At 58.7% G+C, this 57,671-nt stretch carries 41 protein-coding genes (1 of these 41 running past the window's edge); 32 read left to right on the top strand and 9 right to left on the bottom strand.

All coding sequences use genetic code 11. From position 1 onward, the window contains the following. Nucleotides 1-3,646, top strand: the 3' portion of a protein-coding gene (locus HNQ64_RS14840; RefSeq protein ID WP_184209959.1) for a S8 family serine peptidase. Its footprint begins 1,748 nt before the window's first position; only the last 3,646 of its 5,394 coding nucleotides appear in the window; its start codon lies off the left edge, out of view; the stop codon is at nt 3,644-3,646. Nucleotides 3,647-3,854: 208 nt separating this feature from the next. On the opposite strand, the gene HNQ64_RS14835 is transcribed toward HNQ64_RS14840, so the two are convergent. After that, nucleotides 3,855-5,081, bottom strand: a complete 1,227-nt coding sequence (locus HNQ64_RS14835) for an aspartate kinase (protein WP_184209957.1) — start codon at nt 5,079-5,081, stop codon at nt 3,855-3,857. Between the two features lie 153 nt (nt 5,082-5,234). On the opposite strand from HNQ64_RS14835, the gene HNQ64_RS14830 reads away from it, so the two are divergent. The 7 genes from HNQ64_RS14830 to HNQ64_RS14805 all read left to right on the top strand — a co-directional run bounded on the left by HNQ64_RS14830 (nt 5,235) and on the right by HNQ64_RS14805 (nt 19,721). Further along, a complete protein-coding gene (locus HNQ64_RS14830) occupies nt 5,235-7,202 on the top strand; it encodes an acetylxylan esterase (protein ID WP_184209955.1) in 1,968 nt (655 codons plus the stop codon). A 96-nt stretch (nt 7,203-7,298) separates the two neighbouring features. Beyond that, nucleotides 7,299-13,331 (top strand): choice-of-anchor D domain-containing protein, encoded by a 6,033-nt coding sequence (locus HNQ64_RS14825; protein WP_184209953.1) that lies wholly within the window; start codon nt 7,299-7,301, stop codon nt 13,329-13,331. A gap of 69 nt (nt 13,332-13,400) precedes the next feature. Then, nucleotides 13,401-13,715 (top strand): hypothetical protein, encoded by a 315-nt coding sequence (locus tag HNQ64_RS14820; RefSeq protein ID WP_184209951.1) that lies wholly within the window; start codon nt 13,401-13,403, stop codon nt 13,713-13,715. A 221-nt stretch (nt 13,716-13,936) separates the two neighbouring features. Further along, nucleotides 13,937-17,215, top strand: coding sequence for an AAA family ATPase (locus HNQ64_RS14815; protein WP_184209949.1), 3,279 nt, complete (start codon nt 13,937-13,939; stop codon nt 17,213-17,215). Between the two features lie 99 nt (nt 17,216-17,314). Beyond that, a complete protein-coding gene (locus tag HNQ64_RS23820) occupies nt 17,315-17,494 on the top strand; it encodes a hypothetical protein (protein WP_221305464.1) in 180 nt (59 codons plus the stop codon). Nucleotides 17,495-17,700: 206 nt separating this feature from the next. Next, nucleotides 17,701-18,171 (top strand): lipocalin family protein, encoded by a 471-nt coding sequence (locus HNQ64_RS14810; RefSeq protein WP_184209947.1) that lies wholly within the window; start codon nt 17,701-17,703, stop codon nt 18,169-18,171. 77 nt (nt 18,172-18,248) lie between these two features. Continuing rightward, entirely contained in the window at nt 18,249-19,721 is a 1,473-nt protein-coding gene (locus HNQ64_RS14805) for a protein adenylyltransferase SelO (protein WP_184209945.1), read from the top strand. On the opposite strand, the gene HNQ64_RS14800 is transcribed toward HNQ64_RS14805, so the two are convergent. Further along, a complete protein-coding gene (locus tag HNQ64_RS14800; protein WP_184209942.1) occupies nt 19,722-20,657 on the bottom strand; it encodes a YHYH protein in 936 nt (311 codons plus the stop codon). A 136-nt stretch (nt 20,658-20,793) separates the two neighbouring features. Between HNQ64_RS14800 and HNQ64_RS14795 the strand changes: the two genes are divergently transcribed. Together HNQ64_RS14795 and HNQ64_RS14790 are read left to right on the top strand one after the other, a co-directional pair. Further along, on the top strand, nt 20,794-22,908 hold the full coding sequence (locus HNQ64_RS14795; RefSeq protein ID WP_184209940.1) for a M3 family metallopeptidase: 2,115 nt from the start codon (nt 20,794-20,796) through the stop codon (nt 22,906-22,908). A 45-nt stretch (nt 22,909-22,953) separates the two neighbouring features. Continuing rightward, complete coding sequence (locus HNQ64_RS14790) at nt 22,954-23,256, top strand: hypothetical protein (protein ID WP_184209938.1); 303 nt, start codon at nt 22,954-22,956, stop codon at nt 23,254-23,256. A gap of 62 nt (nt 23,257-23,318) precedes the next feature. On the opposite strand, the gene bioA is transcribed toward HNQ64_RS14790, so the two are convergent. Continuing rightward, nucleotides 23,319-24,587, bottom strand: a complete 1,269-nt coding sequence (gene bioA / locus HNQ64_RS14785) for an adenosylmethionine--8-amino-7-oxononanoate transaminase (RefSeq protein WP_184209936.1) — start codon at nt 24,585-24,587, stop codon at nt 23,319-23,321. Nucleotides 24,588-24,682: 95 nt separating this feature from the next. On the opposite strand from bioA, the gene HNQ64_RS14780 reads away from it, so the two are divergent. After that, nucleotides 24,683-24,952, top strand: a complete 270-nt coding sequence (locus HNQ64_RS14780) for an AbrB/MazE/SpoVT family DNA-binding domain-containing protein (protein WP_184209934.1) — start codon at nt 24,683-24,685, stop codon at nt 24,950-24,952. A 10-nt stretch (nt 24,953-24,962) separates the two neighbouring features. Here HNQ64_RS14780 and HNQ64_RS14775 read toward each other — a convergent pair whose 3' ends face one another. Further along, a complete protein-coding gene (locus HNQ64_RS14775) occupies nt 24,963-25,904 on the bottom strand; it encodes a histone deacetylase family protein (RefSeq protein WP_184209932.1) in 942 nt (313 codons plus the stop codon). Between the two features lie 91 nt (nt 25,905-25,995). Here HNQ64_RS14775 and HNQ64_RS14770 point away from each other — a divergent pair, with 91 nt between their 5' ends. Then, nucleotides 25,996-28,659: a DEAD/DEAH box helicase gene (locus HNQ64_RS14770; RefSeq protein WP_184209930.1), complete on the top strand. Its 2,664-nt coding sequence runs from the start codon at nt 25,996-25,998 to the stop codon at nt 28,657-28,659. A gap of 4 nt (nt 28,660-28,663) precedes the next feature. Here HNQ64_RS14770 and HNQ64_RS14765 read toward each other — a convergent pair whose 3' ends face one another. Further along, nucleotides 28,664-29,239: a class I SAM-dependent methyltransferase gene (locus tag HNQ64_RS14765; RefSeq protein ID WP_184209928.1), complete on the bottom strand. Its 576-nt coding sequence runs from the start codon at nt 29,237-29,239 to the stop codon at nt 28,664-28,666. Between the two features lie 67 nt (nt 29,240-29,306). Here HNQ64_RS14765 and HNQ64_RS14760 point away from each other — a divergent pair, with 67 nt between their 5' ends. Next, entirely contained in the window at nt 29,307-29,537 is a 231-nt protein-coding gene (locus HNQ64_RS14760; protein WP_184209925.1) for a YgdI/YgdR family lipoprotein, read from the top strand. Continuing rightward, complete coding sequence (locus HNQ64_RS14755; protein ID WP_184209922.1) at nt 29,534-30,118, top strand: Maf family protein; 585 nt, start codon at nt 29,534-29,536, stop codon at nt 30,116-30,118. Before HNQ64_RS14760 ends, HNQ64_RS14755 begins: the two co-directional genes overlap by 4 nt. Before the next feature lie 25 nt (nt 30,119-30,143). Here HNQ64_RS14755 and HNQ64_RS14750 read toward each other — a convergent pair whose 3' ends face one another. Further along, nucleotides 30,144-31,004 (bottom strand): helix-turn-helix transcriptional regulator, encoded by an 861-nt coding sequence (locus HNQ64_RS14750; protein ID WP_184209921.1) that lies wholly within the window; start codon nt 31,002-31,004, stop codon nt 30,144-30,146. A 209-nt stretch (nt 31,005-31,213) separates the two neighbouring features. On the opposite strand from HNQ64_RS14750, the gene HNQ64_RS14745 reads away from it, so the two are divergent. From HNQ64_RS14745 to HNQ64_RS14690, 12 genes are all read left to right on the top strand, one after another. Further along, complete coding sequence (locus HNQ64_RS14745; protein WP_184209919.1) at nt 31,214-34,723, top strand: DEAD/DEAH box helicase; 3,510 nt, start codon at nt 31,214-31,216, stop codon at nt 34,721-34,723. A gap of 118 nt (nt 34,724-34,841) precedes the next feature. Further along, entirely contained in the window at nt 34,842-38,837 is a 3,996-nt protein-coding gene (locus HNQ64_RS14740) for a beta strand repeat-containing protein (protein WP_184209917.1), read from the top strand. 243 nt (nt 38,838-39,080) lie between these two features. Next, the gene (locus tag HNQ64_RS14735; protein WP_184209915.1) at nt 39,081-39,437 is read left to right on the top strand and encodes a hypothetical protein; all 357 of its coding nucleotides are present in this window, start codon (nt 39,081-39,083) and stop codon (nt 39,435-39,437) included. A gap of 155 nt (nt 39,438-39,592) precedes the next feature. After that, nucleotides 39,593-39,973 (top strand): hypothetical protein, encoded by a 381-nt coding sequence (locus tag HNQ64_RS14730; protein WP_184209913.1) that lies wholly within the window; start codon nt 39,593-39,595, stop codon nt 39,971-39,973. Nucleotides 39,974-40,077: 104 nt separating this feature from the next. Continuing rightward, nucleotides 40,078-42,213 carry a multicopper oxidase domain-containing protein gene (locus HNQ64_RS14725; protein WP_184209911.1) on the top strand — a complete coding sequence of 712 codons (2,136 nt, stop codon included), beginning with the start codon at nt 40,078-40,080 and terminating at the stop codon, nt 42,211-42,213. A 43-nt stretch (nt 42,214-42,256) separates the two neighbouring features. Beyond that, entirely contained in the window at nt 42,257-42,505 is a 249-nt protein-coding gene (locus HNQ64_RS14720) for a hypothetical protein (RefSeq protein WP_184209909.1), read from the top strand. A 33-nt stretch (nt 42,506-42,538) separates the two neighbouring features. Next, nucleotides 42,539-42,817: a TRASH domain-containing protein gene (locus HNQ64_RS14715; protein WP_184209907.1), complete on the top strand. Its 279-nt coding sequence runs from the start codon at nt 42,539-42,541 to the stop codon at nt 42,815-42,817. Between the two features lie 95 nt (nt 42,818-42,912). Beyond that, nucleotides 42,913-43,647: a heavy-metal-associated domain-containing protein gene (locus tag HNQ64_RS14710; RefSeq protein WP_184209905.1), complete on the top strand. Its 735-nt coding sequence runs from the start codon at nt 42,913-42,915 to the stop codon at nt 43,645-43,647. Between the two features lie 86 nt (nt 43,648-43,733). Then, nucleotides 43,734-45,050, top strand: a complete 1,317-nt coding sequence (locus HNQ64_RS14705) for an ATP-binding protein (protein WP_184209903.1) — start codon at nt 43,734-43,736, stop codon at nt 45,048-45,050. Continuing rightward, nucleotides 45,047-45,577: a response regulator transcription factor gene (locus tag HNQ64_RS14700; protein ID WP_184209901.1), complete on the top strand. Its 531-nt coding sequence runs from the start codon at nt 45,047-45,049 to the stop codon at nt 45,575-45,577. Before HNQ64_RS14705 ends, HNQ64_RS14700 begins: the two co-directional genes overlap by 4 nt. Nucleotides 45,578-45,629: 52 nt before the next feature. Beyond that, entirely contained in the window at nt 45,630-47,075 is a 1,446-nt protein-coding gene (locus HNQ64_RS14695) for a cytochrome c (protein WP_184209899.1), read from the top strand. Between the two features lie 5 nt (nt 47,076-47,080). Then, nucleotides 47,081-48,406: a c-type cytochrome gene (locus HNQ64_RS14690; protein WP_184209897.1), complete on the top strand. Its 1,326-nt coding sequence runs from the start codon at nt 47,081-47,083 to the stop codon at nt 48,404-48,406. Nucleotide 48,407: 1 nt separating this feature from the next. On the opposite strand, the gene HNQ64_RS14685 is transcribed toward HNQ64_RS14690, so the two are convergent. Then, the gene (locus tag HNQ64_RS14685) at nt 48,408-49,337 is read right to left on the bottom strand and encodes a sugar phosphate nucleotidyltransferase (protein WP_184209895.1); all 930 of its coding nucleotides are present in this window, start codon (nt 49,335-49,337) and stop codon (nt 48,408-48,410) included. A gap of 165 nt (nt 49,338-49,502) precedes the next feature. Here HNQ64_RS14685 and HNQ64_RS14680 point away from each other — a divergent pair, with 165 nt between their 5' ends. The 3 genes from HNQ64_RS14680 to HNQ64_RS14670 are packed head-to-tail and all read left to right on the top strand — an operon-like array spanning nt 49,503 to nt 52,829. Continuing rightward, the gene (locus tag HNQ64_RS14680) at nt 49,503-50,216 is read left to right on the top strand and encodes a Fic family protein (protein ID WP_184209893.1); all 714 of its coding nucleotides are present in this window, start codon (nt 49,503-49,505) and stop codon (nt 50,214-50,216) included. 30 nt (nt 50,217-50,246) lie between these two features. Then, nucleotides 50,247-51,437: a PDDEXK nuclease domain-containing protein gene (locus HNQ64_RS14675; protein WP_184209891.1), complete on the top strand. Its 1,191-nt coding sequence runs from the start codon at nt 50,247-50,249 to the stop codon at nt 51,435-51,437. A 30-nt stretch (nt 51,438-51,467) separates the two neighbouring features. Then, entirely contained in the window at nt 51,468-52,829 is a 1,362-nt protein-coding gene (locus tag HNQ64_RS14670) for a hypothetical protein (protein WP_184209889.1), read from the top strand. A gap of 443 nt (nt 52,830-53,272) precedes the next feature. On the opposite strand, the gene HNQ64_RS14665 is transcribed toward HNQ64_RS14670, so the two are convergent. Beyond that, complete coding sequence (locus tag HNQ64_RS14665) at nt 53,273-54,889, bottom strand: formate--tetrahydrofolate ligase (RefSeq protein WP_184209887.1); 1,617 nt, start codon at nt 54,887-54,889, stop codon at nt 53,273-53,275. 77 nt (nt 54,890-54,966) lie between these two features. Here HNQ64_RS14665 and HNQ64_RS14660 point away from each other — a divergent pair, with 77 nt between their 5' ends. Further along, nucleotides 54,967-55,941 carry a metallophosphoesterase family protein gene (locus HNQ64_RS14660; RefSeq protein ID WP_184209885.1) on the top strand — a complete coding sequence of 325 codons (975 nt, stop codon included), beginning with the start codon at nt 54,967-54,969 and terminating at the stop codon, nt 55,939-55,941. Nucleotides 55,942-56,082: 141 nt separating this feature from the next. Here the strand turns inward: HNQ64_RS14660 and HNQ64_RS14655 are convergent, their stop codons facing one another. Continuing rightward, entirely contained in the window at nt 56,083-56,313 is a 231-nt protein-coding gene (locus HNQ64_RS14655) for a hypothetical protein (protein WP_184209883.1), read from the bottom strand. A gap of 215 nt (nt 56,314-56,528) precedes the next feature. Here HNQ64_RS14655 and HNQ64_RS14650 point away from each other — a divergent pair, with 215 nt between their 5' ends. Then, on the top strand, nt 56,529-57,128 hold the full coding sequence (locus HNQ64_RS14650; RefSeq protein WP_184209881.1) for a nitroreductase family protein: 600 nt from the start codon (nt 56,529-56,531) through the stop codon (nt 57,126-57,128). Beyond that, nucleotides 57,121-57,669: a DUF456 domain-containing protein gene (locus HNQ64_RS14645; protein ID WP_184209879.1), complete on the top strand. Its 549-nt coding sequence runs from the start codon at nt 57,121-57,123 to the stop codon at nt 57,667-57,669. The genes HNQ64_RS14650 and HNQ64_RS14645 overlap by 8 nt, the downstream gene beginning before the upstream one ends. Nucleotides 57,670-57,671 lie beyond the last annotated feature (2 nt).

Genomic DNA, 57,671 nt, shown 5'->3' with positions numbered 1-57,671 from the left:
CCCACCCAGCGGCCAACTTTCTGCGGGTGAAAGCATGACCTTCACCGCCAGCATCAATGCCCAGGCGAATGAGCTTCCCGCAGGCACCCACGTCGCGACCCTCACGGTGCTAAACTCCAGCACGGGCCGCACGCAGCTCCGCAGCCTAGCGGTGCAGGTGAATTCCGTGCCCGTGTATCAGTTTGATCTGGAAACGGATCCCGGCTGGCCGCGCACCGGCGAGTGGGCCTACGGCGTGCCACAAGGAGGTGGGGGCCTGGCCTATGGGCGCCCGGATCCCAAAAGCGGTGCCACCGGCAGCAAGGTCTTGGGCATCAACTTAACAGGTGATTACTCCACCGACATCGCGCCCCCGCAATACCTCACCGCCGGGCCCTTCAATCTCACGGATCACCTCAGCACCCGCCTGCGATTCCAGCGCTGGTTAAATTCGGACTATCAGACCTGGGTGTATGCCACGGTGCAGGTCTCCTCCGATGGCAGCACCTGGAACACGCTGTGGGAAAACGGTAGCACGCCCTACAGCGACTCCGCCTGGACGGAGATGGAGTATGACCTCTCCGCCTATGCCGATGGCAAGCCGCAGGTGTACATCCGCTGGGGGCACCAGGTGGCTAACTTTGGCACTTACCCCTACTCCGGCTGGAATCTGGATGACATCCAGATCCTAGGTGCGCCGAAGCACCAGATGACGCTCACGCTCCCTGCTTCCCTGATCGAAGGCAGCTCCGCAGGTCCCGCCAGGATCCGCGTGAACCCGGCCCCACCCGCGCCTCTGATTGTCAATCTGGCCTCCAGCCGCCCTGGGGCAGAACTCCATCTGCCGTTTTACGTCACTGTCCCCGCTGGGGCCCTGGAGGTGAATTTTGAAGTCTCGGCCATTCAGGACATCTTCGTGGACGGTAGCCAGCCCGTCACCGTCACCGCCACTGCCCTGGATTACCCCACCAGCGTCGCGACCATGCTGGTGCACGATGATGAACAAGGCGTTTTGACCCTCAACACGCCAGCCAGTTTTGTGGAAGGCAGCGGCGAAGTCCTCCACAGCGCGAGCCTGCAACTGGCCCAGCCTGCTGAGGCCAACATCGTCATTTCTCTGCAATCCAGCGATACCACGGAGATGCAAGTTCCCGCCACTGTCACCCTCCCCCAAGGCCAGCAGAGCGTCTCCATCCCGCTCACTTTTCCGGAAGATGTCGTCATTGATGGCAGTCAAACCGTCACGCTCACTGCTGCCGTCACCAACTGGCCTAACGCCCAACGTAACCTGACCGTCACGGACAATGAGTCCCGCCAGATCACCCTCACTCTGCCAGCCAAACGCCGGGAAAGTGCGGGCACACTCAATGAAGGCGGCAGCGTCAATGTGGCAGGCCTGCTAGCCACCGCACTCACGGTGAACCTAACCAGCAGTGATACCACCGAGCTAACCGTCCCAGCGACCGTGACCATCCCCGCAGGCAGTGCCTCGGCCCGGTTTGCCCTGCAACTGCAAGACGATGTGCTGACTGATGGGGACCAAGTCGTGACCGTCACCGCCAGCAGCGCCAGCTTCCTCACCGCGACAACCAGCATGAGCGTGACGGATGATGAAGTGCCTGCTCTACCCGTGCTGCCCACCCCCACCAATGGGCAAGACCCCACGCATCCTAAAACCAGCCTCACCTGGCAGTATGATGCGGACAGTGGAGCCTCCCCAGAAAGCTATCAAATCTACTTTGGCACCCGGCCAGACCCCACGGAACTTCTAGGCAGCACCAGCGCCACCACCTGGCAGTTCCCTTTGCCTGGGCTCCGCTCCGCCACGCAGTATTACTGGCGCATCGTGGCACGCCGCGGCAGTGCCACACGCTCTGGAGCCATTTGGTCCTTTAAAACGCCACCCGTGGGCCCTCTACACCACTTTGTGTGGGACCCCACCCCCGCCGCGGTGGCTCTAGGTGTGTCCTTCCCCGTGCGAGTGACGGCGGTGGACCAGTATGACATTCCTCTAGCCCGTTATGAGAGCCAGACCCCGTTCACTGCGCAGCTCAAACAACCCGAATCCACCACCGGAACGGGTACCTACCCGTGGACCTTTCCTCTGGCGACCAACTACCACGATGCCCGCAGCCAGATTATCTACACCCCGGCTGAGGCTGGGCCCGCAGGGCGACTCACCGCACTAGCGATCGAAGTCAACACGCCCCCAGGGCAGCCTTTGACCCAGTTTACCCTGCGGCTCAAACACACCACGAAGACCGACTACCTTAGCGCGGGTTTGACCTGGGAAAATGAAGAGTGGACCACCGTCTATGCAACGGAACAAACCTTCAGCACTCCAGGCTGGACCTGGTTCGTTTTCACCACCCCTTTTGACTACGATGGTACACGAAACCTCATGGTGGACATCAGTTTTAACAATGCGGGTTTTACCACGGACGGCACCACCCGCACCACCATCACCAGTGACTACCGCACCCTCGCCTTTCGGACTGATAGTGGTTATGGAGACCCCCTGACCTGGGCAGGGAACTATCCCACCCCTCTCGCCTACAATGGCCTGCCAAATTTACGGCTCCGCCGCGCCGACCAAGAAGTCCCCCTCAGCCCTGAAACCAGTGGCCCCTTCAACGGAGCCACGTGGAGTGGGCAGATCACCCTGCTGGACAGTGGCAGTGGCCTCCGCCTGAAGGCACGAGACGCTGCAAATGCCGCTCTTTTTGGCCTCTCCGATCCGCTGGATGTCGTGGTGGTGGAGGACTTTGTCCTCGCTTCAGAGCCGCTTTTTACGGGGGGGCTTTCCAATACCCTCAGCGGTGAATCTTTGGGTGATGGCTACGAATATGAATTTCAGCGGGCCACGCAGGCGGACTTCAGCGATGCCGCGTCCAGCGGCTACGTGACCTCTCCGCAGCACCTTTTCAGCCCATTGACGGATGGGAAGCTCTATCACTTCCGGGGTCGTGCGCGGACTGGCGGGGCCTTGGGCAAGTGGTCACCGGTGGAGCGCTCCACCCAAGATGCCACCCCTCCCACCCTCGCCTTCACCCAGCCATCCGGGGGCCTCACAGCCCTTGATCGGGTGAATCTAGGCGGTGCGGGGACAGACTCCGTCAGTGGCATCAGCAACGTGATGGTGAATGACATCGTGGGCATCTCCCAGGATGCCTTCGCAAACTGGAGCGCGCCGGCTCTATCGCTGGCCGAAGGACTCAATACTTTCACCCTCACCGCCACCGACAAGGCCGTGCCGCCCAATGTCCGCAACGTCACGTGGACCATCACCCGCATCACGGATCCCGAAGCGGACGCCAATGGCGATGGCATCACTTCCCTGATGGATTATGCCTTCCACACAGCAAGCCATTCTCCGTCCAAAGCCCTGCCCATCATCTCAGCGGCCAAACATCCAGATACGGGCCAGACCCACCTCATCCTCAGCTACCGCCGCCTCATCAGCAATCCCTCCCAGGTTCTTTACCAGGTGGAAACCAGCGATGGCCTCCAGGCCTGGCAACCTCTGTCAGCCCCCATTGAATACCTCTCCATCACCCCTACCGGAGATGGCGTGACTGAATTGGTCCAAGTACGACTGCATCCCAGTATCGAAATCCAGAAGCGCCGCTTCGCCCGCGTCCGCGTGGAGACCTCTGCCAGCGAATGATGTGAGAGGTCTTGGGATTTGGCCAACGTGATCAAACCCATTCCGACGGACTGCCGATGCGCCCCGCAGCGGACACCACCTAACCAACTTCGCTCAAACGGAGACGACCTTTTTATGGCGCTCCAGGGAGCTGGTGGCACGTCAAAAAAAAGAGACCTTTGGCAAACGCTGCCAAAGGCCTCCGAAGGGGTAACTCGCGCTTTTATAGTTAGGCGGCGTCCAAGCCAAAGGCGGTGTGCACGGCACGGGAGGCGGTTTCGATATCAGCCTCCTGCACGATGACAGCGGTCTTGATCTCGCTGGTGGAGATCATGAGGATGTTCACGCTGACGTCGGCCAGGGCTTTGAACATCTTGGCCGCGACGCCGCTGTGGCTGCGCATGCCGATGCCCACCACGCTGAGCTTGGCCACGCCAGACTCAGTGCGCAGGGTCACTTTGTCACCGAGGGTGGAGAGGATGTCACGCAAGGCTTTTTCAGCCTTCGGCAGGTCTGCGGCACTAAGGGTGAAGGAGATGTCTGTTTCGCCATCGAACGAGACGTTCTGCACGATCATGTCAATCATGATGTTGGCACCGGCGATGGCACCAAAGATGACGGACGAGATGCCCGGGCGATCTGGCACGTCATCAATGGTGATCTTGGCCTGATTGCGCTCAAGGCTGACGCCGCGCACGACGACGGATTCCATACCGGGGGTTTCTTCTTTCACGAGGGTTCCTGGGTTGTTGTTGAGGCTGCTGCGCACTTCAAAACGCACGCCAAATTTTTTCGCAAACTCGACGCTCCGGCTCTGCATCACCTTGCTGCCGCTGCTGGCCATTTCCAGCATCTCGTCATAGCTGATTTCTTCGATCTTCGTCGCGCACTTCACCACGCGAGGGTCGCAAGTGTACACGCCATCCACATCGGTGTAAATCTGGCAGAGGTCAGCCTTGATAGCGGCGGCCATGGCGATGGCGGTGAGGTCACTGCCGCCCCGGCCGAGCGTGGTGATCTCGCCACTGGCGGTTTCACCCTGAAAGCCTGCCAGCATGACGATGTTGCCTTCATCCAGCATCTTATGCACGGCATCTGGCGTGATGTTGACGATGCGTGCCTTGGTATGCATGCGGTCCGTGGAGATGCCAGCCTGCGCTCCGGTGAGGGAGACGGCTTTGCCCCCCAGGGCATTGATGGCCATGGCGGTGAGGGCGATGGTGGTCTGCTCTCCGGTGGAAAGGAGGACGTCCATTTCACGCTCGCTGGGGTCCTGCTCAGGGGACACTTCTTTGGCCAGGCGGATGAGGTTATCCGTCACGCCCGACATGGCGGAGACGACGGCGACGACCTGGTGGCCAGCGCGCTGAGTTTCCAGAATGCGGCGTGCGCAGTTCCGGATGCGTTCTGGATTGCCGACGGAGGTACCGCCGTATTTCTGGACAATGAGGGCCATGGCTGAGAAAGGGCGGCGAAAGTGGCACGACCTGCGGGGGGTGCAAACGAGAAATCACGTTTGCGGGGGCCCTTGTGGGCCGGGAACCAGCGGAATGGCTGCAATTTTCCTTCCCAAAGCACGATCTTCTCTCTCATCCTGCTCCTCTCCACCATGAAAGCTCGGCTCCTTCTCCCCTGCCTCCTACTCCTCACGGCCTCTGCTTCCGGTATGGACAATGCGCGACCGATGCGGGATCTTAATGGCTACTTTCCCTTTACCCCAGTGGCGGATGCAGCGGCGTGGCAGGAGCGGCGGGCGGAGATCGAAAAACGCGTGCTCCTAGCCAATGGCCTGTGGCCAATGCCGGAAAAGACTCCGCTGAAGGCCACCATCCATGGTCGGGTGGAGCGGGATGACTACACGATTGACCGGGTGTTTTTTGAAAGCCTGCCGGGCCACTATGTGACAGGCAGCCTGTATCTGCCAAAAAAACACAGTGGCAAGATCCCCGCCATCTTATGTCCCCACGGTCACTGGCCGAATGGCCGTTTCATGGATGAAGGTGCAGGCAGTGCAGTAGTAAAAAAGCAGATCGAAACTGGAGCCGAAGAGCGCGAATCTGCCGCCCGCTCCCCGCTGCAGGCGCGCTGCGTGCATCTGGCCCGCATGGGCTGCGCAGCCTTTCATTACGATACGCTGGGCAATGCCGACTCCATCCAATTTCCCCTCCACCGCCACGGGGCGGGGCAGGCCGGCTTCCTTAGCCCCCAGGCAGATCTGCGTCTGCAGACCTACCTGGGCCTGCACACCTGGAACAGCGTGCGCGCGCTGGATTTCCTGCTGAGTCTGGAGGGTATCGACCCGGACCGCATCGGCTGCACGGGGGCCAGCGGGGGCGGCACCCAGACGATGATGATCACGGGCATCGACCCGCGGATCAAAGCGGCATTTCCCTGCGTGATGGTCTCCACCGCCATGCAGGGCGGCTGCACCTGTGAAAACGGCCACTACCTGCGCATCGGCCAGGGGAACGTGGACATCGCCGCGCTCACCGCCCCACGCCCGCTGGGCATCACCGCTGCGGATGATTGGACAAAAGAACTAGCCACCAAGGGCCTGCCAGATCTGAAGGATCTTTATGCCAAACTGGGCGTGCCAGACAAGGTCACCGCCCACATCGCCACCCAGTTTCCGCATAACTACAATCTGCCCTCCCGGCTGGCGATGTATGAGTTCTTTAACCAGCACTTCCAGTTAGGCCAAAAAAGCCCCATTCAGGAGCGCGACTTCACTTTTTCTACCAAGGCCGACATGACCGTCTGGACCGCCGAACACCCTGCCCCTACGGGCAATGCGGTGGGAGAGGCCCATGAAAAAGCCGTCTGCGACTGGATGACGGCGCAGGATGAAAAGAACATCACCGCCCTCATCCAGAAGGACGATACCACCGCATTGCGCAACATCGTGGGCGAAGCCTGGAAGACCATAGTGGGCCGCCCCCAACCCACTCCGCAGGAAGTCGCCTATGAAATGGTGAAAAAGGAAGAGAAGGCCGATCACTTCATCGTCCAAGGTCGCATCCAAAACACCCGCGACGAGGAAACCCTGCACGCTGTCTTCCTCTACCCGAAAAACTGGCAGGGCGAGGCCACCCTGTGGCTGAGCCTCAAGGGCAGCGACTCCGTCCTCACCGCCGCAGGCCCCACACCCGCCGCTCAAAAGCTGCTGGATCAAGGCATCGCCATCGCCTGTCCCGATCTTTACCTGCGCGGCATGACCGAGCAGCCTAAGGCGGGAGACAACCTGAAGGCCAAAGCCAACGACTTTCGCGAATTCAGCGGTTACACCTTTGGTTATAATCCCACCCTCCTGGCTCGCCGTGTGCACGATGCCATGACGATGTTGACCATGATGCAGAGCCAGGAAAAGTATCCCGTGAAGCAGCTCAAAATCCACGGCCTGGAAGGTGCTGGCCCCATCGCCCTGGTCACCGGCACCGTCCTCGCGCTGGATGGCGTCACTGCGGATCTGGAAGGCTTCCGCTTCGCCGATTTAAAGTCCTCCTGGGATGTGAATTTCGTCCCAGGTGCCGTCAAATACGGCGATGTGGACGCCCTGCTGAAGCTGACGAAGGAGTGAAAGAGGCGGTCGCATACCCCGACCTTTATGGGGGCTAAAGGATAGATCGTTACATTGACTTTACCGATGCACCTAGGCATTATCCGCCTAGCGTTCATGGCAAAAAATATCCTACCCCCCTGCCTACTCAGCCTCTGCTGGCTGGTCCTCACCACCCTGGCCCCCGCCGCGCCTGGGGATGTGGATGTGACTTTTAAAGGCAGGGCTTACGGCCCTATCCGCTCTGGCCAATCAGTGAGAGCCACCGCTGTGCAGCCCGATGGGAAGATCGTGATTGGCGGGTATTTTTTTGACGTGAATGAAGACATCCGACCATTTATCACCAGGCTCAATCCTGACGGCAGTCGTGATACTCCTTTCGAAACACGGATACCCATCGAACCTCAGGCCATTGCGGTTTTGAATGATGGCAAACTTTTGGTCGCAGGTGCATTTGCGAGCACAGATACAACGATTTCTAAAAACACCCTTTACCGCCTGCTTCCTGACAGTACGATTGACACCAGCTTTACCCCAGAAATCTTGGGGGGCTCTATCAATAGCATCCTGGTTTATCCGAATGGCCGCATCATGATCGGTGGCACATTTTTAACCGTCGCAGGTGTGGCCCGCCCCTACCTTGCACGTCTTGAGGCAGATGGAACTTTAGATGAAAGCTTCAATCCGTCCATCAACGCACGAGTTTATGGCATGGCCTTGCAGCCGGATGAAAAAATCCTGATCGGAGGCTCTTTTTCTTGGACCCGCGCAGACACCCAAGTTCAAAGAGGCATTGGCCGTCTGAATGCAGATGGGAGTGTGGATTCTAGCTTCATTGCCACGAGCTCGATCGTAAATAACACTGTCGATCCTGTCACCGCCTTCGCATTCCAGCCCAACGGTAAAGTTGTCATTGGCGGATTCTTCGGCCGAATCAATGGAATCACTCGGTCTCGACTGGCGGTTTTAAATACCGATGGCAGCTTGGATAGTTCCGCAGTTTATCTCAATGACACAGTTTTGTCCATCGGTGCGCAGGCGGATGGTCGATTCATTATTGGAGGGGACTTTTATAATTTTGCTTCTCAAGTCCCTTACAACGGTATCGCCAGGATTGAGTCCACAGCCACCCTCGACTCCACCTTTGCAAGAAATCCTTTGAGGACGGTCAGCGGTGTCACTCTGCAAAACGACGGTCGAGTTTTTCTAGGTCTGAACAGACGCGGGCTACAAAGTAGCACAGCCCCGAACCTGATCACTCGCCTTGAAAACAGCCCGGCATCTGAAACCCTGACGACCACGGGCGGAACTACGATCAACTGGCTGCGCGGAGGATCTAGCCCCGCTGTCGCCTACACCACTTTTGAATTGAGCACCGATGCTGGCGTCACTTGGACTCACCTCGGCAGCGGCATACGCGTCACGGGTGGCTGGGAAATGAATGGTTTGTCATTACCGGCTAGTGGCTTGGTCCGTGCACGCGGGAGGACGTACAGTGGGCATTACAACGGATCCTCGGGTCTTGTCGAACAAGTGTGTTCTTTGGATCTAACCACGCCTCAAATGGTGATCGAAGATCCGGCTGGCGCAGTCTTGCCTTCGACCAACGCGAGCTTTGACTTCCTCAATGAACGCTTTGTGGCCAAGACCTTTAAAGTCCGCAATACAGGACTTGCCCCCTTGTCTTTGAAAAGCCTTCGCTGCCCGTCCTCACTAATCATTCTGGAAACTAGTGGTCTTCCAGGCCTGCTCTGGCCAGGCCAGGAAGCCAGCTTCACAGCGACCTTCCGACCTTCCCGACCCGAGGCGTTGAGCAGCAGCTTTGAGATTCATAGCAACGACCCAAATACACCAATTTTCAGTGTGCACCTTTCTGGGCAAGGAGCTTTGGGAAGGAATACCAATATCAAGAATGTTTACGCCCAACTTTCCAACCCATATTCAAGCCCGAACTACACAGATTCTACCGTCAGTCCCGTCCGCAAACTTTATACAATCTCATTGCCTTATAAGGCTTACTCCCTCGCTTTAAGGCTCGAAACGGAGGACCATGTAGACCAAATCAATTCTAATGGCACACCGCTTTCGAAAAAAAGTTACGAAACTGAATATTATGAATTACCCATCATATTCACGGGTAATATTCAAACTGTTGATTTAGAAGTGGTCGCACTGGATGGCGTGACCAAACAAACGTATCGCATCCTCCTAGCAAGAAGACCCCCTATAGCTGGCGACCTTGATTTCGCATATGCCAGCGATGCTGCTCAGCATAAGACTCATTCATCCCTCTCCATCACTCCCGATGGGAGCCTCGTCAGCCCATCCACCACGGAGCCCTACCTGAAAAAAATAAACGCTACGGGTGCTCTGGAGTCCGCCTTTAATCCGGACTTCCTCTCAAGCGATCAAGTCAACGGCATTCAACAGTTGGACAACGGTGATTACTTGATTTTCGGAAATCTTTCTTTGTTTAACGGATCTTATCGTACACCCGTCGCCTTATTGAATCGTGAAGGACAGTTACTTCCAGATTTTAGGCCTATGGGAGTTGCTTCGTCCGAAGTTTTTTGTGCTTTGAGACAGCCTGATGGAAAAATTCTGGTGGGGGGCGAAAATCTCGCCATCCCTGGAAAATCTTTGGGACGCCTTATCCGCTTCCTCCCAGATGGGTCTTTGGACAGTGATTTTCGCCCGAATTTCAATGGCCTAGTTGAAGCCCTCGCCCTAGACGACTCAGGCCATATTGTGGTGGGAGGTAGCTTCACCGAAGTTAATGGTGCCTCTGCGAGTTACTTAGTGCGTTTGAACATCGATGGTTCTAAACACATCGAAGAACCCATTAATTTCGTCTATGGGAGTAGCGGCGTTTCTATCATCGAACGTGCCGCCTCAGGCAAATGGATGATCGCAGGAAACTTTGCAATTATAGCAGGAACATTTCGCTCTGGACTTGCGAGACTGAATGCCGACTGGACTTTAGATCCTGAATTCTCTTCAGCCGAAGGTTACCCGAAATCCATTGCCCTCCAGGCGGATGGCAGTTTATGGATGACGCAAAATAACTACAACCTGCCGCTGGTGCAATTGAACTCTACGGGCACTCGATTAGCTAGTCCGAAGATCACCGGTTATGTACCATACAACTTAGCTTTGACCCAGAACGGTCAGGTCATGCTCAATGGTCATTTTTCGGAGATCAATGACATTCCTCGTGAAGGTCTCTCCAGGCTGCACAATGTCCCGGCCACTCAGGAACTGACGGTACCGAATGCGAGCCGCATTCAATGGTTACGCGGAGGTTCGTCGCCTGAAGCGCGGCGGGTTTTCTTTGAGCTCAGCACGGATCAAGGCGGCACTTGGACGAAGCTCTCGGAGGGCACGCGCATCACGGGGGGCTGGGAGGCCACGGGGCTGCATCTACCGCAGGCGGGCCGTATCCGGGCAAGGGCGGTGGTGGGCAGTGGTTACAATAACAAGTCCTCGGGTTTAGTGGAAACCATCTCGCCAGACTTTCAATTCGCGGCGCCTGCCATGGTGGTCCAGGTGGATGACGAAACGCTGCCTTCAGGTGCGGAGGTGGCCTTTGACGAAGTAGGTCTCAAGACTGGCGTTGAAACGCGGACCCTCCAACTCACCAACACGGGTGGCAGCAGCTTGTTGAACATCCGCGCACAACTCACGGGTGCTGCGGCTAACCAATTCCTCATTCGTAGCCAGCCCTCGACTGAATTGTTCCCAGAGGACGGCTCGACTGTGATCGTTGAGTTCCGACCGACCAAGGCAGGCGACAAATCGGCCACGCTAGAAATCGTGAGCAATGACCCAACCACGCCCGTCTTCAGCCTGAACCTCACTGGTAGTGGCACGAAGGCTATTTTATCAAAAGTGACCACCCTGGCGGTGGCGGATCTCACTGGGGCAAGTGTCACCCTCAAAGGGGTGGTAGATCCACAAGGCGCGGCCCAGACGGTGATCTTTGAATACGGTCTCACGGCCCAACTGGGCCAGCAAGTGGTGGCGCAGCCAGGGACGATTGCCGAGGGTGAAGGGGCCACGGAGGTCCAGGCCGCACTCACCACCCTGTCCCCTCACACACGTTACTTTTATCGTATCCGTTCCAGTGGCACTTTGGGCAGCGCCGCCGGTAAAATCCTGACCTTCACCACACTGAATGCGGTGCCGGTGGGTGCGCCAGATCAATTCATTGTGGTGTATGGAAGCAATGGGAGGCTCCCTGTTCTGAGCAATGACCAAGATCCTGATGGCGATGCCTTCAGCTTAAACACGGTCAGTGCCCTAATACCATCCGAGGTAGGCAGTGTGCGCAAAGTGGGCGAAGAAATCGTCTTCACGGCAAATAACCCATTCCATGCCGTTCCCGCTTCGTTCACTTACACCCTTAAGGATGCTTGGGGTGGCGTTTCCGCCCCTGTTGAAGTAAACATCTTCCAGAACGAGGCCATCTTGAGCGGGCCATCCAACGTATCGGCAGTTGCGCAGACCCTTTACATTAATGTGCGGACCGAAGGTATCTGGAGTGTGACTCAGGCACCGGCCTGGCTTCGCCCGCTTCAGTCTGCGGGGGCAGGCAATGGCTCGGCAATTTTCGACCTCCAGGCCAATGTGGGTAAAACTTCACGCACAGGTGTCATCAAAATCGGTCACTCATTTTTTACCCTAATTCAGTCTGCGGCCGCCGTCCCCGAAGGCCCGCCGATTATTTTTGCTCCAGATGAGCTTTACCCCGTCGCCCGTGTAGCCAGGTATTTCGAACTTTTCTTCCCCACTCAAAATCTGCCGGCCATCTTTACGGTGAAAAATCTGCCGCCTGGACTGACGATCGATCATGAAGGATGGATCCGTGGAATTCCGACGAAAGCTGGCCGTTACGATCTCCAGATTCAGGCCCGAAATGCAGCCGGTTCATCTGTCGCAACTAACAGTTTCACGCTCGAAGTGGAGCCGTTGTCTGAGGCGTTGATCGGTGCCTATGAGGGGTATTTTGTTCCTTCCAATCCTGAGGATCTGGGGCTGAGTGGCCGTTATCAGTTCCAGGTGACGCCTTCCGGCAGCTACACCGGGAAGATCTTTTTTGGCAGCAAGTCTGTGCCAATGAAGGGCCTGATTGAAAGCGCCTCCAACGAAACGGGTAGCTTCACCATCCGTCAAAGATTTCAAAGCGCCGCGACGGTGGCAGATCGGGTTCAGTTGAATGTGACGCCGACAGGTGTGGTCATGACGTTGGATTCGGAGTATTCCGCTCCCCCGCCCATCACCAACCAGGGCTGGAAGATCCCCTGGAATGGCAAGGACGTGCAGGCCGCAGCCTACGTGGGGCTGCATACCTTTAAAATCTCCTCGGGGGCGTTCATCGCTTATTTACCTCGCGGGGATGGGTTTGGCTCGGTGAGCATTACGGCGAAGACCGGGGCCGCCCGCCTCGTGGGCAGATTGCCCGATGGCACAGCCTTTACCACCGCTACCTTTGCGGGTGCTGCCTCAGGGAGTAACCAGCAGAGCCAAGTCCTGCTTTACCAGTCTCTTTACAAAGACCGTGGTTTCTTCGGCGGAGTCTTGACCCTGGTGCCAGGAACCACGCCTGCGGAAAACACTGTCTATGGGAACGCTGTCTGGGTGAAACAGCCGGTGGATCCCAAGACCAAGGATGTGGTGTACCCGCAGGGGATCCGCCACCCATACCTCATCCTGTCTGGCAGTGCTCTTCCCCGAGTCGCCGCCGGAGGAGTGGTGATGGGGGTCCCCAATGGGACACCGCAGAATGCCGAACTGCGCTTTCAATACGGTGGCCTCGCAGCGGAGGAAACTCTGGCAGTGACGCTGAGCAATCCGAGCGCCAAAGGAGTCACCCAAAAGGCAGTGGTGCTGGCGGGTGAAAATGCCACGGCGACGCTGCCGAAGGTGGATGCCACCACGGGCCTCTTCAACGGGGAGCTCTCCCTGCCCGGCCCTGTGAAAGCGCTGGACCGGAAAGTCGCCTTCATGGGCCAGCTTGTCCGCATCGGCACGGAAACTCGCGGTTACGGGTTTTTCCTACTGCCGCAACTGCCCGCCGAAGGGGAGACCTTGAAGACCGCTCCTCAGCTCTCTGGTCAGGTGATCTTGAGCCCGGCGGAAGGGGAAGAGTAGGTGGCGGAGCTTGGATGTCATGGAGACGATTGAACAATCACGCCTTCCGTGACTCCAAGCTAAGCTCGAATGGAGCCCCAGACTTCTAACTTCCCATCGCCCGTTCAGGAGGCCCCCTGGAACTACCTGCATCTTTCGCTCGCCTTGATCGTCGGGTTTTTCCTTCAGATGCTGGTCCTCCCCTGCCTGTGCGCGATTGGCAATTGGAGAGGTGAAGTGGCGATGTATTTCAACGCCATGATCCTCCTTCGAATGGGGGTGGCTTATGTCCGAAAAGAAACCGGCAATGCCTGGATCATTTATGCCACGCTTTGCTACACTTCCGCTTTTTGGCTCCACGCGCTGACAGACGTGATCCTTTTCGTGAATGGCCAGAGCCATTGAAGAACGCCGACGCGAATACTCCGCTTGGGTAGTGCCAAACTACAAAAAACGCCACTTTGGCACAGTTGACCCGCTTTTATGAGTCAAAAGGGAACTCCCGAGCTGATTCGTCGGCAGGGGCAATGGACGCCTTTCCCTTGCCAAATAAAGGCTAGCGCGACATTGCGCCGCTGTGGCACAGTCTGAGCATAGGATCAGGGAAACAACCAACCTTCAAAACCATGTCTCCTGAAAAATTTACCGTTAAGCTCCAAGAGGCCTTCAATGCCTCGCAGTCTGTGGCCACGCGCCATGGGCATCAAGAAGTCAAACCTGCCCATCTCCTGTCCGCCCTGCTGGACCAGGAAGGGGGCCTCACCAAGCCGTTGCTGGAAAAGGCAGCGGTCAATCCTGAAAAGGCCGCCCAGTTGCCCGAGCAACTGAGTCAACTGCTGAACCGCCAACCCAAGGTCACGGGAGCGACCGGCAGTCTTTACTTGTCCAGCGAGTTCCGCGACCTCATGACCAAGGCGGAAGATGAGCAGAAGAAACTCAAGGACGATTTCCTGAGTGTGGAGCACATCCTCCTGGCTCTGTTCAAGACCAAGTCTGAGGTGTCTGACCTGCTGAAGCAGGCAGGCCTCACTTACGAAACCGTTTCCAAAGCCCTCGCCGCCGTGCGTGGCAGCCAGCGCGTGGTGGACCAAGACCCGGAAGGCAAGTACCAGACCCTGGAAAAATACGGCACGGACCTCACCGCCCGTGCGAAACAGGGCAAGATTGATCCGGTCATCGGTCGCGATGAAGAGATTCGCCGCGTGATGCAGGTGCTGAGCCGCCGCACCAAAAACAATCCCGTCCTCATCGGTGAACCGGGTGTGGGTAAGACGGCCATCGCCGAAGGCCTGGCCCGCCGCATCGTCGCCGGGGACGTGCCAGATTCTCTCAAAGGCAAACGCCTCATCAGCATGGACCTGGGCGGCATGATGGCCGGGGCCAAGTTCCGTGGCGAGTTCGAGGAACGTTTGAAAGCCTTCCTCAAAGAAGTGACCAGCAGTGAGGGGGAAATCATCCTTTTCATTGATGAGCTGCACACCATCGTGGGTGCAGGCAAGGCGGAAGGGGCCATGGATGCGGGCAACCTGCTGAAGCCGCAATTGGCCCGTGGGGAGCTGCGCTGCATCGGCGCGACCACGCTGGATGAATACCGCAAATACATCGAAAAGGACCCAGCCCTGGAGCGTCGCTTTCAACCGGTGCTGGTGGGTGAGCCGAGCGTGGAAGACACCATCGCCATCCTGCGTGGTTTAAAGGAACGTTATGAGGTGCACCACGGCGTGCGTATTCAGGACGGGGCCATCATCGCTGCCGCCACGCTGAGCAACCGCTACATCACGGATCGCTTCCTGCCAGACAAGGCCATTGACCTGGTGGATGAAGCGGCGAGCCGCATCAAGATCGAGCTGGACTCCATGCCCACGGAGATTGACGTCATCGAGCGCCAAGTCATGCAAGGGGAGATGGAGCGTCAGGTTTTGAAAAAGGAAAAAGATCCTGCCAGCAAGACCCGCCTGGAAAAGCTGGAGAAGGAAATCGCCGATCTCAAAGAGCAATCCTCCGCCCTGAAAGCCCAGTGGCTGAAGGAGAAGGAAACCGTGGATGCGGGCCGGAAGGTGAAGGAGGAGATTGATCGCCTGCGCACGGAACTGGAACAAGCCCAACGTCGAGGCGACTTCGGTCGTGCCGGAGAGATCCAGTATGGTCTCATTCCAGACCTGGAGAAGAAGCTGGCGAGCAGCAGTAGAAGCGACGCCCTCGTCGCTTACCCCGGTGCCAGCGGCGCCCCCGCCGCTCAAAGCCCCTCCTCATCCCCCTACACCTACTTCGACCCCGAAGCCAAAATAGACAGCGTGCGCAGTGGCAACCTGCCGCATTGGCGGCAGGACGGAAGCGTGTATTTCGTCACGTGGCGGACGGCGGATTCCATGCCGGAAGAACGCGTCAGCCAGTGGCTGAGCGAACGCCGGGAGTGGCTAAACCAGCACCCCGAACCACACAACGAAGCGGAGAAGGCTGAATACACCGATCTCTTTTCCCGACGGTGGGAAAAATGGCTGGATGAAAGCCATGGAGCCTGCGTTTTGGCCCGCCCAGAGATCCGCCAAATCGTGGAGGAAGTGATCCGCAACCGCGATGGCATTGACTACACCCTGGAGGCTCTGGTGGTGATGCCTAACCATGTGCATGTTCTCGTTTGGCCACAGCCTGGACACTCGTTGAGCGATATTGTGCAAGCGTGGAAAAGTATCACCTCACGACGCATCAATGAAGAACTCGGCCAGAGCGGCACTTTCTGGCAAAAGGAGAGTTATGACCACATTGTCCGGGGCCTCGGTTCCCTCCAGCGGCTTCGCGATTACATTGCGGAAAATCCGCGTCAGCTCACGGGTGCAAAGCCACCCGTATGGCTGCGTGGCGAGGGCGCCACGGGCACCGGAAGCAGCGGCGGGGGCGCCGCTTCTACCCCCTTACTTCGCGAAGAAGTCACCGAAGATGACATCGCGCGCGTAGTGGCGAACTGGACGGGTATTCCCGTCTCCCGCCTGCAAGAGGGCGAGCGGTCCAAGCTGGCGAAAATGGAGGAACGCTTGGCTGACCGTGTGATCGGCCAGCGGGATGCCATCGTGGCCGTCTCCAATGCCGTGCGACGTGCGCGTGCGGGCATCCAGGATGAGAACCGCCCCATCGGCAGTTTCCTTTTCTTAGGCCCCACAGGCGTGGGCAAGACCGAGCTGTGCAAGGCCCTGGCCGAGTTTCTCTTTGACGATGAAAACGCCATGACCCGCATTGACATGAGCGAGTACATGGAGAAGCACAGCGTCAGCCGTTTGATCGGGGCACCTCCCGGTTACGTCGGTTATGATGAAGGCGGCCAGCTCACCGAGGCCGTGCGACGCCGACCTTACAGCGTGGTGTTGTTTGACGAAGTGGAAAAGGCCCACCCGGATGTCTTCAACAGCCTACTGCAAGTGCTGGACGATGGCCGCATCACTGATGGTCAGGGCCGCACCGTGGACTTCAAAAACACGGTAATCATCATGACCAGCAACATCGGCAGCAACGCCATTCAGGACGTGACCAATGCCGAGCAACGAGACGCCCTGGTGCGAGAATCGCTGAAGCAATTCTTCCGGCCAGAGTTTCTCAACCGCATTGATGAAATCGTTATCTTTGATCGGCTCGATGCAGCCCAGCTCGACAAGATCGTGAAGATCCAGCTCCAACGCGTGATCACTCGTTTGGCCAAGCAAAACATCCACCTCACCGTCACGGATGACACCACCCGCTATCTGGCGGATGCTGGGTTTGATCCCGTGTTTGGAGCTCGTCCACTGAAGCGCGCCATCCAGAAACACCTGCTGGATCCGCTCAGCCTGGCCGTGCTGGAGGGCGGCTTTAAAGATGGCGATGTCATCACCGCCACGATGAAGGACGGGAAGCCTGTGTTTGAGAAAGCCTAAACTTTAGCCCACTCTCCTTGGATTCGGAATTCCTGGATCCAAGGAGCCACATCATACGCGTTCGCCTTGTATTTTACAGGGCATTCACTATGTTAACCCATGCCTGATGATTTACAGGAGACCTTACGCCGAACCGTGGGTGACAGCCCTTCCAGTCTGCCACCGCTGAAGCGTCTGGAGATGCTGTGGAAAAATGCACTACGGCTGCGCGGCGGTGTTTGGCGAACTCCTGGATCCGATGGAACCCTCATTCGAAAAACTGTTGGTGCGCCTCGCTGATCACGGCGTTCAATTCATCGTCGTCGGTGGAGTGGCAGTAGCCCTTCAAGGCTACATGCGAATGACGGAGGGTGATCATCCCTTATATAGATGGTGGATTTCCTTGCCCCTTTGGGTCACTGCGAGGCGTTTACTACGATGTGAAAACTTTTTTCTACCTGCTCGCTGCTGCGTGCCTGTTTTCTTTCACCTCATGCTCCACCCCTGTGAAACACCCCCCACTCAAAACCGTCGCCCACGTGGATCTGCCGCGTTACATGGGGGATTGGTATGTCTTTGCCCACATTCCCTACTCGCTTGAAAAAGGCAAGGTGGGCACGCTTGACCGTTACGCACCGAGGCCGGATGGGAAGATGGACAACATCTTTCTCTTTCGCAAAGGCACCCTCGATGCCCCGCTCCAGCAGTGGAAAGGCAAGGCCTGGGTGCATAACAAAGAAACGAATGCTGAATGGCGCGTGCAGCTCCTGTGGCCCTTTCGTATCCCCTACTTGATCATTGATTTGGACCCCGATTATCAATGGAGCGTCATTGGTTATCCCAATCGCAAACTGGCCTGGGTGCTGAGTCGAAAACCCAGCCTGGATGAAGCCACCTACCAGGGTATTCTCAAACGTCTCGAAGCCCAGGGTTATGACCGCACGAAGCTGGTGAAGGTGCCACAAAATCTCCACTGAGCCTAAGATCACCGCCTCTGCAATATCTGTGCTTGCTGTGGCAGAGGCAGGGTGCATGAAGGGGGGAATCCTATTTCATGAACGAGTCTCCCCCTCCTTTTGCCGACGCTGGCTGGCGTCTGGAGCACAGCTATGCACAGCTACCCACGCTGTTCCATTCCCTGGCTAAGCCGACCTCCGTCGCCTCGCCACGCCTAACCATCTTTAATCAGGACTTAGCACAAGAGCTGGGATTGAATGCCGAGGTGCTGGACCGGCCTGAAGCTGCCGCCCTTTTCACTGGAAATGAATTACCTCCAGGTGCCTACCCCATCGCCCAAGCGTATGCTGGCCATCAGTTTGGCAAGTTCACCACGCTGGGAGATGGACGGGCCATTTTGTTAGGCGAGCAAATCACGCCGAGCGGGGCGCGGTTCGACATCCAGCTTAAAGGCCCGGGCCCCACTCGCTATTCCCGCCGGGGAGATGGCCGCGCGGCCCTGGGGCCTATGCTGCGTGAATACATCATCAGCGAGGCCATGTACGCGCTGCGTATCCCCACCACCCGCAGTCTGGCCGTGGCGACGACGGGTGAGGCGGTGTATCGCCCCCAGCCTTTACCGGGGGCCGTTCTCACGCGTGTCGCAGCCAGTCACATCCGGGTAGGCACCTTTGAGTGGGCAGCGGCGCATCAGAACAAAGCTGCGTTAAAAGCCCTGGCTGACTATACACTGGCGCGGCATGATCCTGCGCTGGTGGGGGAGGAGTCACCTTACCTCGCATGGCTGCATTCCATCATCGGGCGGCAGGCCTCGCTCATCGCCCAGTGGCTGCATGTGGGCTTCATCCATGGGGTGATGAATACGGACAACATGGCCCTCTCAGGCGAGACGATTGACTATGGTCCCTGTGCCTTCATGGATGCGTATGATCCTGGCACGGTCTTCAGTTCCATTGATCATCATGGCCGGTATGCCTATGGCAATCAGGCCCCCATCGCCCAATGGAATCTGGCCCGGCTAGCAGAGGCACTTTTACCCCTGCTGCACCCTGAGGAAAAGCAGGCCATCGAACAGGCCAATGCCGCACTAGAGAGCTTCCGCAGTCGTTTTGATACAGCCTGGCTCGCCGGCATGAGAAAGAAACTAGGCATCTTCAATGAAGAAGCCGAAGACAAGGCCCTGGCGGATGCCCTGCTGAGCTGGATGCAGGAACAGGAAGCGGATTACACCCAGACCTTCTGCGCTCTTTCCTCCAGGGATGGGGTGAAAAGCCATCTAACTAATGATGCATCCTTTTCAGACTGGCTGGCCCAATGGAAAGCGCGGTTAACTCGCCAGCCACAATCTGCCGCTGATGTAACGCCCCTGATGCAAGCGCATAACCCCGCCTTCATCCCGCGCAATCACAAGGTGGAAGAGGCCCTCACAGCCGCCATGCAAAACGAGGACCTCAGCGTGATGCAGCGACTGCTCCAGGTGCTGGCGAAGCCCTATGATCACAGCGTGGACCTGCCAGAGTACAGCCAGCCGCAGCCAGCGGAGGATTACCAAACCTTTTGCGGCACCTAATCAAGGACGAGGAGGTGGGCCCTCCCCTCTTGGGCCTCCTGGAGGCCCCATTCCAGGAGGTGGCCCAAATCCTGGGCCTCCACGACGCCCCCTACGTGGCGGGCCGCCTCCGGGAGGGCCTCCCCCCTGTTTTTGGAAGCTCTTGTCCGGACTGCCCTTCCACTGGCGGCCCATGTAGGGGAATTCATCGGTGATGCAGTAGTGATAGATGCCAGCGGGATATTCTGGTGTGACGCCGTAGCGCCCATGGCATTCATCCAGGTCTCCCAGACCTGCCACGTACTCATAGTCCTGGGTGTAGTAACCATCGTACGCACCACCGGGGCCGTCGTTTCCACCAGGGCGTTCACCGGCTTTCAGTCGGTAGCTGCTGCGCATCTTCACGAGTGGGCTGGTGGCATCTTTGGCGTCTTGATGCGCACGGCTGGCATAGATGGGGAAGCCATCCGCCGCCCAGCCTAACAATTGCATTTTATCTACAGCGTCTCCGCCCAGATTCTGGATCAGGCCGGTGGGCAGGCCGTGGTAATGGTAGGCTCCGTTAGGCTGCACGTGGGCATCGTTTTGGTCCAGCCCCAGATCCACCTGGCCACTTTTGGCCTCAGCCACCCAGCCGGATCGGGGATCGCGCTGCCAAAACTCCGCCGTGCCTGGTTCAAAAGGCACGCCATTCACCGCCACGCCGAAAAACGCCCGCTCTGCCCGCGTAGGCTGGGCGGCGACCTGGGGCTTCAGCGTAACGCGAAACTCGTATTTCTGCGGTGCGATAGCGTTCGGATTGTGCGGATTGGGAAAGGCCCCCATGACGTGATTGGCGATGCCATTGGAGGTCACTATGCGCCACCCGGCCTGCTCACGCACCGTGGCCTCCGCTGGAGGCGTTTGAGAAAAGACAGGCCCGGCACACAGCCAGAGGAAGATCGTCGTTCGGTTCATACCATCCCTTCAACGCTTGGCTTGGCCCAAAGACTTGGATCTTTACCTCCGCTTAACAAAATTCATTCCCGTGCGTTCATCCTTGCCACCTGAGCCTCCTCGCCGATAATCGCCGCTCTTACGCCGACCACCCCCTATGGCTCAACCGTTCCTCACACAGGACTTTCACATCCGCTGGTCCACCCTGGATTCCTCCTGCATTCAGGCGGATATCAAAACCGCACTGGAGCAGGCCGACGCGAACATCAACCGCCTCATCGAACAAGATCGCGGCAAGATGAACTTCGACACCGTCGTGCTGGCGCTGGATGAATCCACTCGCGCGCTTAACGAAGCCTGGGGCCTGGTGCAGCACCTGGATGCCCTGTGCAACTCTCCTGCCATGCGGGAAGCTCACAATGCGATGCTGGCGGAGGTGAGCTCCTTTTTTGCCAAGATCCCCCTCAATGAACACCTGTGGGATCTGCTGGAAACCTACAGTAAAACGGAAGAGGCCCGCGACCTATCCCCCGTGCGCAAACGGGCGCTGAAGGAGACGATGGAGAGCTTTATCCAGGCGGGATCGAACCTGCCGCCAGAGAAAAAGAAGCGCCTGGAAGAACTGGAGTCTGAGCTGTGTCAGGCCACGCAAAAGTACTCTGAGAACGTGCTCGATTCCACCAACAAGTGGGAGCTGATCCTCACGGATGCGGATCGCCTCAAAGGCATGCCGCAGTCTGCGATTGACGCCGCACGTGCCGAGGCTGCGGCCAAGGGCCTAGGTACCCCTGAGGCTCCGCATTATCGCCTCACACTCAAGGCCCCTTCCATGATCCCGGTGATGGAGTATGCGGAAGATGAAAGCCTGCGCAAAGCTGTGTGGGAAGGCTCCACCGGCATTGGCCGTGGCGGTGACCATGACAACACCGAGCTGATTTGGAAGATCCTGCGCCTGCGCCATGAAAAGGCCCAACTCATGGGCAAGTCGAACTTTGCCGACCACGTGCTGCAGCAGCGCATGGCGAAGAATGGACAAACGGCACTCCAGTTCATCGAGAACCTGCACGCCAAGGTAAAGGGCGCTTTTGATCGCGAAACGATCCAGCTCCAAGAATACCGCGCCGATGCCGTGGGCCAAGCGGCTGATCTCCTACAACCGTGGGAAGTGGGCTACTGGGCGGAAAAACAGCGCAAGGCTGAGTACGACTTTGATGAGGAAGAACTGCGCCCTTACTTCCCGCTCGATAAGGTGCTAGGCGGCATGTTCCGGCTGGCGGAAATGGTCTTTGACCTCCGCATCGTGGGCCGGGATGTGGTGCACTACCCCGCAGGAGAATCTGGCCCTGCCAGCACCCAACCTGGGGAACTGGGCCCGGTGGAAGTGTGGCACCCAGATGTGAAATTCTATGAAGTGCGTAACGAAAAGGGTGTCCACATCGGCTCCTTCTACGCAGATTGGCACCCGCGCGACTCCAAGCGCGGCGGTGCCTGGATGAACTATCTCAAAGGCGGCGTGCCCCCGAGTGGAGAGCGCGACCGCCGCCTGCACCTGGGCCTCATCTGCGGCAACATGACTCCCCCTGTGGATGGCAAGCCAGCGCTGCTGACACATGACGAAGTGTGTACCGTTTTCCATGAATTCGGCCACCTGTTGCATCAGTTGTTAGGCAACGTGGAGATCCCGTCTTTAAACGGCGTGAATGTCTATTGGGACTTTGTGGAACTGCCCTCCCAAATTCTGGAAAACTTCTGCTGGGAGCGTGAGAGTCTGGACCTCTTTGCCCGCCACCATGAAACGGGCGAGACCATCCCAGCCCGCCTGCTGAAAAAGGTGCTGGCGGCCAAGAACTACCGCAGCGCCAGCGACATCGTACGCCAGCTTTCTTTTGGCAAGCTGGACCTGGAACTGCACATGCACCACGCCACGGATGAAGGCGCAGATCTGGATCAACTCTCACGCCAGTTGTTGAAGCCCTACCTCATGCCCCTGAAGACGGAGACGCCCTCCATGGCGCGGCGTTTTGGTCACCTCTTCAGCAGCCCGGTCGGTTATGCCGCCGGCTATTACAGCTACAAATGGGCGGAGGTGCTGGATGCCGATGCCTTCACCCGTTTCCAAAACGAAGGAGTGCTAAATCCCAAGGTGGGCCGTGACTTTCGTGACAAGGTGCTGAGCAAGGGCAACTCCGAAGACCCAGCGAAGCTCTTCCGCGACTTCATGGGCCGTGATCCAGACCCGATGGCGTTGCTGATTCGTGCGGCCTTGGCGTGATTTTGTGTAGCCGCGCCCGCCAGGGCGTGGGGCTTGAGAAGCTCGATGCTCAAGACCACCCCCACCCGCTGGCGCGGGCAGCTACCCCTCGTAGCCGCGCCCGCCAGGGCGTGGGGCTTGAGAAGCTCGATGACACCAGACCATCCCCACCCGCTGGCGCGGGCAGCTACACCCCGTAGCTGCGCCCGCCTGGGCGTGGGGGTTTGGAAGCTCGATACTCAAGACCATCCCCACCCGCTGGCGCGGGCAGCTACCCCTCGTAACTGCGCCCGCCAGGGCGTGGGCTTGAGAAGCTCGATGACACCAGACCACCCGCCACCCGCTGGTGCGGGCAGCTACACCCCGTAGCCTCGCCCTGGTTTGATCGTCACCCTTTTGGTTATACCGATTCTTTTACTGTAGCGTCTAGTTTACACTGTAGCGGCGATGGTCACGATGGCTTGGCGCAGCGCATCCACCATTTTTTCCAACTCGGATTCCGTCGCAGCGAGCGGTGGCATGAGCACGAGCGTATCCACCACGGGCCGCGTCAGAAGACCATGCTTGCGTGCTTCCAGGCAGGTCTTCACGCCCATGAGTTTCTCAGGGGCGTAGGGTCCGATCTCGATGCCCGCCACCAGCCCGCATTGGCGGATGTCTATGACAGAGGGGATATCCCGCAAGGAATCGAGCAGCGACGTGAAGACGCGGATCTTTTCCGGCAGACGCTCCAGGACCTGTTCTTCCCGGAAGACCTGCAAGCTCCCCAGCGCCGCAGCGCAGCCGAGTTGATTCGCCGTATAACTATGACCGTAATAAAAAGCACGCCCGGCACCGAGAAAACCTTCAAACACACGCTCAGTTGTCATCGTCGCAGCCAGCGGCAAGTAGCCACCCGTGAGGCCCTTCGCCAGACAAAGAAAGTCTGGCACCACCTCCTCATGCTGGCAGGCAAACATCTTCCCCGTGCGGCCGAAACCTGTCATCACTTCATCCAGGATGAGGAAGACATCGCGCTGGCGGCACCAATCACTCAGAGCTTTTAACATGCCGTTAGGCCACAGGCGCATGCCAGCGCTGCCTTGGATGAGAGGTTCAATGATGACAGCGGAAAGCCGCGCGACTTCCTCTGGAGGCAGTTGATCCAGAGCCTCAAACGTGGGCACACGCTGGACACGATAACCGAAGTCATTACCACTGCCCTTAAAGACCGGGATGCCCCCCACACTGGCCGCGCCCAGGGTATCGCCATGGTAAGCGCGATCAAAGGCCAGGATGGTATCCCGCTGCGGATGCCCATTTTGTTTCCAATACTGCAAGGCCATGCGGATGGCGCACTCGATGGCCGTGGAGCCATTGTCCGAATAAAACACCCGGCTCAGCTGGCTGCCGGGCAAGAGATCCACCAGTTGCTGACCGAGCTGAATGGCAGGCTCATGCGTGAAGCCGAGGAAGGACGTATGCGCGATTTGATCCAACTGCGCCCGGATGGCGGCATGGATGGTGGGATGACTATGCCCGTGAATGTTCGTCCAAATGGAGCTGTTACCATCCAGGTAATCGCGCCCATGCTGATCTCGCAAATAACAGCCCTGACCCGACACCAACATCAACGGCTCATGCCCCTCATCACACCACGCCTGCATGGGCGTGAAGGGATGCCAGAGATGCCGTTTTTCGATCTGGAGGAGAGAGGTCATTGAGAGAGGAGAACAGACCTAGCATGACAGTCCCCCATGCTCCAGCATGATCCGAGAGACCTTGCTTTTTGGAATATTGATGACAGTTTAGTTTTATGAACGCGACATTTACGATTGATGACGGAGGACGTATCAATCTACCTGAAACACTTAAGAAAGCCTTCGGCTTGAAACCTGGCACCCGGTTGCGAGCAGAGGTTACCAAGGACCGAATTGAAATCGTAAAAGACCTTTCAGTCATCGAAGGAACCTCTTGGTCGCCGAACGGACGCCTTGTTCTAGCGCTAACAGGCATTGCCACAGATTCGGCAAAGGCAGTTCGTGAAGAACGGGAAGAATTAGCTGACCGAGCTTTAAGGCGATGAACCACATGGCTTAGTCTCCGACCAACGCTCCCACATGCGAGGTCACGGCACTGGCCAAACCGGTGAGATTGTAACCTCCTTCGAGGACGGAGATGAGGCGGCCTTGGCAGTGCTCATCCGCAGCGACCATGAGCCAGCGGGTGAGCTGCGCAAAGTCGTCATCGGTGAGTTTGAAATGGCCGAGAGGATCGTCCACGCGGGAGTCAAAGCCGGCGGAGATCATGATGAGATCGGGCTTGAAGCGAGCGAGCGCGGGCAGCAGGTGATCTTGAAACGCTGCACCGATATGTTTCATACCGGCCCCGGCAGCAAAGGGGAAATTCAGGGTGGTACCCAGGCCTTTCCCCGCGCCCGTTTCTTCCCGCGCGCCAGTGCCGGGGTACCAGGGTGACTGATGGGTGCTGGCAAAGAGCACGCTGCCGTCATCGTAGAAGATGTCCTGGGTGCCATTGCCATGATGGACATCCCAATCCACGATGGCCACCCTGGCAGCGTTGTGTTTTTTCTGCGCGTGGCGGGCGCCGACGGCGATGTTATTAAACAGGCAAAAGCCCATGCCCTGAGCAGGCCGGGCGTGGTGGCCAGGAGGACGCACGGCGCAAAAGGCGCGGCTAAGTTTGCCCGTCATGACGGCATCCACAGCATTCAGCACAGCCCCCACGGCATGGGTAGCCACGGTGTAGCTCTTTTCGCAGATCTGGGTATCGCCAGTGCTGAGGGTATCCAGCCCAGCGGCGACTTCATCCCGAGCCAGTTCAATGTAGTGGCGCGGATGGCAGAGTTCCATTTCAGGCATCTCCGCTTGGCGACTGGGGATGGAGGCCAGCTTTGGCAGCAGGCCGGAGGAGCCTAGAGCCTTCAGAATGGCGGTGTACCGGGCGGGGCTTTCCGGATGGCCAGGGCCGGGATCGTGATCCGTGTAGTGAGGGGCGAGGTGCAGGCCGGTGGTCATGACGGATGATTTTTGGCAGGTGGAACAAGATTTTAAAGATTAACCGGAAAGGCGAGCCATCTTTTCCATTCCTGCCGTTCCTTTTTCGTTCATGCCCCTCGCTCTAGACGCCTCCCTTTCTGATGTTCCCGGCCTGTCCTCCCGGGTGGTGAAGGCACTGGCCAAGGAGCAAGTCATGACGGTGGGAGAGATCGTGAACTGGCTGCCCTTCCGCCATGAAGACCGGCGGCAGATGGAGGGGGCCACCTTTCAGGTCAGTGAACTGCCTGCCTGCTACCAGGTGCAGGTGACGAAAACGGGGAACAAATACTTCGGTGCCCGGCGCGGGGCGGGGCTGTTTGAGGCGCAGGTGGAGCCCATCGGCGGCGCGGCCATGGGTGGTCTGCTGACGCTGCGCTGGTGGAACATGCCGTTCATGAGCCGGGCCATCGCGGAGGGTCAAGAACTGATCATCTACGGCAAGGTCAAGGAGTACAAGGATCGCCTGCTGATGGATCACCCGGAGTATGAGGTGCTGGGGGATGAAGAGGAAACCACTCGCATCCACAGTGGCCGGATCACGCCAGTGTATCGGCTGAAATCAGGCGTGACCCAGAAGACGCTGCGCACGGCGACCTGGCATGTCATGCAGTCGCTGGGCGAGGACTTTACCCGCGATCTTTTACCGCCTCCGAGCCAGCAGGGAGAGTTCGCCGGCTGGAGCCGTGCGCGGGCCATCAAGGCGGTGCATTTCACGGAGACGATGGAGGACCTGGAGAAGGCCCGTCGTTACCTGGCCCTGGAGGAGTTTTATGGCTATCAACTGCGGGTGGTGCGGCGGAGGCGCGCGGTGTTAGAATCCGGCGGTCACGCACATGCAGCCGGCCCACTGGCGCAGGAGTTTGAGGCCTCCCTGCCCTTTCAAATGACGGGCGCGCAGAAGCGCTCGCTGGAAGAGATCCAACGCGACATGGCCAGCAACGCGCCGATGAATCGCCTCCTGCACGGGGATGTGGGCAGTGGCAAAACGGTGGTGGCTTTTGCGGCCATGCTTGGCGCGGTGGAGGCGGGCAAACAAGCCGCCATGATGGCCCCCACGCAGATTCTGGCCGAGCAGCATTTCCTCACCGCACGCAAGTGGCTGGAGCCACTGGGCCTGAATGTTTCTCTACGCACCGGAACGAGGGCAGAGGATGGGGGGACTGAGCTATGGAGCGCACGCGTCCCGCAGGCTGTTTCACGCGTCTCGCGGGAAACCGTTCTCAAGACCGCCCGCGAGGTACACTATGCCAAACGACGCCTCCCCCACTTCGAGCGTCCTTGGGGGAAGTATTTTCTAACGTTTACAACGGCATTGAGAAGACCCTTGCCACCGGAGGCCCGCAAGCTTGCTCTTGAGGCAGTGCTGCATTTCCATGGGCAGCGCTACCAACTGTATGCGGCCTGTGTGATGCCTGATCATGTACATTTGCTTTTGGAACCAGGGGTGAAAAATCGTGACCCCGAGACAGGTGATCCAGTGTTTTATCCATTGGGCGAACTGCTGCATTCCATCAAATCTTTTAGCTCGAAAGCCATCCTAAAATTGGGGTGGGAAGACGCGCGTGTTTGGGAAAAGGAGACCTTTGACAGGCTCATTCGTTCTGAGGCAGACCTGCAAGAGACCTTTGGGTACATCGTTAGCAATCCTCGTGAGGAAGGCCTCGTCACTCATGCGCAGGAGTATGAGTGGTTATGGCCTCCCTTGGACGGAGTTCCGCGGGACGCAGAACTCAGCACGCGAGACGCGTGCGCTCCATGTAAAAAAGGCCCGGAAATCGTCATTGGCACGCATGCGCTGCTGCATGACGAGGAACTGGTGCGGAACCTGGGTTTGGTGGTGATTGATGAGCAGCACAAATTTGGCGTGGCCCAGCGTGCGCGTTTGATTCAGAAGGGCAATACGCCGGATGTGCTGGTAATGACAGCCACGCCCATTCCCCGCACCCTCACCTTGACAATCTATGGGGACTTGGATGTCTCCACCATTGATGAGCGGCCCAAAGAGCGCGGCAAGATCATCACCAAAGTGCGCCCGGCCACGAAGCAAAAGGAAGCCGCCAAATTTCTGAAAGAACAACTGGAGGAAGGCCGCCAAGGCTACCTCGTGTACCCACTTATCGAAGAGTCTGAAAAGCTGGATGCGACAGCGGCCAAAAAAGGCCATGAGGAATGGACAAAACTTTTACCACACTTCCAGGTAGGCCTACTGCACGGAAAACTGAGTAGCGAAGAGAAAGAGCTGGTGATGCGGGACTTCCGCGCTGGCAAGCTGGATGTGCTGGTCTCCACCACCGTCATCGAGGTGGGTGTGGATGTTCCGAATGCCACGGTGATGTACATTCACAATGCCGAGCGATTTGGCCTCGCGCAGTTACATCAGTTGCGCGGCCGCATTGGCCGTGGTGAGCACACCTCTTACTGCGTGCTCTTTGTGAAGGATAAAGATGAGGAGGCGAAATCCCGCCTAGCTATCATGGAAGAGACCACGGATGGATTTCGCATCTCGGAGGAAGACCTGAAGCGCCGGGGGCCGGGAGATGTGCTGGGCAAAGCCCAGAGCGGGCAAGCACCGCTGAAATTCGCCGAGCTGCTGGCAGATACCCGCCTGGTGCGGCTGGCGCGCCAACTCGCAGAAAAAACCCTGGATGAAGACCCCCAAATGCAGGCCCCGCGACTGGCAGAGCTGCGGCCCTTTGTGTTCCAGGAAGACACCCCGCAGGCGATGATGCAGTGAGGCGTTACTTACGCGCCACGTAAACAAACGCCGGCGGCACATTGCCCCACACCACACGGCTGGTTTCCACCCCGGGCAGGAGGTCATGCAGCAGGCCTCGGAAACGCTGACCACTGGGCAGCCGATGAAAGCCGTAGTAGGCGAAGGTAGCGAAGCGCCCACCATCACGCAAATGCGGCAGCACGTTGCCCAAAATCGCCTCCTGCAACCCGCGTGGGAAAGCTGTCCACGGCAGACCACTGACGATGACATCAAAGGGCTCGCGATCCGCCAAGTAACTGGCGAAATCAAACTCCTGCGCCCCCGCGATGTGGAAGTTCATGGTGGGAAAACGCGTCTTGAGCTGAGTGACAAAGGTCTCATTCAGCTCAATGCCCAGGTAGCTGGAACCATGAGGCATGGAATCCAAAATGGCCTCTGTGAAAGCGCCGGTACCGGGGCCCAGTTCCAGCACATGGCGGGCCTTGCCCACTTCGGCAGATTCCATCATGCGGGAGGCCAAAGCGGCGCTGGAAGGTGCCACCGCGCCGACGGTCTTCCAATTACGGACGAATTCATGCAGAAAAGTGGCGGCGGACATGGGCAGCGCATATAACCGGACTTGCGAAACGGTGCGAATGTTTTTCCTTGGGGAGCGTTCTTCCTGCATGACCCTGCTCCAGCGTACCCTCAGCATCGTCGCCCTGGCCTCCCTTTTGGCCAGTTGCCAGTCCACCAGCAGTTATAAGATCACGCTCAAAGATGGCCGCCAATACCTGTGCAAAGGCCGCCCACAGTTTCAGGGAAAAACCGGCTACTATCGCTACAAGACCTTTCAAGATCGGGACTCGCTGCTACGGGCCGATGAAGTGCTCATGATCGAAGAACAAGGCACATGATCTCCCTCCCCCCGCCGCCGCTGGTGCTGGCCTCTCAGTCCCCCCGGCGCATCGCGCTGATGCGAGAAGCAGGCTACACGTTTGATATCCTGGTTCCTGATGTAGAAGAAGCCCACGATGCCAGCCTGACCCCGGAGGACCTAACGGTGGAAAACGCCCGGCGCAAAGCCGCTGCTGGAGCCGCCCTGAGACCGGAGGCCCTGGTCATCGGCGCAGATACCCTCGTTTATGTGGATGAAGATCCATTAGGCAAACCGAAAGATTTAGACGAAGCCCTGGCCATGATGCGTCGCCTCTCTGGCCGCCAGCATCAGGTCTGCACAGGCGTCTATCTCGCCCGCGAAGGCGGCAGCGCGGGACTCGGTTTCCACGTCATCACCGAGGTCACCTTCAAACCGCTGACGGATACGCTCATCCAGGCCTATCACGCCCGTGTGAACCCGCTGGACAAAGCCGGTGCTTATGGCATCCAGGAATGCAGTGAGATGATCCTCGACCACTACGAAGGCTCCTGGACCAACGTCATGGGTCTGCCCATGGAAAAGCTGGTGGAGGTGCTGGGAAAGGTGGGCCCTACCTGATCTACGCAGCCAACTATAGCCCCCCTCAACTCTGCCGCTCTTCTTCACGGAACTGAGTCGGCGTGAGTTTTGTCATGCGTTTGAAGTCTTTGCTGAAAAAGAACTGGTCAGCGTAGCCGACTTGGCGGGCGATTTCTTTGACGGGGTCGTCGGACTCGATGAGGCGGCGCTTCGCCTGGTTGATACGCTCGCGGCGCAGCCAGTCGATGGGGCTGGTGCCGATGGCGGCCTTAAACTGGCGGCTGAAGTGGCTTTCGCTCATGCCTGCGAGCTGCGCCAGTTCCACCACGCGGATGGGTTGGTGAAAGTAGAGGCGCATTTTCTCCAGCGCCTTTTGCACCGGCATGGGTAGGTCTGGGCGGATGAGATCTGGATCTGACAAACGAGCATCGAACGCCATAGCGATGATGGACGAGACGGCTGCATTGACATGGGCGGCATCACAGGGGCGATTGCCCTCTAGATAATCAAAGCTGCGCCCAAATTCCATGGCAGCTTGCCCCGCATCGAAGCCAGCAAACACGGGCATGGAGCGCACCTCCAGCAGTTGGGAGATGCGGTCGAGCGAGCGCCCCTCCGCCCGCACCCAATAAACCTCCCACGGATCTTTGGAAACGGCCCCGTAAGCGTGGGGGTGGTGGCAGTTCACCCACACCAGTTGCTGCGGGCCCACCTCATGTTTTTTCCCCGCCACCTGCACCCAACCCTGGCCACTGAGGCAAAGGATGAGTTCATGCCCTGGGTAGGTTTCTCGCTGGATGCGGTGCTCTACCCCCGCGTGCAAGTGCCCTGCCCGGACCACGGAATAAAACAAGTCTCTCTGCCAATCCGCTGGAGTGGCGTAGAGATTCCTGAGAAAAGTGGTCTCTTGAGGGGGGATTTTCATGGCGGTATAATACAACAAGGGGATAACGGTTATCTTGACCGGGTGTTGGATTTTTTTGAGATCAGTCCCCAAACACCCCGCTGCCCCGCCTCCGGAGAGAAAAGAAATTTACGTGACAAGGGTGACATCTCTAAGACTGCTCTGGCGCGAGGCGAATCACTGTGCTAAGGCAACCAGTTCCCCCGGTCTCCACCGTGGGTTTTGTGCTCATGCCTGACTTCGCCACATCCCTCCCCGGTCTCCTTCAGTCTTTTGATCCACGCCTTCGACAGGAGGCGGAACGCCTCGCCGATGATGATGCCATTCGCGGGCTCGACATTGTGGAGGATGAAGTGCTGGCGGAGGTGATCTTAGACGACCGCCGCGTGAATGTACGCTGGGCCCTGGAGGAGGATGCGTGGATCTCTGAAAGCGATTGTGATGAAGAGCCTCTGCATCTCCTGGCCCTGTGCGCAGCCCTGGTAGCGGCGCAGCGCCGTTTCGCCCGTCAGGCACCGAATAGCACGGCCCCTTCCCTGCCCCCTGAGGAAACCTTTCAGCTCATGCTGGAGCGGCGGCTCGCCCGCCAGCTCACCCCGGAAGAAGAAGGCTACCTCAGCAAGCTGGAGAAACGCTTTCAGCGCGTACGCCAGAGCGGCCAGATTTATGATCAGGACATGGTGCGCCTGCACCCACGCTGGAGCATCCAGAGTGTGGACCCGCTGGCCCTGTGGCCTGAACCGCCCGTGAACCTGCGGGAATTCTGGGAATACGTGGCCCTGGCACTGAATGAGCGCAATCTCCCTGCCCCCTCCTTCCTGCGCAATAGCGTGGACCTGGATGCCGTGCGCGCCCGCCTCAGTGCCTGGCGTCAGGAGCGCACGCTGCCGCTGTGGCGCGAGCGCATCCGCACGCTCCTGCGCAGCCTCTCCGATGCCCCGCCGAAACAGCGCCGTAGCTGTGACCTACGCCTCATCATCACCCCCTCCGAAGCCCGCCTGCAAATGCGTGCAGGTGAAGACGCCGCCTTCCGCAATGTGGCAGGCATGGAGCTCACTTCTTTGGAGAGTGAATATGAACGCGGGGCGCTGACCCTGCCCGCTGCCGCAGAACTCCTGCTGCTGACTTGCGTCAGCCAGGCCGGGGCCAATCCGGGCGATGTCTGCCGTTTTGACCTGGATACGCACAGCCGCTGGCTGGGCACTCTTTTCCAGCAACCCGCCCTCCAGGCGCGCCTGCTGACGCTGGATGAAATGCCCTTCCGCCGCGTCAGTGAGCCGCTGCGCTGGTCCAGCACCGAAGAAGCTGAGACCGGGCAACTGCGGCTGGAACTCGTGCAGGCCGATGGCACACCCGCGCCCCTGCCGCTGCGCGTGATGCACGGGGTGGAGCCCCTCTTCCTCTCGGTGGATACCCTCTTCCCAGGCCCGCTTTGGTTCCCGGAAGAAACCCGTCTGGATGGCCCTGCCTCTATCCCGATCAACGCCCTCGCCACCCAGGATGGCATCGCCTTCCTGGAAAAGCTCAGCTTGCCCCTGCCGGCGGACATTGCAGCCCGCATCCGGCATGAGCCGCTGCAGGTGCAGGTGCGCGCCAGTTGCATCGCCCGTTCCCACGCCACCAGCACGGAGCACGCCGTCTTCCAGGTGGATGCCGCCACGCCCGATGGCACCGTCAGGGAAGTCCTCCGTTATGCAGGTTGGCAGCCGACGGAAAACGCCCGACCTGACGATGACAACAGCATCATCTGCCGCGATCGCACCGCCCTAGGTCTGGCCGAAGCAGCCCTGCAGGACATGCGCCCCGTGTATGATGCCGAGCACGAAGGCTTCCGCGTGCGCCTGACCAAGACCTTTCCCGACCAGTTTAACAACTGGGCCAAGGGCCTCCCCGAAGGCATGAGCCTGACAGCAGATGATCGCCTGCAATCCATCCTGGCAGATCCCCTCATCGCCCGTGTGCGCATCGAGGCCTCCCAAACAGCGAACATTGACTGGTTTGACCTGAAGATGGTCTTTGAAGTGGACGGTGCCGACCTGAAAGCCGCAGACATCCGCCGTCTCATCTCCGCAAAGGGTGGCTTCGTGCAGCTAGCCGATGGCACCTGGCGCCGCGTGAAGCTGGAACTCAGCGAAGAACAGCAGGCCATGATGGACCAACTGGGTCTGGACATGGATGAATTCAGCAATGAGGCGCATCGCCTGCACTGGCGCCAGCTCACCGGCCAGGGCGCCAAAGAAATCATCAACCCACGTGCATGGCAGAATCTGACCCAGCGCATGGAAGAGGCGAAGTTGGAGGAGCGCCCTCCAGTGCCAGAAGGTCTGGGTGTGACCTTGCGCCCTTACCAAGAAGAGGGCTTCCACTTCCTCTCCTACCTCAGCTTGAACAAATTTGGTGGCATCTTGGCTGATGACATGGGTCTGGGTAAAACCATCCAGAGCATCACCTGGATCCTGTGGCTGCGCAGTCGCTACCGCAATGCCTGGCCCTGCCTGGTCGTGTGCCCGAAATCAGTGCTAGATGTGTGGGCCACTGAATTCGGCAAAGCTGCCCCTGGCCTGAAAGTGCAAGTGCTGCGGGACAAAGAAGAGCTGGACCTGGAAAGCCTGTATAAGGACTACCACGTCATGGTGATGAACTACGCACAGCTCCGTGGCTGCATCGAACTGCTGGAATCTGTCAAATGGCTGGCCGTCATCCTGGATGAAGGGCAGCACATCAAGAACCCGGACAGCAAGGCCGCCAAGGCTGCGCGCATGCTGAAAGCGGAAAGCCGTCTCGTCCTCAGCGGCACACCCGTAGAGAACCGTTTGTTAGACCTGTGGAGCCTCATGACCTTCGCGGCTCCGGGTGCCCTGGGAGATCGCAATTACTTCCACCGTCACTTTGACCGCCGCAAGGATGCCAAGGCTAGCGAGCGCCTCTCCGCCCGTTTGAAACCCTTCTTGTTACGGCGCACGAAGTCCCAGGTGGCCAAAGACCTGCCTGCGCGCAGTGAGGAAGCCATGCTGTGTGAAATGAGCGGCACGCAGGAGCGGCTGTATCGTGAAGAACTGGCGAAGGCCCAGCACATGGTGCTCACCGCCTCCGGCTTTGAAGTCCTGGCGCAAAAACGTTTCGCCATCCTGCAGGCTCTCACCCGCCTGCGCCAGATCTGCTGTCACCCCGCCCTGGTGGATAAATCCGCCGGTGATGAAGACAGCGCCAAGCTGACCTCCACCCTGGAACTCATCGAAGGCCTCCATGCCGAAGGGCACAAGGTGCTGCTTTTCAGCCAGTTCGTCACCATGCTGAGCATCATCCGGGATAACCTGGATACGATGAAAATCCCGCACTACTGGCTCACCGGCAGCACGAACAATCGTTCCGAAGTGGTCCAGAGCTTCCAGGAAGATCCAGACCCATGCGTCTTCCTCCTGTCTCTGAAGGCAGGCGGCAGCGGTCTGAACCTCACCTCCGCCAGCTACGTCATCCTTTACGATCCATGGTGGAACCCTGCCGTGGAAGCCCAGGCCATTGACCGTGCTCACCGCATCGGCCAGACCCAGCCCGTGATGGCCTACCGAATGATCACCAAAGGCACCATCGAAGAAAAAATCATGCTTCTGCAGCAGAAGAAGAGCCTCATGTCCGCCAATATCTTGGGCGAAGGTGGCTTCTCCAGCACGCTGGAAAAATCCGACTTCGAGTTCCTCTTTGGCCTGGAAGCCGAAGAAGCGCTACGCTCCGAAGACTGATCCGCAGTCTTTCGGGACTGGATGGCATCAGGGTGGGGAAATCCCTTATCCTGATGCTCATACGTACGTTTCTGCTGAAAAAAAATCAGGATGAGTTAGGCTGGGAATCCCCCCAACCATGAAACTGACCGCCCTGAAAGTCGTCCACGGCCGTGCCCGGCGCTTCACCCTTGACTGTCGCCTGCTCGCCGCTCTGTCCAGCCTCCTACTGGCCAGCCCACTTCCCGCGCAGACTTTGCAGTGGGATGCGAATGGCACGGGCGATGGTGTGACCGATGGCGGCGGCACCTGGAACACCAGCAACAGCAACTGGTGGAACGGCAGCACGAATGTGAGCTGGAACAATGCCGCCGGAAGCATCGCCGTGCTGGGAAACGGCACCTCGCCAGGCCTATCCACCGCCGCGACCACCATCACCCTCAGTGGCACCTTGAATGCTGGGGGCCTGCAATTCAACACGCTCAATCTCACCAATGCGGAAACCCGCGCCTACGTGCTGACCGGGGGCACGCTGGCCCTAACCAATGAAGCCGGCATCAGCCTAGCCAATGGCAGCTCCAACGTGGGCAATGCCCGCATCACCATCAGTTCTGCGATCTCAGGCAATAACATCAAGTTGGAGAAAACAGGCACAGACCTGGGCCTCATCACTCTAAATGGAGTCAACACCTGGACGGGGACCTTGACCATGCCGACGCTGGCCAACTCTGGCGGTGTTTTCCTGAGTGTGGGAAACATTGCTTCCATCACCAGCCTTGGGGCCATTGATGTGCAGACTAACAACAGTTTGGTCATCGGTTACAGCCAGACGAGCGCGATGAATGTCCCCATCTCCATCGCTGGCACGGGCAATGGTGCACGCGGGGCCATCCGGTTTGATCAAAATCGCACACTCTCCGGCCCCATCACCCTGACCGCTGCAGCAGGCATCTCCACCAATGCAGGCGGTACCACGGGCACCATCGCTGGGAACATCGGCGAACTCGGCGGTAGCCGCGCGTTAACGATCAATAGCAGCACCGCTGCAGCCGGGACCATCATCCTCAGTGGCAATAACACCTTCACGGGTGGGGTCATCGTGAACAACGGCGCGCTGCGCATCGGCAGTGTGGGCGCCTTGAACAGTAACAGCCCGAATTTGCTTACCTTCTCCAACACCACCCAGGCCAAGTCTGTGTTCCTGGATGGTTTTTCCATCACCACCGCAGGTCTTTCCACCTTGGGCTCGACGGATGTGGTGACGGTGCAGAATGCGAATGCCACAGCAGCTACTTTAACCCTGCGTAATGCGACCACGCAGACCTTCCGAGGCAGCCTTTCCGATGGCACGGGGGGCGGCACGCTGTCTCTGGTGAAAACCGGCCCTGGCACGCAGGTGCTGACCCGAGCAAACAGCTACACCGGCAGCACCACCATCACGACGGGTAGCTTGCAACTGGACTTCGCCGCTACCGGTGCCCCTGTGGCCAACATCCTGGGCAGCAGCTCCCCCCTGATTCTCAATGGTGGCACCTTAGCCCTCACGGGAGGAGCTTCCGCGGCCAATAGCCAGACGGTCAACGGACTCACCGCCGCACCGGGAAGATCCACGATCAGCCTAACCACGAATGCAACGACGCCGCAGAATTTACTCCTCAACCTCGGCACGATCACGGCCCAGAATGGCGGCACGGTGAATTTCCTTCTACCTGCAGGGACCCAGAGCGTGAGCAATGGCATCCGCACCACCAGTGGCAATGACGCCAGTGGCATCCTGGGTGGCTGGGCCACCGTGAATGGCCAGGATTGGGCCAGCGTGTCCGGAGGCAACATTGTCGCCTACACGGGCTATCAACAGATCACCAACTTCAGCAGCGGTGAAAACGCGCAGGGACCTCTACCTAACAACCCGAATGCCAATGTAAAAATCGTGGATGGCGGCTCCTCTGGCGACATCGCCCTGGGGAATCCCAGCGGCATCACGGACATCAACACCCTCATCCAAGCAGCCACCGGGAATGCCGTCATCGCCAGTGGCTCCACGGCCACGCTTCGCCTCGGCATCCAGGGTGGCATCCTCTTGACCACAGATGCAGGCAACCTGACGGTGGGCGCAGCGCCTAACAATGGAAGCGTGCTCGCTGCAGGAGGCAGTGTCAGCGGCACAGCAGGGCAGATCTCTTTCACAGATCAAGTCGCCACTCAAGTCACCACAGTGAACTCCATCATCCATGACAATGGTGCCGGTGGCACGGTAACGGTGGTAAAAAACGGCCCCGGTACGCTCATCCTGGCAGGCACTACGAGCAACTACACCGGCGGCACTTTTCTCAATGCTGGCCTCACCCGCATCTCCGCAGACCGCAGCCTGGGGGCCATCCCTGGCAGTGTGCAGGCGGGCAATCTCACCTTCAATGGTGGCACGCTGCAATGGAACTCAGGCTTCAATCTCAGCAACAATCGGGGCATCACTCTGCTGGCGGGAGGTGGAACCTTTGACACGCAAATTCACACCACCACCTATGGCGGCATCATCAGTGGCCCTGGAGGCCTAACCAAACTCGCCACCGGGAGCGTCAATGGATCTGGCACCCTCGCCCTCACAGGTGCGAATACGTACGCGGGAGAAACCATCGTCACCTCAGGCACGCTCCTGGTCTCCCATAACCAAGCCCTGGGCAGCATGGCGGGTGGCACGCAAGTGGCCAGCGCGGGCATCGTGCGACTGAATGAAGGCATCACCGTCACTGGTGAAACCCTCACCATCAACGGCCCGGGTAACAACCAGGGGAACCTGCAAGTGCAGACGGGCAATGCCGAATGGGCGGGAGACATCATCATCGGCAATGACGCCGCCCGCATCGGCACCGGCTCTTCCACGGGCGTCCTCACCATCAGTGGGGTCATCAAAAACGGTGCCGGAAGCAAGCTAGGCATCAGCGCCCAAAGCGGCGGCACCGTGATCCTTTCTGGAGCGAATACTTACACCGGAGTCACGGAAATAATCCGCGGAACTTTGCGCCTGGGCCGGGACAATGCCCTCGCTTCCGCCACCGTGCTTTCCCTGCTCACCAACACCGTCGTCACCGAAACCGTGGCCGTGGATCTTTATGGATTTGACCAGACCGTCTCAGGCCTGCGCCACGGCGTGGTGTCGAACGTGGACAACATCAACATCACCAATTCTCAGACAGGTGACGAGTCCATCTTCACCCTCAATCAAACGACGAATCAAACCTACAGCGGCAAGATCACAGGCAATCTAGCCTTCATCAAAGAGGGCGCAGGCACCCTCACGCTGACCAATACCTTCAACGCCATCGTCACCGCCTCTCCTCTGGTCACCACCCCCGTCGCCAGCGTCAGCAACTACACCGGCAAGACCACCATCCGCGCAGGCACCCTGGCCCTGAGTGAAAATGGCAACCTCACCGGCACCCCCTGGATCCAGGTGGATCAAAATGCGCTCTTCAGCATCTCCGGTCGCAGCAGTGGTGACTACACCCTGAATGCCCAGGTGCTCTCTGGACGCGGCAGCGTGAATGGGCTGCTGAATGTGGCAGGCAGCAGCTACCTCAGCCCCGGTGACTCCACCGGCACCCTGGCGAATGCGGGCAATGGCCTGGGCGAACTGACCTTTACCAACCTCACCTTGCAAGGCGGCACACCCACCCTGCGCGCCCTTTTCCAAATCGGTGCCACCAACAGCAACCTGGCCGATATTTTGTCCGCAGGAAATCCTGCCTACTTTGCCAATGCTGACTCCAGTGACCTCTACGACAGCCTACAAATCAATGGCACTCTGGGTCTGAATGCAGGCAGCACACTGAAAGTAGAACTCCAGGGCAGCTACGTCCCACAACTGGGCGATGTGTTTAATCTCCTGGACTGGACCACCACCCTGAATCCCGATGCCGATGGGGCAGGCGGAGCTGGTGCCTTCACACTGGCGGATCTGGACCTGACCAGTGCCAATCCCATCCTCATGAACAATGGCTGGTTTTTCGAAACTTCCCAATTCCTCCAGCATGGCATCATCTACGTGGCCGTGATCCCGGAGCCCTCCCGCGCGCTGTTACTCACTCTCGGCGGTCTCTTTCTCTTCGTACGCCGCCGGCGTTCGCAGGTGAGCTGAAACAGGCCGTTCAAATGCTTGCCCTTAACATTCGTTCGCAAATGGGCGCGCAGCGCAGGAAATGAGACCGGGATTTTATTCCCCTGTCCGCTGAGCACGCTTTCTGCTCCCGTCAAAGGAGTGCCCTGCCAGATTTTTCGCTATCGGACATTCTAAGAGTGACATCTTGGCCTAGGTTTGCGAAAAAATAGCACCCGGCTGTCCGGCACGTTTAAATCTCCCTGACACACATCCCCCGAAACGATGAAATCCACCCTATTCATCCTGGCCCTCGCGGCTTTCTCTGGCATCTCCGTCACTTCCGCCCAAGCGGGTGACATTGAGACCGTCATGAAAGAAGCCATGAAGGGCAATACCAGCCTGCACTCCAAGGTCGCTACCGGCAAAGGCACCCCCGAGGATGCCAAGAAGCTGCTCGCTTACTTCAAGACCCTTCCTTCTGACAGTCCTCCTGAAGGTGACTCAGCAAGCTGGAAGGAAAAGACCTCCAAGCTGATTGATGCCGCCCAGGGTGTGGTGGATGGCAAACCTGGTGCCACCAAAGTCCTCCAGGAAGCAGGCAACTGCAAAGCCTGCCACAGCGTGCATAAAGGTAAATAAGCCTTTTCTTCTTTCAAGGGAGCGTCCATCCAGGACGCTCCCTTTTTTTGCCTAGACGGCAATAGATGCGGAATAAAAAGCAACCTGCTGCCTCTGGCATCTGTAGATTCAACGTTGTTATCTGCGTTGTTGTCAGTGTCATTCAGCAAGCATTCATGCCACTCGCCCGTTCCATCCTCCTCATCTTCGCGCTTCTGGCGCAGGCTCTGCCTGTAGCGGCGCTAGGTCGTGGGGCAGAAATGGAAACGTGCAGCATGAGTTGCTGTGCAAATGTTCGCCAAATGCAGGTCTCGGACTGTGGCTGTGTCGAAGCTCCCGTTTCCAGCTCGAAGCCGACCCCCGCCAGCCCAGCTCCGGCTTCCAGCCGAGATCTGCTTTCCCAGCCGCAGTGGGTGCTGCTGAGTGAGGCGTTGGAACTTTCCACGGCAGCCAGCGCACACACGCTACCCGCCGCCTCCCGGCTTCACTTGGAGGCCCCTGCTTTGACCCAGCCGCACGTCCGGCTGCCGGTCCTGTTCTGTTCTTTCCTGACCTGAGTCGGCGTCTTTGACGGACGCATTGTTCCCACGCGCCACCATCCCTGCCCGGGATGCCCGTGACTAGGCATTGGTTCCACGAACCTTCGACGACTCAGACCTTCATGAAAATCTTTTTAGCTTTCACAGCACTCGCGCTGCCCGCAGCCGCACTGGCCTGCGATGATTGCAAGACCCGTCGCCCGGTCACCCCCGGGCCCGTGGTCGAGTATGATCTCTACATCCGCGAACAGACCGTCAGCCCAGCAGGCAAACCTGTACGCGGCCTCACCATCAATGGCGGCATCCCCGGGCCCACATTGCGCTTTCGCGAAGGTGACTTTGCCCGCATCCGCGTGCACAACCAACTCAAGGACGAAGAGACCTCCACCCACTGGCACGGGCTGCTTTTGCCTAACCAAGAGGATGGCGTCCCACATGTCACCACACCCCCCATCCTGCCAGGGAAGACGCACACCTTCGAGTTCGAACTGCGCCACTCTGGCACCTACTGGTATCATTCTCACACCCACCTTCAGGAGCAGAGCGGCGTGTATGGCTCCATCGTGGTGACCCCACGCGGTGGCGAGCCCGTGAAGGCTGACCGAGAACAGGTGCTGCTGCTCTCTGAATGGACGGACCTGGATCCCCACGAAGTACAGCGCATGCTCATGCGCGGCAGTGATTACTTCGGTCTCATGCGGCGGAATTCGCAGTCCATCCTCGGCGCCGCACAGAAGGGCATGCTGAAGGATTACTTCAAGCGCGAATGGTCGCGCATGCCACCGATGGACGTGTCTGATGTGGGCTACCACGCCTTTTTGATCAATGGCCAGCGCAGCACCCAGATCACTGGAAAACCGGGTGAACGTGTGCGCCTGCGGCTCATCAATGCCGCCGCCGCCACGTACTTTTACCTGCACTCCTCCGCCGGACCGCTGACCATCGTGGCAGCCGATGGCCCGCCCGTCGAGCCAGTGAAGGTGGAGCGGCTTTTCATGGCCATCGCCGAGACTTACGATGTCCTCATCACCATCCCAGCCAGTGGCCAGTATGAACTGCGTGCCACTACCCAAGATGGCAGCGGCCATGTCTCCGCCTTTTTTGGCGAAGGCAAACTCACCCCCGCCAGCGATCCCCCACGCCCCAATCTCTACAAGATGGACGAGATGCTGAACCTGGCCCTGGAGGAAAAGGAGGATGATCCACGCGCCTCGCTGAATCTTCCCCGCCCTGGTTCCCCCTACCGTTTGCTGCGCGTCCCGCAGGACACCACGCTACCCGCGAAACTACCGCGCCGAAAGGTCACCCTGCATCTCACGGGCGATATGAATCGCTACATCTGGTCCTTCGATGGCAAGACCATCGCTCAGCAGCCTTACGTCATGATCAAGAAGGGCGAGATCATCGAGCTGGAGCTGATCAATGACACGATGATGCACCACCCCATCCACCTGCATGGCCACTTTTTCCGCCTGCTCATGGGCCAGGGTACGCGCTCACCGCTGAAGCACACCGTGGACGTGCCGCCCATGACCAGCCGCACCGTGGAGTTTGAGGCCAATGAAGAAAAGGACTGGATGTTCCACTGCCACATCCTTTACCACATGATGAGCGGCATGGCCCGCGTCTTCCGTTATGAAGACGCCCCTGGCCACTCTGCCCCCATGCTGAGTCACGGAGAAAACACGTCCTCCGCACCACCAGCATCCGCAAATGCCGAAGATCACAGCCTGCACCATGCTGCCGGGCTGGGGGAACACAGCCATGACATGGCCTACGTGTGGGGTGCAGCCTCCTTTCAGAGCCACATGAGCGAAGGTCTGTTGACTTGGATGAACCCGAAGAACGACCTGCTGCTGAGCTGGGAAGTGGGTTGGGTAGGTGTGGATAAAACCCAATACGAGGTGGATGCCCTCTACCAGCGTTACTTCAACGCCAACTTCCAGGCCTTCATCGGCGCGCGCCTAACCAATGATCCAGATGCTGATGACCGTGCCGTCATTGGGCTCAACTACCGTCTGCCCTTCATGACCTGGGCCAGCCTGAGCTTGGATAGTGAAGGCGATGCCCGCATCGGCCTAGCACGGCGCTTCCAGCTCACCCCCCGCCTGGGCGTCTTTGGCCGGGTGGAGTACGATACCCGCACCCGCTGGGAATGGACCGCCGGCGCGGACTACACTCTCACTCGCAGCACCTCTCTCATCACCCAATACCATTCCGAATACGGTCTTGGCGCCGGGGTACTCATCCGCTTTTGATGGCCTAACACCATCATCTCAAAAAACCCAACAAACCACATCCATGAAAACGAAACTCACCACCCTCCTCACCACCGCCCTTCTGGGCCTCACCCTCGCCTCTTGCTCCACCACCAGCAGCGCCAGTGCCAAGCCTTACCCTCTAAGCACCTGCATTGTCAGTGGCAACAAACTCGGCAGCATGGGCACACCCGTGACCCAGGTCCATCAGGGCCAGGAAGTCAAATTTTGCTGCGAACCCTGCGTGAAAAAATTCAACGCCAACCCGGCCAAATACATGGCCAAACTCTAACCTAACCAACTAAACAACTAAAAATACAACTTCATGAAACGCATCTCCTTACTCACCGTCCTCGCCGCCGGTCTCTTCAGCGTCAGCCTGGCCACCGCCGCCGATCAAACCCCTGAGGGAATCCCCGCCGACTACCCTCTGAAAAAATGTGTGGTCTCGGATGAACCCTTCGGCGGTGAAATGGGCAAACCCGTCAAAGTCACGCATGAGGGCACGGACGTGTACCTCTGCTGCAAAGCCTGCCTCAAGGACTTTAAAAAAGATCCCGCGAAATACACCCAAAAGGTGAAGGACGCGGCACCGAAGAAGTAGCGCCTTGTTTCATCCCCCAATGCCCGGCCTCATTCGGCGGGTATTGGGGGAGACCACCCCTGCCCTGACTCACTTTTCAATCCAACCTCTCTCCCATGAATCTCCCCCAAACCTTTTCCCTCACGGGGCTCTCCTGCGGCAGTTGTGTGGCTAAGATCACCACCCGCCTCCAGCAGCACCCCGACATTGCCGAAGTCACCGTCACCCTTGACCCTGCCGAGGCGCGCATCCGCACCGCCGCCCCCTTGAGCGATGCTGACATGGTTGCCTGGCTGGCCCCTCTGGACAATGGCCGCTACCAGGTGGTGAAGAGTGCGGTCAATGCCGCACCCGCCGCCCTGCCAGCAAAGAATGCCCAGACTTACCGCCCGCTGATCATCCTCTTGGCCTACCTCCTTGCCATCATCGCAGCCAGCGCCTGGGCACAGGGCAGCTTTCACCTGGGGGAGGCCATGCGTCTTTTCATGGGCGGCTTTTTCATCGCCTTCTCCTTTTTCAAACTGCTGGACTTGTGCGGATTTGCCGATGCCTATCGCAGTTATGACCTCATCGCCAAAGCTATCCCGGCTTATGGATTCGTTTATCCATTCATGGAGTTAGGCCTGGGGCTAGCGTATCTGGCCAACGTCCAGCCCACGGTGGTCAATGCCGTGACGGCGGTGGTCATGGGGGTGAGCTTGCTAGGGGTGCTGCAGGCGGTCCTGTCGAAAAAGACCATCCGCTGCGCCTGCCTGGGCACCGTTTTTAACCTGCCCATGTCCACCGTCACCATCATCGAAGATGCCCTCATGGTCCTCATGGCCATCGCCGCCCTGCTGCTACCACATTGACACCGTGGATAGCATGCTTGGAACGATCCTCTGCGGCAAATTGCCGCAGGGCATGGACATCCGCCTGCCGCGGCCCATGATGCAGCATGCGCCCCAGCCCCCACCACGAAGAACCCGGACTGCCCTTTTGGCAGCGATGGACGGGGCTGAGTGAGATTTGGGTGGGGGCAGATCTCTCCTCACGGCTGCTTCTCCTCCTGCGCTGGCTTGCCGTTTTGGGCCAGGGACTGACCCTCGCCATGGCGGAAAAATTTGGAGTGGAGATTCCCTGGGGGCCTTGTGGCATCGCCCTGGGGATCACCCTGATTAGCAATGTCATCCTGGCATGGTGGCATCGGCAAATGCCGGGGCAGCACCTGGGCGGCGGCTTTTTTCATGTGCTGCTGGGGGACGCCGCCACCCTCACCTTCCTCCTCTACTGGACTGGCGGCCTAACCAATCCTTTCGCCATTTTCTACCTCGTTCAGCTCACACTCGCCGCCGTAGCTTTGCGCAGCTCCGCCGCCATCAGCCTGGGGCTGCTCATGGGCAGCGCCGCCGCCGTTTTGTTGATCCATCATCAGCCGCTGCGTTTGCAGCAGGGAGGTCCGCTTTCCCCCTCCATACAGGTTTATGGGCAGTTCACTGCGCTGTTCCTGGCTGGTGCCTTTGTCTTGGTCATGCTCGTGGCCATTCGCAGGCGTTCGCATCGGCTGCAAATGGAGCGTCAAAAGCTGCGCCAGGAGCTGGAGTCAAGAGAGCGCTTCCTCTCCGTGGCCGCCCTTGCCACGGGCTTTGCTCATGAGCTGGCCACCCCCATCGGCACCCTGGCCCTCGCCGCAGCGGAAATGCAGACGCATCCCGATGCGGAAACCGCCGCGCTGATGGTGAAGGAAGCCGCCCGCTGCCAGGAGGTACTGCAACGCCTGCGCACCCTGGGCCAGGAAGCTTTAGGCCAATCCAGCACACCCTGCGAGATCGGCCATATCATCAGCACCACGCTTGCCGATCTGCCTCCCACCCAGCGCCAGCGGATCACTTTGCCCCTGCCAGAAGACAGTCGCCACGCCCAGGTGGCCTGTGCAGGTTTGCGGGAAGCCCTGCTGGTGCTGCTGCGCAATGCCCTCCTGTCCTCCGCCGATGATCTACCTGTGGGCCTGAATGTGCGGCTCAGTGATGAGTACGTCGCCTTCGTCGTCGAGGATCGTGGCCCCGGCTTCACTACCGAGATGCTGGCGCACTGGGGCGAGCCCTTTCGCAGCACGCGGGCCGCAGGAGAGGGCATGGGTCTGGGGCTGTTCTTTGTCCGCCGGCTCGCCGCCTCCATGCAGGGCAGTGCGATGGTGGAAAATCGTCCTGAGGGTGGAGCCCGTGTCACGCTTTCCCTGCCCCGACTTTTACACTCTGGACCCGCCTCGCCATGATGACCGTCCTCCTGATCGAAGATGACGAAAGCTTCCGCATCACCCTGGCACTGGCCTTGCGCCGCCGTGGCTGCGAAGTCCTGCAAGCCGCGAATGGATCCACCGCGCTGGAAACCATCCGCTCGATCACAGCACCGGAGGGCATCGTTCTAGATATGCGGTTAGGCCAGGAAAATGGCATGAGCCTCATCGCCGAGCTGCGCCGCCTGGCCCCTCAAACACGCCTCATCGTCCTCACAGGTTACGGCAGCATCCCCAATGCCATCGAAGCCGTGCGCCTGGGTGCCGATGACTACCTGCTGAAGCCTGCCAGTGCGGATCAAGTGCTGGCCGCACTGCAAGGTCACAGCACAACATCCCCACGCCCGGCTGCGAGTGATCTCCCCAGCCTCGCCCGCCTGGAGTGGGAGCACATCCAGCGTGTCCTCAGCGACTGCCATGGCAACATCTCCCACGCTGCCGAAGCTCTCGGCATCGACCGCCGCACCCTCCAGCGCAAGCTGGGCAAGCAGCCGCCGGAGGTGTGAGCTGCGGCATCTTGCCACATTTTCAAAGGGAGCGGGTGACTGAAAGTCGGTCATGGACTTTCCTTCCTACTATCTGGACCACGTGGCGGGTGGGCGGCTGATCATCGGCCTCATCGCCAGTCTGCATGTGCTGATCAATCACCCTCTGGCCGTGGGGGCCTACCCCATCCTCACCTTCATGGAGTGGTGGGCGCATAAGCATGGGCGCAAGGACGTGGATGAGTTGGCCTACAAGATCACCTTCATCGTTTTCATCGTCACAACGACCGTGGGGGCCATGACGGGCGTGGGCATCTGGCTTTCCACCTCACTGTTTGCGCCCTTTGCCATCGGCAGCCTGCTGCGCGTCTTCTTTTGGGGCTGGTTCATTGAGTGGCTGGTTTTCATCTCCGAAGTGGTGCTCATTATGGGGTGGTTCCTCAGTTGGAAAAAGGCGGACACAACGGAAAAGAAGAAAAAGCACATCCGCATCGGCCTGGCGCTAAGCATCATGTCCTGGCTCACGATGGCCCTCATCGTGGCCGTGCTGGGCTTCATGATGAAGCCGGGTGAGTGGAGCCAGACGCGCGCCTTTTGGGATGCGATGACGAATCCCCTGTATCTGCCACAGCTCGGCTTTCGCACCTTCTTTGCGCTGATGACCGGGGCCGTGTTTGTGTGGTTCGCCTCGTTCTTTTTCACACGGGACCGCGATCGCTCCAAGCCTCAGGGCCAGCGCCTGAGGAAATGGCTGGTCTATCGTCTCTCCCACGTCGTGTTGGTGAGTCTGGTCATGACCCTGCTGTTCGGGAACTGGTACTGGCACAATGTGCCGGAGGTGATGAAAGCGAACAGTGCCGTGGCCCTGCTGTCGCAGCAGTTCATGGGCTGGCATTCGAAATTCGCCAGTTTGTTAGGCTGGACGCTAGGGGCCTTCCTGGTCATCGCCATTGCCGGGCTGTCGTTTTCCTCCCTCGTGCCGCGCTGGGCCCTGCTCATCCCCAGCTTCATGGGCATCTGGCTGCTGGGGCACTTTGAAAGGGCGCGCGAGTTCATGCGCAAGCCCTGGGTCATCGGCGACTACCTTTACTCCAATGCCGTGCACAAGGATGAACTGGCCTTTCTGCAAAGCGAAGGCCTGCTGAAACATGCCACCTATGTGAAGCATCGCGAGGTGACGGAGGCGAACCAAGTCGAGTGCGGGCAGGACATCTTCATGCTGGCCTGCTCCCGCTGCCACAGCACCACGGGCCTGAATGGCGTCATTGAAAAATTCGGCCTCATGTATGGCGATGACAAGGCCTGGGACAGCAGCGGCATGCTCACCTTCATCCAGGGCATGCACCAGACGCGGACCTTCATGCCCCCCTTCCCCGGCAATGAAAAGGAGGCTCAGGCACTGGTCGCCTACATCCAGCACCTGCGGACCACCCGCGAGCCCCTTCAGGGGGCCCAGACCATCGGCATCGATGCAGCGCCCTTGCCCGCCACCGCAGACAATCATGTGACTCAACAATGACCTTTATGATTCCCTCCTTTTTGTTAGCCAACACCCCCATCCCTCGCGATCTCCCGCTGCCACTGCCCCTGCCCGAAGGTTTGCTCAAGACCCTGCTCGTCCTTTTTTTCCTGATCCACATCCTGTTTGTGAACTTGATGGTGGGCGGCTCCGTCCTCGTGGTGGTGGCAGAATGGCTCGGCCGCAAGCGCCGCCGTTGGGACAGCCTGGCGCACGCGATCGCCAAGACAGTGACCGTGAACAAAAGCCTCGCCGTGGTGATGGGTATCGGCCCACTGCTATGCATCAATCTGGTCTATACGATGCAATGGTACTCCGCCAACGCCCTCACGGGTCATGCCTGGCTGATGATCGTCCCGCTGGTGACGGTGGCCTTTCTGCTGACCTACCTGCACAAGTACACCTGGGATCGCTGGGCGCAGGGACCGAAGAAAACGCTGCACCACGCCAACGGCATTGCTGCCATGCTGCTGTTCCTGTTCATCCCGCTCATCTTCCTGGCCAACGTTAACCTCATGCTCTTCCCAAGCGAATGGGAAAAGGTGCGCGGCTTCTTCTCCAGCTTGCGCATCGGGAATGTGCTGCCGCGTTACCTGCATTTCATGGCCGCCAGCATCGCCATGACAGGGCTGTTTCTCGCGGGTTGGTTTGGCCGCAAGTCCTCGGACCTCAGCCACCTGCCCGGCTTCACTCGCCCGGAGCTCCGACGCATTTTTTACCGCGTGACGGCGCTCGTCACCCTGGCGCAGTTCGGCTTCGGCCCCCTGCTGCTTTTCACCCTGCCTGCTGTGGGCATCACGCCGCAACTCTATGCCATCATCTTTTCCGGTGCCGCTGTGGGGCTGCTGACCCTGATCGTGTTGGCCCTCGAACTCCGAGCCAGTGATGAACACATCGGCCGCCATTACGGGTGGATCTGCGCGCTCTTCACCCTCGTCGTCCTCGGCATGGGCAGTGGCCGCCATGTTTATCGTGAGGCCGCACTGCACCCGCACCAGGCGGCGATTCAAGAACGCACTCAAAGTTATGCTGCCGCCCTGGCTGAATTCCAAAAAGCCCAAGTTGGCAAACCTGCCCCCGCAGAACCGGATGCCAATCAGCTCTTCATGAACTGCGCCGCCTGCCATGCGCCTAACACCAAACTCGTGGGTCCGCCGCTGACGGAGATCGCCCAAATCTACGCGGGCAATCCTGAAGGCATTGTCACCTGGGCCATGGCCCCTGGAAAGAAACGCCCCGAGATGCCGCAGATGCCCCCCTTTGCCCATCTGGGCGAGGCCAGTCTGCGCAAGATCGCCGAGCTGATGCTGGAGAAGGGCAAGGCGCCGTGAATCAGAGATCCGTGCCCGCGTGGGAGCCCTCGGCCCGGATGCCGCTGCGGACGATGCACTGCTTTAAATTCGCCCCACTCGCCACCACGGCCCCCGGCCAGAGGATGCAGTCCTCCAGCACAGCACCCGCTTCCACCACGGCCCCTGGCCCGATGACATGCAGCCCACGAAGGGTCGCCTCGGGTGAAACCTGCGCGGTGGGATGGATGGCGGGTGCCGGGGCCGTGCCAAGCTGATGCAGGGCCTGGTGCGCCTCCAGATACGCCGCCCGGCTGCCGAGATCCCACCACTGGCCGTCATCAATGACCACCGCGCCAAGTCGTGCGCCTTCCTGGATCATGCGTAGGAAGATGGGGATCACGGACTCCACCTTGCCGGGTGTCAGCCACTCATGAATCTCCGGCTGGCAGGCATAGATGCCGGTGAAAAGGTATTCGCCTTCACTGCCTGTGCCTAACTTGTTGCGGATGTCCGTCACCAGCCCCGTTTTTTCATCATAGGAAAGGTGCAGTGCCGGGCCATGGCTGCGCAGCACCAGCGTCACCAGATTGCCCTTGTCCTGATGCTCCTTCAGCAGCGGCTGCAAAGGCAGGTCCGTGAGGATATCGCCATTGTAAACGATGAAGGGCTCCTCATTTAGCAGGTCGCGGACATTGGCGATGCCACCCGCTGTTTCCAGACGCACCGGGCTCTCGTTGCGAAAGGCGATCGGCAGCCCTGCATGCTGCCCCGTGGGGAAAGCTTCTGCATAGGCTTCGGGGATGTGGTGCGTGTTCACCACAAAGCTCCGCACCCCGGCAGCCCGCAGGTGATCGAAGGCATAGGTGATGAGCGGCTGATGGAAGACCGGAATGAGCGGCTTGGGCAATTGCGCCGTGAGAGGACGCAACCGCTCACCCAGACCTGCACCGAGTACGAAAGCTTTTTGCACGCGCGGCCTGTAAGCAGGAGGAAGGCCGGTGCAAATGGAAACGCCTGGGGTAGCAAATTGCAGTCGCTGTGGCAAATCGCCGCAATCCAACGAGCAATCGAGCGCACGGTTTGCCCAGACCGGTAAAATCGGCCAAAATCGGCTAAGAAATCAGCCGAATCTGCCATGTCGCCCCCTGTCTTTACCATCACCCCCGAGATGCTCCGGCTTATCGCGGAACTGGAAGATTTCAAAGGGCAGTGGCGCATGATCCGCAGCCTTTCACCTGAAAAACTCACGTCGCTGCGCAAGGTCGCCACCATCGAGAGTGTCGGTTCCTCCACCCGCATCGAGGGTTCCAGGCTCACGGACCGCCAGGTTGAGGACCTGCTTGGACGCCTGCACATCTCCGAGTTTAAAACCCGTGATGAGCAGGAGGTCGCAGGTACGCTTATGTCATGGATCTCCCGTGTACTCACCACGCTCATGCTCCTGCGCGCCGGGTTTGCCTACGTGCCATACAGCTCGCTGGAGAGCATCATCGAGGCCTCAAAGGAAGGTTACTACCGCGCCCTCCGCCGCAACCAGACCACCCTTCAAGCGGAAAAGCCCGATTGGGAAGCCTGGTTCATGTTTTTCCTCCGCTCGCTCGTGAAGCAAAAAGAGGCACTCGCGAAGAAGATTGCCATCGAGGCCCCACACACCACCAACCTCCACCCGCTCGCCAAAAAAATCCTCACCCACTTCGCCGACCACGAAACGCTCACTCTCAGCCAGCTCGTCAAGCTCACCAACGGCAAACCCAGCACGCTCAAGCTGCTGTTGAAGGAACTCGTGCAGCAAGGCTACCTTCTTCCGAAAGGTCAAGGGCGTGGGGCGCATTATGTGAGGAACTTGTAGAGTGTGCAATCATCTGCCCATCTTGATCCCATGAAAAAGTCTCGCGAGACCACTCTGAATCTCAGCACAGATTATCAGCAGTTAGTGACCGATCTGAAGTCACGCATCGTTGGCGCACGACTGTCTTCGGCCCGACACGTCAACCGTGAGCTGGTCACGCTTTATTGGGACATCGGGCGTGGCATTGTGGAGAAGCAAAAAGAACTCAACTGGGGCGAGTCCGTGGTCGAAATGGTCGCGGCTGATCTGCGGGATGCGTTCCCTGACATGAGTGGGTTCTCCCCTCGAAACGTCTGGGACATGAAGCGACTCTACGAGGCATATACCTCGCCTGACTTTCTCTCACAGGTTGTGAAAGAAACGTCGCGAAAATCACAGCGGCCAATTCTGCGACAGCCTGTCGCAGAATTGTCGCAGCCCTCAAATCGGGCACAAGCTGTGGCCAAATTCGAGCCCACCGAGGAGATTGTATTTCTGCGACAGCTTGTCGCAGAAATTCCTTGGGGTCATAATCTATTGATCCTCAACAAGCTCACCGCAACCGCAGCCCGTCTTTGGTATCTGCGAGCCACGGCCAGCTTTGGGTGGTCGCGGAACGTGCTCTTAAACCAGATCAAGGCCGGAGCCTACGAGCGGGCCGTCACGGAGAAAAAGACGCACAACTTCGACCTCGCGCTGCCGGAGCACTTCGCCGAGCAGGCGGAGGAGATGCTCAAAAGCTCCTACAACCTCGAGTTCCTCGGCCTGCACCATGCAGTGAGAGAGCGCGAACTCGAAGACCGCCTCATCAGCCGCTTGCAGGCCTTCCTTCTGGAACTCGGCTATGGCTTCTGCTTTGTGGGACGGCAGCATCGGCTGGTGCTTGGGAAGAAGGAATATTTCATCGACCTGCTGTTCTACCATCGCTTCCTCAAGTCCCTCGTCGCCTTCGAGTTGAAGCTCGGCCCCTTCGAGCCGGAGTTCGCGGGCAAAATGGACTTCTACCTGAACCTCCTCAACGACACCGAACGCGCCCCCGGCGATCAACCCTCCATCGGCATCATTCTCTGCGCGGAGAAGGACGACGTGGAGGTCGAGTATGCCCTCCGCACCAAAGCCAATCCCATCGGCGTCGCCGCCTACACCTTGCAATCCAAGCTGCCGGGCGAGTTCAAGGGCAGACTGCCGACGGCAAAACAACTGGCGGATCTTGTGAGGTTGGAGATGGAGGGTGGTAAGTGAATGAGAATAATCTAATGAGGCTTAAACTCCATGGCGCAAAAAACCTTCTACTTATCATTTGAGGTCGTTCCGAGCGACGAAGGCTTGGTGGACAAAAGAATTGTTGGAGGCCAAGCCTATTGCTGGGTCGTGGAAGATGATCCTATCTCAGCTTTGACTAAAGCCACTTATAGGGTTCAACAGGGCGGGTGGACAATACAAGCGCTGGAAACCAAACCCACGCCTGTTTGTCTTGAGGATTTCAGCGGACGAGACTTGGGCGAAAAGAGCTTTTTGGAAGCCCAAGACCACGGGATAGCGGTTTTTACCGTCGCGCACTCTCCAGCAGAGGAACTTCATTCAGACGTCCCATCAAGACAAAAGCCCCCACGAGAATTTGATCTGAGTGTTTTCATCCAAACTCAGCACTCAGTTCAATCCAAGGGCCGATGCCTATTTTACCAGCCCACTGACAAATGCAGTGAGATCATAGACGCCCACTCCATCCAGAAGAATGGAGCGCTTTCGATGATCGACCGAAATGGCTATGTGTATGCGATTTCGAAAAAGCATACCGACATCAAAAGAAACAAGGGGAGGCTGAGTCTGACTCTGACTCACACCAACTCGATGTCGGTCTTTAGAGGGCTTTGCCACCATCATGATAGTTCACTGTTTCTCCCTATCGATTTGGAGAAACTGAAGCCCAACTCGGAGCAAGTTTTTCTATACGCTTATCGATGCATCCTCAAAGAACGCTTTGTCAAAGAGTGTGCGGTAGAGATTCTGGTTCAACAGCTAAAAGGCTTCCATGGAACCAAAGCCACTAGAGAGCTTTTGGAAGGTTGCTGCGAAGGCAATCGCTTGGGGCTATCCGGGTTACAGGTCGAGCAGGCTCAGTTCGATGAGTCGCATCGCAGCCGCAAGTTCGATGACATTAGGTATGTGCTATTCAGGTCGTCATGCGTGCCAACAACTGTTTTCTCTGGCCTGATCTATCCTGACTGGGGTTTTAATGGGGAGCCCATTCAAAACCTAGCTGACCGGACAGCACGTCGCGCACTCCTAACCTTCTCATTTGCGCCTATGGATGCAGGCTGGGCGCTCCTTTTTGCATGGCATAAAGCAAGTGATGACGTTTGTCGTCATTTCATTTCTACTCTTCAATCTGCGATCAGGAGAGGCAAAGCCGTCGAAGATTTGCTATTCGGCCTCGTGGTTAAGGGCTGTGAGAACGCGGCTTACTCGCCAGACTGGTTCGAGCTAAGAACCGAAGAAGAGAAGCGCCTGATGGAGGACCTCATGACACATAGTGCAGACGTGCTAAAAATGGTTGAGCAGGACTATCTTACGTCTGGAACAGCAAACTTCCACGAATGGCAATTTGATTCCGTGTCAGATAATTTGAAATAGTTTTCGCCTGAAATGTCTGAGCCTTCCACCTAATCCTCCCTCATCCTCTACCAGACCGAGGATGGCCGGACGCGCGTTCAGTGCCGGTTCGAAGGGGAGACGCTCTGGCTTTCTTAGTCACTTATCGCTGAGCGTTTTCAGGTGACAGTGCCAACGGTGAATGAATATCTCAAAGACATCTATGCCGAAGGATAGCTGGCCAAGGCGGCAATTATTTAAAAATTCCGAATAGTTCGAATTGAAGGCTGACGAGAGGTAGCAGATGAGATTGAACACACGGCCAGCAGTATCTTCATTTGAGTGATGGCGCTGCCGTTGAGCCTGGTGAGCCGTTCGGGCCGGTCTGCCTTTAATCCCGTCGGATTCGACGGGATTAGAAACAGGTTATAGAGGCGCTCCCAGACGCCCAGAAATTCCACCGTGCTGCGGCGGCGAAGTGAGGGTCAAATCCCCCGAATCACGCCGTCTTCGCTGACCTGGATGCGCTCCGCCGCAGGGACTTTCGGCAGGGCGGGCATGCGCATCATGGTACCGGTGAGGGCGACGAGAAAACCGGCTCCGTGGGCGATTTCGAAGTCACGCACGGTGATGGTGAAGCCGCGCGGGCGGCCCAGTTTCTTGGCATCGTCGGAGAGGGAGTTCTGGGTCTTGGCCATGCACAGGGGCAGGTGGCCAAAGTGGTTGCGGGTAAAGAGCGCCAGCTTTTCCTTGGCCGCCTCGGTCAGGGTCACGCCAGCGGCACCGTACACCCGGGTAGCGATGGCGTGCAGCTTCTCCTCCACCGGCGCGTGGGCTTCGTAGAGGAAGGGCATCGGTTTGGACTCCGCAGGCAGTGAGGCGAGGACCTTGTGTGCCAGTTCGATGGCGCCGTCGCCGCCCTGACCAAAGACGTCTGCGGTGGCGCAGGGAATGCCGCGTGCGTGGCAGAAATCATGCACGAGGGCGATCTCCTCCGCGCTGTCATTGGTGAATTTGTTGATAGCGACGATGACCGGGCGGCCAAACTGAACGGCACTGTCCAGATGGGCAGCTAGGTTTTCCAGACCCCGAGAAAGGGCCGTAGGATCCGGCTGGGTGAGGCTGTCCAGCTCCACGCCGCCATGCATCTTCAGGGCCCGCACGGTGGCCACCAGGACGATGGCCTCAGGCCGCAGACCGGACTGGCGGCATTTGATGTGCATGAATTTTTCGCCGCCTAGATCAAAGGCGAAGCCCGCCTCCGTCACTGCGTAATCGGCATGGGCCAGGGCCATGCGTGTGGCCAGCACGGAATTGCAACCGTGGGCGATGTTGGCAAACGGCCCGCCGTGGAGAAAAGCGGGCACGCCTTCCACCGACTGCACCAGATTCGGCTGCAGGGCATCCCGCAGCAGCGCCAGGAGTGCGCCGGTGATGTGGCACTCTTTGGCAAAGACAGGCTCCCCTTCTGGTGTGAAGCCGATGACGATGCGGTCCAGGCGCTCGCGCAGATCCGCCAGGGATTCAGACAGGCACAGGATGGCCATGACTTCCGACGCTGCCGTGATGTCAAAGCCACTGCTGCGCTCGTTGGCCTTGCCCACGCCTGTCTGGATGCTGCGCAGGGCGCGGTCGTTCACATCCATCACCCGTTTCCATAGCACGCCCTCAGGGCGCAGGCGAGTCTGCTGGTTGAAAAGTTGGTTATCAATCACCGAGGACAGCAGGTTGTGCGCGCTGGTGATGGCATGGAAATCTCCGGTGAAATGCAGGTTGATGGACTCGGCAGGCTGCACCGTGCTTTTGCCGCCACCCGTCGCCCCGCCCTTGCGGCCAAACACCGGGCCCATGGAGGGCTGCCGCAGCGCTAGGGCGACACTCTGGCCGATCTTTTTCAGCCCCTGCGCCAGGCCGATGGACATCGTCGTCTTGCCCTCGCCTGCCGGAGTGGGCGTAATGGCGGAAACGAGGATGAGCTTGCCCTGATGTTTCGGGTTCTCGAGCGCCTTCAGGGAGACTTTGGCCTTATCCCGGCCAAAGAAGGAAAGATGGTCATCCGAGATTCCAAGAGAGCGAGCAACTGCAGAGATTTCGTGGGCCATGGGCGGGAGTGAGTGCGGCGATCATGCCAAGCGAAACATGAAAGGAAAGACCGATTTCCAAACGTAGCCTTGCTGTCTTGCCAGCAAGGTCTGTCATCGCTAGCTTTTTGCTGAAATTCACCGCTGCCTTCCACGCCATGCCCATCACCCTACCTGCCCTCAGTCGTCGTCAATGGATCAAAGGCAGTCTGGCCGCCGCCCTAGCCCCGACCTGGGCAGCCGCAGCTGAAAAAAATACGGCAGCCGAGTCCTGGGTGCTGTTTTCAGACACCCACATCGCCACCGATCCCAAGGCCGAAGCGCGCGGTGTGATCATGGGGGACAACCTGACCCGCTGTGCCAACCAAGTGCTGAAGCTGGGCAGCAAACCTTATGGCATCTTCGTCAATGGCGACTGCGCCTACCTCAGCGGCCAAGCCTCCGACTACGATACCTTCGTCAGCCTCATCCAGCCCCTGCGCGAGGCGGGGCTGGCCGTGCACTGCACCCTGGGCAATCACGATGACCGCAAAAACTTCACCGCCGCCATGACCAGCGTGCAGGACCCCAGACCTGTGGAGGGGAAGCACGTCGGCGTTTTTTCCAGTGCCACCATGAACTGGGTGCTGCTGGATACGCTGGATCAGGTCAATCAAACCCCCGGTGTGCTGGGAGATCTACAGCTCGGCTGGCTGGACCGCACCCTCGCCAGCATACCTGCCAAACCCACCGTCGTCATGGCGCATCACAATCCCCAACAGCCACTCAGTGAGGAAGGCCAAAAGCCTACTGGCATGATGGACAGCGACGCCATGTTCCAGGTGCTAGGAAAGCACAAAAAGGTGAAGGCCTTTGTCTATGGCCACACGCACAACTGGTCCCAGTCCCGCCACGAAGCCACCGGCATCCAACTCATCAACCTGCCGCCCGTGGCCTACACCTTTGGGGCCGATCGCCCCAACGGCTGGGTGATCGCCTATGCCACTCCAGAAAAACTCATCTTCCAACTCCGCGCCCTCAATCCCGCGCACGAGCAGCACAAACAGCAGGTGGAGATTCTTTGGGGCACCTAACTGAGTGATGCCCGCAGGTTTTACTCTCCGAAAATGAGCAGCCTCGCCGCAGGAGCCGGAAACCTTCCTGCTTCCGTCAAAAGCTGGCGTAATTCTTCTGAGATCCAGCTTCCGCTCATGGATGAGAATTGATTGAGGCTCTCACCGCAGATTGCTGCGAGCCTTGGCTTTAGCCAAATTCAGCAGCCGCCCAATTTCCATCATCCGGTCCAGTTCCTCGGTTTCTTCCGGCAACAGTCCCACGGTCTTTTCTTTGGCGATCAAATCCTCAAATCGGGCGCGGGCTTCTTCGCTGGGCCGAAACTCAATCAAGTATGCAGGCGTCATGCCTCCCGCCAAAAAATCAATGGCTTCGTCATACGCATTCTTCATGCTTGAAACTCGTTCTCCAAGGAAAGCAGGTCAACTTCTGATGCCAGGACCTTTGCGCTGCGGCAGCGGCCCACTCGTCACGCCGCTTTCTCCGCCAGGCGATGAAATTCTGAATCACCATCCATCCCGGAGCCACAGACATCCAGGCGGTCGCTTGGCTTCGATTTACCAGCCCGCAGTGGACGCACGTGCGTCTCCATCCTACTCTACCCGGCATGAGTTTGCCCTCCCTCACAGACACCACGGCTTTGATCCGCCATCGTCGTTCCATCAAACCGGTGGACATGGATGCGGCGCGGCCGGTGGACGCCCCCCTTTTAACGGAGTTGATCGAAAATGCCACCTGGGCCCCCAATCACGGCCTGACGGAGCCGTGGCACTTCCATGTCTTCAGCGAGGCCGCCCGGCAGGGGCTGGCGGATAATCTGCGCCGCATCTACCAGCAGACCACGCCCGCCTCTGAATTCCGTGAAGATAAGCTGAAAAAAATGGGGGATAATCCCCTACTAGCCCCCGTCATCATCGCCTGCGTGATGCAGCGCAATGGCGGTGCCAAAATTCCGGAACAGGAGGAATTGGAGGCCATCTCCTGCGCGCTTCAAAACCTCATGCTCAGTGCCACAGCGGCTGGGCTGGGCTCTTTCTGGTCTTCCCCGCCATTGCTAGACACGGCGGAGTTTCAAACTTGGTTAGGCATCCGCCCAGAGGACCGCTGCGTGGGCCTGATTTACCTCGGCTGGCCACGGACGGGGCTGAACTGGCCACGCAGTGTACGCCAACCGGTAGAAACCAAAATTTCCTGGCATCATGATTGAGTGGCTCACTTCATCCTGGGATGCCTTTGCCCAGTTTTTCACCAGCATCCCATTTGAAGTCATGGGCGTGTGGACGCTCACAGGTTGCCTCCTTTTCGTCGGGCTCATCGGCTCCGTGGTGCCGCTGCTTCCGGGGCCTTTCTTGATTTTTATCGCAGGCATCCTGCACACCTTTCTGCGGCCAGAGTCTGCCATGAGCTGGCAGGGCATCGTGCTGCTCTCCATCCTCCTGGTACTGGCCTACGTGGTGGACATGGCAGCCGGGGCCATGGGCGCACGCTGGTTTGGCGCTAGCCGCTGGGGCATCGCGGGAGTTTTTGTCGGCGGTATCGTGGGGCTGTTTTTTGCCCCACTGGGGTTCATCGTCGGCCCCTTGGCGGGCGGGCTGCTGTTTGAGCTGGTCTTTGCCAAAAAACGCATGGCCCCGGCGGTGAAGTCCACCTGGGGCACGCTGCTGGGCACGGGGGTCGGGCTCATCGCCCGGCTGGGCATCAGCATCGCCATGATTGCGACGGTGCTGGTGGATGCCCTCTGGTGGTAGCC

This window comes from Prosthecobacter dejongeii (genome assembly GCF_014203045.1).
Taxonomy (GTDB): domain Bacteria; phylum Verrucomicrobiota; class Verrucomicrobiia; order Verrucomicrobiales; family Verrucomicrobiaceae; genus Prosthecobacter; species Prosthecobacter dejongeii.
The sequence above is the reverse complement of the archived record's forward strand: the minus strand, read 5'-3'. Positions and strand labels throughout refer to the sequence as shown.

Coding starts and splice junctions, on each gene's coding strand:
- HNQ64_RS14655 (WP_184209883.1), bottom strand. CDS start 56,313: ATGAAGAATGCGTATGACGAAGCCATTGATTTTTTGGCGGGAGGCATG.
- HNQ64_RS14835 (WP_184209957.1), bottom strand. CDS start 5,081: ATGGCCCTCATTGTCCAGAAATACGGCGGTACCTCCGTCGGCAATCCA.
- HNQ64_RS14645 (WP_184209879.1), top strand. CDS start 57,121: ATGATTGAGTGGCTCACTTCATCCTGGGATGCCTTTGCCCAGTTTTTC.
- HNQ64_RS14770 (WP_184209930.1), top strand. CDS start 25,996: ATGCCCCTCGCTCTAGACGCCTCCCTTTCTGATGTTCCCGGCCTGTCC.
- HNQ64_RS14755 (WP_184209922.1), top strand. CDS start 29,534: ATGATCTCCCTCCCCCCGCCGCCGCTGGTGCTGGCCTCTCAGTCCCCC.
- HNQ64_RS14750 (WP_184209921.1), bottom strand. CDS start 31,004: ATGAAAATCCCCCCTCAAGAGACCACTTTTCTCAGGAATCTCTACGCC.
- bioA (WP_184209936.1), bottom strand. CDS start 24,587: ATGACCTCTCTCCTCCAGATCGAAAAACGGCATCTCTGGCATCCCTTC.
- HNQ64_RS14690 (WP_184209897.1), top strand. CDS start 47,081: ATGATTCCCTCCTTTTTGTTAGCCAACACCCCCATCCCTCGCGATCTC.
- HNQ64_RS14735 (WP_184209915.1), top strand. CDS start 39,081: ATGAAATCCACCCTATTCATCCTGGCCCTCGCGGCTTTCTCTGGCATC.
- HNQ64_RS14680 (WP_184209893.1), top strand. CDS start 49,503: ATGTCGCCCCCTGTCTTTACCATCACCCCCGAGATGCTCCGGCTTATC.
- HNQ64_RS14720 (WP_184209909.1), top strand. CDS start 42,257: ATGAAAACGAAACTCACCACCCTCCTCACCACCGCCCTTCTGGGCCTC.
- HNQ64_RS14790 (WP_184209938.1), top strand. CDS start 22,954: ATGCTCAAGACCACCCCCACCCGCTGGCGCGGGCAGCTACCCCTCGTA.
- HNQ64_RS14780 (WP_184209934.1), top strand. CDS start 24,683: ATGAACGCGACATTTACGATTGATGACGGAGGACGTATCAATCTACCT.
- HNQ64_RS14795 (WP_184209940.1), top strand. CDS start 20,794: ATGGCTCAACCGTTCCTCACACAGGACTTTCACATCCGCTGGTCCACC.
- HNQ64_RS14830 (WP_184209955.1), top strand. CDS start 5,235: ATGAAAGCTCGGCTCCTTCTCCCCTGCCTCCTACTCCTCACGGCCTCT.
- HNQ64_RS14740 (WP_184209917.1), top strand. CDS start 34,842: ATGAAACTGACCGCCCTGAAAGTCGTCCACGGCCGTGCCCGGCGCTTC.
- HNQ64_RS14670 (WP_184209889.1), top strand. CDS start 51,468: ATGGCGCAAAAAACCTTCTACTTATCATTTGAGGTCGTTCCGAGCGAC.
- HNQ64_RS14765 (WP_184209928.1), bottom strand. CDS start 29,239: ATGTCCGCCGCCACTTTTCTGCATGAATTCGTCCGTAATTGGAAGACC.
- HNQ64_RS14705 (WP_184209903.1), top strand. CDS start 43,734: ATGCGCCCCAGCCCCCACCACGAAGAACCCGGACTGCCCTTTTGGCAG.
- HNQ64_RS14760 (WP_184209925.1), top strand. CDS start 29,307: ATGACCCTGCTCCAGCGTACCCTCAGCATCGTCGCCCTGGCCTCCCTT.
- HNQ64_RS14745 (WP_184209919.1), top strand. CDS start 31,214: ATGCCTGACTTCGCCACATCCCTCCCCGGTCTCCTTCAGTCTTTTGAT.
- HNQ64_RS23820 (WP_221305464.1), top strand. CDS start 17,315: ATGCCTGATGATTTACAGGAGACCTTACGCCGAACCGTGGGTGACAGC.
- HNQ64_RS14815 (WP_184209949.1), top strand. CDS start 13,937: ATGTCTCCTGAAAAATTTACCGTTAAGCTCCAAGAGGCCTTCAATGCC.
- HNQ64_RS14725 (WP_184209911.1), top strand. CDS start 40,078: ATGAAAATCTTTTTAGCTTTCACAGCACTCGCGCTGCCCGCAGCCGCA.
- HNQ64_RS14800 (WP_184209942.1), bottom strand. CDS start 20,657: ATGAACCGAACGACGATCTTCCTCTGGCTGTGTGCCGGGCCTGTCTTT.
- HNQ64_RS14805 (WP_184209945.1), top strand. CDS start 18,249: ATGAACGAGTCTCCCCCTCCTTTTGCCGACGCTGGCTGGCGTCTGGAG.
- HNQ64_RS14775 (WP_184209932.1), bottom strand. CDS start 25,904: ATGACCACCGGCCTGCACCTCGCCCCTCACTACACGGATCACGATCCC.
- HNQ64_RS14700 (WP_184209901.1), top strand. CDS start 45,047: ATGATGACCGTCCTCCTGATCGAAGATGACGAAAGCTTCCGCATCACC.
- HNQ64_RS14650 (WP_184209881.1), top strand. CDS start 56,529: ATGAGTTTGCCCTCCCTCACAGACACCACGGCTTTGATCCGCCATCGT.
- HNQ64_RS14675 (WP_184209891.1), top strand. CDS start 50,247: ATGAAAAAGTCTCGCGAGACCACTCTGAATCTCAGCACAGATTATCAG.
- HNQ64_RS14825 (WP_184209953.1), top strand. CDS start 7,299: ATGGCAAAAAATATCCTACCCCCCTGCCTACTCAGCCTCTGCTGGCTG.
- HNQ64_RS14695 (WP_184209899.1), top strand. CDS start 45,630: ATGGACTTTCCTTCCTACTATCTGGACCACGTGGCGGGTGGGCGGCTG.
- HNQ64_RS14715 (WP_184209907.1), top strand. CDS start 42,539: ATGAAACGCATCTCCTTACTCACCGTCCTCGCCGCCGGTCTCTTCAGC.
- HNQ64_RS14730 (WP_184209913.1), top strand. CDS start 39,593: ATGCCACTCGCCCGTTCCATCCTCCTCATCTTCGCGCTTCTGGCGCAG.
- HNQ64_RS14820 (WP_184209951.1), top strand. CDS start 13,401: ATGGAGCCCCAGACTTCTAACTTCCCATCGCCCGTTCAGGAGGCCCCC.
- HNQ64_RS14665 (WP_184209887.1), bottom strand. CDS start 54,889: ATGGCCCACGAAATCTCTGCAGTTGCTCGCTCTCTTGGAATCTCGGAT.
- HNQ64_RS14710 (WP_184209905.1), top strand. CDS start 42,913: ATGAATCTCCCCCAAACCTTTTCCCTCACGGGGCTCTCCTGCGGCAGT.